The sequence below is a fragment of the Niveispirillum fermenti genome (assembly GCF_052474395.1).
Genome location: NZ_CP156678.1, coordinates 748283 through 805953, shown reverse-complemented (window position 1 = coordinate 805953; position 57671 = coordinate 748283). Strand labels below are relative to the sequence as shown.

General features: G+C 64.8%; 38 protein-coding genes and 3 pseudogenes (2 of these 41 running past the window's edge). 24 read left to right on the top strand and 17 right to left on the bottom strand.

Annotated features, from left to right (window positions below; genetic code table 11):
- The 7 genes and pseudogenes from ABC728_RS03020 to ABC728_RS02990 form a co-directional block, all read left to right on the top strand.
- Positions 1-1579: the 3' portion of a M28 family peptidase gene (locus tag ABC728_RS03020; RefSeq protein WP_445376259.1), read on the top strand. 98 nt of this gene lie to the left of the window's left edge; 1579 of the gene's 1677 nt are visible here — the last part of the coding sequence; the start codon falls outside the window, past its left edge; the stop codon is at positions 1577-1579.
- Between the two features lie 101 nt (positions 1580-1680).
- The gene (locus ABC728_RS03015) at positions 1681-2772 is read left to right on the top strand and encodes an AraC family transcriptional regulator (protein ID WP_416619705.1); all 1092 of its coding nucleotides are present in this window, start codon (positions 1681-1683) and stop codon (positions 2770-2772) included.
- Between the two features lie 192 nt (positions 2773-2964).
- A complete protein-coding gene (locus tag ABC728_RS03010; RefSeq protein ID WP_416619706.1) occupies positions 2965-5247 on the top strand; it encodes a TonB-dependent receptor in 2283 nt (760 codons plus the stop codon).
- Positions 5248-5444: 197 nt separating this feature from the next.
- Positions 5445-7487 carry an acetoacetate--CoA ligase gene (locus ABC728_RS03005; protein WP_416619707.1) on the top strand — a complete coding sequence of 681 codons (2043 nt, stop codon included), beginning with the start codon at positions 5445-5447 and terminating at the stop codon, positions 7485-7487.
- Between the two features lie 38 nt (positions 7488-7525).
- On the top strand, positions 7526-8848 hold the full coding sequence (locus tag ABC728_RS03000) for an MFS transporter (protein WP_416619708.1): 1323 nt from the start codon (positions 7526-7528) through the stop codon (positions 8846-8848).
- A gap of 2 nt (positions 8849-8850) precedes the next feature.
- A complete protein-coding gene (locus tag ABC728_RS02995) occupies positions 8851-10497 on the top strand; it encodes a tannase/feruloyl esterase family alpha/beta hydrolase (RefSeq protein ID WP_416619747.1) in 1647 nt (548 codons plus the stop codon).
- A gap of 13 nt (positions 10498-10510) precedes the next feature.
- Positions 10511-10624, top strand: a pseudogene (locus ABC728_RS02990) (IS3 family transposase); the annotation flags it as partial.
- A gap of 84 nt (positions 10625-10708) precedes the next feature.
- On the opposite strand, the gene ABC728_RS02985 reads toward ABC728_RS02990, so the two are convergent.
- Positions 10709-11386 (bottom strand): Fe2+-dependent dioxygenase, encoded by a 678-nt coding sequence (locus tag ABC728_RS02985; protein WP_416619709.1) that lies wholly within the window; start codon positions 11384-11386, stop codon positions 10709-10711.
- Between the two features lie 212 nt (positions 11387-11598).
- Complete coding sequence (locus ABC728_RS02980) at positions 11599-13857, bottom strand: TonB-dependent receptor (RefSeq protein ID WP_445376325.1); 2259 nt, start codon at positions 13855-13857, stop codon at positions 11599-11601.
- Positions 13858-14182: 325 nt separating this feature from the next.
- Here ABC728_RS02980 and ABC728_RS02975 point away from each other — a divergent pair, with 325 nt between their 5' ends.
- Positions 14183-15082: a hypothetical protein gene (locus tag ABC728_RS02975; RefSeq protein WP_416619711.1), complete on the top strand. Its 900-nt coding sequence runs from the start codon at positions 14183-14185 to the stop codon at positions 15080-15082.
- A gap of 162 nt (positions 15083-15244) precedes the next feature.
- Here ABC728_RS02975 and ABC728_RS02970 read toward each other — a convergent pair whose 3' ends face one another.
- The 9 genes and pseudogenes from ABC728_RS02970 to ABC728_RS02930 all read right to left on the bottom strand — a co-directional run bounded on the left by ABC728_RS02970 (position 15245) and on the right by ABC728_RS02930 (position 31191).
- Positions 15245-16405 carry an NAD(P)/FAD-dependent oxidoreductase gene (locus ABC728_RS02970; RefSeq protein ID WP_416619712.1) on the bottom strand — a complete coding sequence of 387 codons (1161 nt, stop codon included), beginning with the start codon at positions 16403-16405 and terminating at the stop codon, positions 15245-15247.
- 57 nt (positions 16406-16462) lie between these two features.
- Entirely contained in the window at positions 16463-18553 is a 2091-nt protein-coding gene (locus ABC728_RS02965) for a catalase (RefSeq protein ID WP_416619713.1), read from the bottom strand.
- Between the two features lie 167 nt (positions 18554-18720).
- A pseudogene (locus tag ABC728_RS02960) lies at positions 18721-18907 on the bottom strand (hypothetical protein); the annotation flags it as partial.
- A 371-nt stretch (positions 18908-19278) separates the two neighbouring features.
- Positions 19279-21672 carry a TonB-dependent receptor gene (locus ABC728_RS02955; RefSeq protein ID WP_416619714.1) on the bottom strand — a complete coding sequence of 798 codons (2394 nt, stop codon included), beginning with the start codon at positions 21670-21672 and terminating at the stop codon, positions 19279-19281.
- Between the two features lie 102 nt (positions 21673-21774).
- A complete protein-coding gene (locus ABC728_RS02950; RefSeq protein ID WP_416619715.1) occupies positions 21775-23574 on the bottom strand; it encodes an acyclic terpene utilization AtuA family protein in 1800 nt (599 codons plus the stop codon).
- Between the two features lie 85 nt (positions 23575-23659).
- Positions 23660-27160: an indolepyruvate ferredoxin oxidoreductase family protein gene (locus ABC728_RS02945; protein ID WP_416619716.1), complete on the bottom strand. Its 3501-nt coding sequence runs from the start codon at positions 27158-27160 to the stop codon at positions 23660-23662.
- A gap of 21 nt (positions 27161-27181) precedes the next feature.
- A complete protein-coding gene (locus ABC728_RS02940; protein ID WP_445376258.1) occupies positions 27182-28918 on the bottom strand; it encodes an IlvD/Edd family dehydratase in 1737 nt (578 codons plus the stop codon).
- A gap of 201 nt (positions 28919-29119) precedes the next feature.
- Positions 29120-30505 carry an MFS transporter gene (locus ABC728_RS02935; protein WP_416619718.1) on the bottom strand — a complete coding sequence of 462 codons (1386 nt, stop codon included), beginning with the start codon at positions 30503-30505 and terminating at the stop codon, positions 29120-29122.
- A 29-nt stretch (positions 30506-30534) separates the two neighbouring features.
- Complete coding sequence (locus tag ABC728_RS02930) at positions 30535-31191, bottom strand: GntR family transcriptional regulator (protein WP_416619719.1); 657 nt, start codon at positions 31189-31191, stop codon at positions 30535-30537.
- 268 nt (positions 31192-31459) lie between these two features.
- On the opposite strand from ABC728_RS02930, the gene ABC728_RS02925 reads away from it, so the two are divergent.
- The 11 genes from ABC728_RS02925 (at position 31460) to ABC728_RS02875 (ending at position 45412) form a co-directional block, all read left to right on the top strand.
- The gene (locus tag ABC728_RS02925; protein ID WP_416619720.1) at positions 31460-32341 is read left to right on the top strand and encodes a fumarylacetoacetate hydrolase family protein; all 882 of its coding nucleotides are present in this window, start codon (positions 31460-31462) and stop codon (positions 32339-32341) included.
- A gap of 63 nt (positions 32342-32404) precedes the next feature.
- The gene (locus ABC728_RS02920) at positions 32405-33580 is read left to right on the top strand and encodes an enolase C-terminal domain-like protein (RefSeq protein WP_416619721.1); all 1176 of its coding nucleotides are present in this window, start codon (positions 32405-32407) and stop codon (positions 33578-33580) included.
- Between the two features lie 91 nt (positions 33581-33671).
- Positions 33672-35468, top strand: a complete 1797-nt coding sequence (locus ABC728_RS02915) for a CocE/NonD family hydrolase (RefSeq protein ID WP_416619722.1) — start codon at positions 33672-33674, stop codon at positions 35466-35468.
- A gap of 175 nt (positions 35469-35643) precedes the next feature.
- The gene (locus ABC728_RS02910; RefSeq protein WP_416619723.1) at positions 35644-36399 is read left to right on the top strand and encodes a helix-turn-helix transcriptional regulator; all 756 of its coding nucleotides are present in this window, start codon (positions 35644-35646) and stop codon (positions 36397-36399) included.
- Between the two features lie 143 nt (positions 36400-36542).
- Positions 36543-37712 (top strand): acyl-CoA dehydrogenase family protein, encoded by a 1170-nt coding sequence (locus ABC728_RS02905; RefSeq protein ID WP_445376324.1) that lies wholly within the window; start codon positions 36543-36545, stop codon positions 37710-37712.
- An 11-nt stretch (positions 37713-37723) separates the two neighbouring features.
- Positions 37724-38524, top strand: a complete 801-nt coding sequence (locus ABC728_RS02900) for a TIGR03084 family metal-binding protein (protein ID WP_416619725.1) — start codon at positions 37724-37726, stop codon at positions 38522-38524.
- 8 nt (positions 38525-38532) lie between these two features.
- On the top strand, positions 38533-39426 hold the full coding sequence (locus ABC728_RS02895) for a phosphatidylglycerol lysyltransferase domain-containing protein (protein WP_416619726.1): 894 nt from the start codon (positions 38533-38535) through the stop codon (positions 39424-39426).
- 96 nt (positions 39427-39522) lie between these two features.
- On the top strand, positions 39523-41142 hold the full coding sequence (locus tag ABC728_RS02890; protein WP_445376257.1) for an acyl-CoA carboxylase subunit beta: 1620 nt from the start codon (positions 39523-39525) through the stop codon (positions 41140-41142).
- A gap of 29 nt (positions 41143-41171) precedes the next feature.
- Complete coding sequence (locus ABC728_RS02885) at positions 41172-43160, top strand: acetyl-CoA carboxylase biotin carboxylase subunit (RefSeq protein WP_416619728.1); 1989 nt, start codon at positions 41172-41174, stop codon at positions 43158-43160.
- On the top strand, positions 43157-43948 hold the full coding sequence (locus ABC728_RS02880) for an enoyl-CoA hydratase/isomerase family protein (RefSeq protein WP_416619729.1): 792 nt from the start codon (positions 43157-43159) through the stop codon (positions 43946-43948). The genes ABC728_RS02885 and ABC728_RS02880 overlap by 4 nt, the downstream gene beginning before the upstream one ends.
- 72 nt (positions 43949-44020) lie before the next feature.
- Positions 44021-45412, top strand: coding sequence for an FAD-binding oxidoreductase (locus ABC728_RS02875; RefSeq protein WP_445376256.1), 1392 nt, complete (start codon positions 44021-44023; stop codon positions 45410-45412).
- 169 nt (positions 45413-45581) lie between these two features.
- Here the strand turns inward: ABC728_RS02875 and ABC728_RS02870 are convergent.
- Positions 45582-45980, bottom strand: a pseudogene (locus ABC728_RS02870) (bifunctional 5-dehydro-2-deoxygluconokinase/5-dehydro-2-deoxyphosphogluconate aldolase); the annotation flags it as partial.
- Between the two features lie 52 nt (positions 45981-46032).
- Here ABC728_RS02870 and ABC728_RS02865 point away from each other — a divergent pair.
- On the top strand, positions 46033-46464 hold the full coding sequence (locus ABC728_RS02865) for a Gfo/Idh/MocA family protein (RefSeq protein ID WP_416619732.1): 432 nt from the start codon (positions 46033-46035) through the stop codon (positions 46462-46464).
- A gap of 269 nt (positions 46465-46733) precedes the next feature.
- Here the strand turns inward: ABC728_RS02865 and ABC728_RS02860 are convergent, their stop codons facing one another.
- The 3 genes from ABC728_RS02860 to ABC728_RS02850 are packed head-to-tail and all read right to left on the bottom strand — an operon-like array spanning position 46734 to position 49161.
- Positions 46734-47225, bottom strand: a complete 492-nt coding sequence (locus tag ABC728_RS02860; RefSeq protein WP_416619733.1) for a DUF3299 domain-containing protein — start codon at positions 47223-47225, stop codon at positions 46734-46736.
- A 5-nt stretch (positions 47226-47230) separates the two neighbouring features.
- Entirely contained in the window at positions 47231-48499 is a 1269-nt protein-coding gene (locus tag ABC728_RS02855) for an FtsX-like permease family protein (protein WP_416619734.1), read from the bottom strand.
- Positions 48496-49161 carry an ABC transporter ATP-binding protein gene (locus tag ABC728_RS02850; RefSeq protein WP_416619735.1) on the bottom strand — a complete coding sequence of 222 codons (666 nt, stop codon included), beginning with the start codon at positions 49159-49161 and terminating at the stop codon, positions 48496-48498. The genes ABC728_RS02855 and ABC728_RS02850 overlap by 4 nt, the downstream gene beginning before the upstream one ends.
- 254 nt (positions 49162-49415) lie before the next feature.
- Here ABC728_RS02850 and ABC728_RS02845 point away from each other — a divergent pair, with 254 nt between their 5' ends.
- The 4 genes from ABC728_RS02845 (at position 49416) to ABC728_RS02830 (ending at position 56173) form a co-directional block, all read left to right on the top strand.
- Positions 49416-51371 carry a TonB-dependent receptor domain-containing protein gene (locus tag ABC728_RS02845; RefSeq protein WP_416619736.1) on the top strand — a complete coding sequence of 652 codons (1956 nt, stop codon included), beginning with the start codon at positions 49416-49418 and terminating at the stop codon, positions 51369-51371.
- 152 nt (positions 51372-51523) lie between these two features.
- A complete protein-coding gene (gene cobN, locus ABC728_RS02840; protein ID WP_445376323.1) occupies positions 51524-55360 on the top strand; it encodes a cobaltochelatase subunit CobN in 3837 nt (1278 codons plus the stop codon).
- Positions 55361-55373: 13 nt separating this feature from the next.
- Positions 55374-55847, top strand: a complete 474-nt coding sequence (locus ABC728_RS02835; protein WP_416619738.1) for a MotA/TolQ/ExbB proton channel family protein — start codon at positions 55374-55376, stop codon at positions 55845-55847.
- Positions 55847-56173 (top strand): DUF2149 domain-containing protein, encoded by a 327-nt coding sequence (locus ABC728_RS02830; RefSeq protein ID WP_416619739.1) that lies wholly within the window; start codon positions 55847-55849, stop codon positions 56171-56173. Before ABC728_RS02835 ends, ABC728_RS02830 begins: the two co-directional genes overlap by 1 nt.
- Before the next feature lie 19 nt (positions 56174-56192).
- Here ABC728_RS02830 and ABC728_RS02825 read toward each other — a convergent pair whose 3' ends face one another.
- Together ABC728_RS02825 and ABC728_RS02820 are read right to left on the bottom strand one after the other, a co-directional pair.
- The gene (locus tag ABC728_RS02825) at positions 56193-56336 is read right to left on the bottom strand and encodes a hypothetical protein (protein ID WP_416619740.1); all 144 of its coding nucleotides are present in this window, start codon (positions 56334-56336) and stop codon (positions 56193-56195) included.
- Positions 56337-56397: 61 nt separating this feature from the next.
- On the bottom strand, positions 56398-57671 hold the 3' portion of the coding sequence (locus ABC728_RS02820; RefSeq protein ID WP_416619741.1) for a PepSY-associated TM helix domain-containing protein. It continues 127 nt past the right edge of the window; 1274 of the gene's 1401 nt are visible here — the last part of the coding sequence; its start codon lies off the right edge, out of view; it ends in the stop codon at positions 56398-56400.

Genomic DNA, 57671 nt, shown 5'->3' with positions numbered 1-57671 from the left:
GCATGAGGCGCCACCGGCGACCCGCAGCATCCTGGACGGGCCCGAACCGGCACGGTCCGGCACGCCCGCCTGGTTCGGCCTGCGGCCGCCGGGACCGGAAACCGACCCGGTGACGGGCGTGTTCGAGACGATCCGAACGGACCTGCCGGCCCGCCCTGCCCTGTTCGTGTCCGGCCCGATGAGCCCCCTTTTCAAGGGAGCGGCCCTTCATGCCGATATGGCCGCCATTGTCGGCTTTTCCCATGAAAGCCGGGCTGCCGGCGACTATCTGTGGGGGCGCGTCACGGGCCGACCGGCCTATGAGAAGACCGCGAACTGGGTCGCCGCGCAGTTACGCGCCGCCACCTATGCCGACACGCGGCTGGAGCCTTTCCATATCACCGATGTCAACCTGCCTGTCGCGGGGGAAGTCCGGTTGATCGGCAGTACGGAAATGGGGCCCGAAAGCCGTGATATCGTGCTGCAATCGGCCATGGTGCAGGGGGTCGGCCCCGTCAATGGGACGGTCACGGCGCCAATGGTCTATGCCGGCATGGGCATGGATGCCGATCTGGCCGGCCGCGATCTCCATGGGAAAATCGCGGTGATCCTGGCATTCCCGGCCCCCAGCCTTTACGCCCCCATCCCGGCCCGCCGCACGGAAGCGGCCATCAGGGCCGGTGCGGTCGGCGTGGTTGAAATCCTGGTCCAGGCCGGAAACCTGAAAAGCTTCGACCGCGACCGCCATGGCTGCGGGCGCGGTCTGTGTTTCACGGTGGGCGGAGAGGATGGTTTTTTTCTGCTGAACCTTCTGGGTGAAGCCGCCCGCGCGGGGCGGACCGTCAACGCCCGCCTGTCGGCCCGTTCGGAAACACTCAACACACAGGTGTCCAACGTCGTGGCGACATTGCCGGGCAAGACCGCCCGCACCGTCATCATCGACGCCCATATCGACGGCTGGTTCGGTGGCGCCGATGACAATGCGTCCGGCGTTGCGATCATGCTGGCCCTGGCCAGGCATTTCGCCCAGGCACCGCAACTGGACCGGACCCTGGTCTTCGTGGCCAGTGCCGGTCACCACAGCCCCGGCGCCAGCGGGCTTGCCGCGTTTCGTGCCCGGCATGATGCCGGCCATGTGGCGCAGGCGGACCTTATCCTGAATATCGAACATCCGGCCCAGACAGCGACGATGCGATCCTATGTCGATCAGCAGGATGATAATTTCGGGCGCAGGGTCATTGCCGCATCCGGCGATCTGCCCAAGCAGATCGCCATCAACAACGGCGCTCCCTACCTCATCGATCTTTGGCGGCAGGGGATAGAATGTTTCGGGCTGGATGCCCAAAGGATCATCGACAGGCCGCTTCCCGGAGAATTGAAGGCGTTCGCACAGCGCCCCGAAATTCCCCAGACGCAAATGATTGCATCCGGGGCCGTCTATCACACGACCGGCGATGATCTTTACGCTGTGCCGCCTGAAGGGTTGGAACGCGCGGCCCAATTCTACGCCCATTTCATCGCTGAGGTCGCAAATGCGCCCACCGAACTGCTGCGGGGCGGCACGTGGACGCCGGCGCGGCAATGTCCACCCACACCATAAGGTGACCTTATCCTTGTGAGGGCAATGGTATGCGATACTCTGTTGAGCGGAATGCCTGGTCGCCGGTGCCGTCAGGCCTGTGGATACAAGAACAATCAGGCGTGGGAAAGGAGCCGGCAGGCAAACCGGGGCTGGACGGGGAGGCCGTCGGGCAATTGCTGCAAGGTGCGGTGCTGAAGGGCGCGGACCCCCTGGTGCTTTTGCGGGAAGCGGGGATCGATCCGTCCGTTTACGGCAACCGGGAGGAAGGGATCGACGGCAGGGCACTGGTCCGGCTGATCCGCTCTATCCAGTTCAGGCTGGACGATGTCTATATGGGCTTCTTCGCGCAGCGTTGCCGGCTGGCGCTGGAGACCGAACGCCTGCTTTCCTTCCTGCATTGCACGACGCTGGGTGAAGCCTTGCGGGTCAGCATCCGGTTCACAGGTGCGATGTCCGCCGATGTCGGCCCCGACGTCAGGGAAGAACATGGGGCCGGTCTTAAACATATCTGCAACTATCAGACGGTTGCGGGTGTCGATCGTGACATATTCGTCTGGGTACGGTTCGTCTGGATATACCGGCTGTTCAGTTGGCTGATCGGGCGACCACTGGCGTTGCGGGGCCTTTGCGTGCGCGCCCCGCGCCCGTCGCAGGAAAACGGGTTTGACCGTTACGCGCTTTTCTGTTGCCCGGTGCAGTTCGACGCGGAGGTCGACGCCCTTTCCTATGAATGGAGTGATCTGACGGCCCGCCTGGTCCATAATACGATAAGTGCGTACAATGATTACTATGCCGCCGAGCCCGACTGGTTCGCCCTGCCCGACCGGGGGCAGAGCTGGCGGGAAAGGACGGAGCAGGTCCTGGTCGATTGCCAGCGGGCCGGCCACTGGTCCGTGCCGGTGGAGACGGTCGCCGCGCGGCTGCGGACACGGCCACGACGGCTGCGTCATGATCTGGCGCTTGAAGGCGAAAGCTTCCAGGACATGCGGACAAGGCTGCGCGGGGAACTGGCGGCCGCCTATCTTCTGGCCAGCGACACGCCCATCACACAGATCGGCTTCATCCTCGGCTTCAGTGAGCCTGGAAGCTTTTCCCGGCAATTCTGCGCCTGGGCGGGCATGTCGCCATCGGCATACCGGACGAAAAACATGCACGACGCGGCAAAGGTCAGTGCTGCGACGGTCCTGCTCAACCACCGCCGCCTGCCCTGAGAGATACCGGTTCCCGCGGATCGGAAGCCATCTGCGGCAGAAGTGACAGGGTGCGCCACCTGCCCTGTCACTTCTGTCAAATCATGGCGTCAGACCTGTCATTGTCTCCCGATCTGCGGATGCCAAGATCGCCCTCTGACTGGGGACGGCAGATCCCCGGCGCTTCAATCGATCAATGGGGATGGAATGACCATGAAGAGCTTGATGCCGGCCCGCCATATGCGAGCGTTGGGTCTGGGGGCCACCGCGCTGTTTGGCGGCTGTCTTGTGCCCGGCCCTGTCTGGGCCCAGACGCAAAGCAATAATGCGACTTCCGGTGCCGGGGCCCTGCGCGAGATCGTCCTGGAGGAAATCGTCGTCACGGCGGAAAAGCGCGCCGAAGGGCTGCAGAACATTCCCATCGCCATTACTGCCGTTTCCGGCACCACGCTGGAAAAGGCTGGCGTCAAGGAGGTCGGTGACCTGGTACAACTGGCGCCCAGCCTGCAATTCGGCACACGGTCCACCAACGTCTTCATTGCCATGCGCGGCATCGGCCAGGCGGGGCAGGATATTGGCAGCCAGTCAGGGGTGACCGTATCGCTCGACGGCGTGCCGCTGCTCAACCATTTCATGATGAACCCCGCCTTCCTGGACATTGAACGGGTCGAAGTGCTGCGCGGGCCGCAGGGCACCATCCAGGGCCGCAACGCCACGGGCGGCGCCATCAATATCTACAGCAAGGGACCGACCGATCAGACCGAGGGTGAAATCGGTCTTACCGCCGGCAATTATTCACGCCTGGGCATCAAGGGCTTTGTGAACGCGGCGCTGACCGATCAGGTCATGGCCCGCCTTTCCTTTCAGAACGACCGGTCCGATGGCTGGACGAAGAACCAGTTCCTCAACCGACGCAACGACGATGCCGACATGACCCAGTTGCGCGGCCAGGTGCTGATCCAGCCGTCGGACAGGTTCAGCGTGACTGCGCTGGTCGATTACATGCGTGATCGTGGCAATCCGTCGTTCAACGTGCTGCTGGGCCGCGCCGATCCGGCCCGCCCCACGCCGGCCGAGGTGCCCGGCTATGCCTTCCCGGTCAACAATCTCAAGGACCTGAAATTCTATTTCAACGAGCCCGGCGAACGCGACGTGGAAGATGTGCGCGCCACCCTGACCGCCCGTATGGAACTGGGGTCGAACAGCACGATCACCTCCACCACCGGCTATATCCGGCATGATATCGACTTGACCAATCTGGATGTGGACCTGACGCCTGTCGTCGGCTCCCGCTTCGATCTGATCGGTCTTTATGCCGAGCAGGCGACGCAGGAATTCACGGCCACCACCGATCTGGGCGACCGGGCCGATCTGGTGGCCGGCCTGTTCTACATGCATGGCGACGCCAGCGAGCCGCTTTATCTCAGTTCCGCGACGGTGAAGAACCTTCTCATCTACCTCCCCAATGAAAAGCTGAACTCCTACGCCTCCTATGTGCAGTTCCGGTACAATCTGACCGACGATCTCCGCGCGACCGCCGGCGGGCGCTACACGATCGACAAGAAGACCTACGAGATGGATGCGACATCGGGCGGGCAGCGCTATCTGCTGGCCGACAAGGATACCTGGAAGGCCTTCACGCCCCGCTTCGTGCTGGATTACACGCCCGAGGAAAACATGCTGATCTATACAAGCGTGTCGCGCGGGTTCAAATCCGGCGGTTTCAACACGCTGGGCGACGTGTCCCAGCCGGTCAACGTCTTCAATCCCGAATATGTCTGGAATTACGAGGTCGGAACCAAGGGCAAGTTCTTCGACAACCGGCTGCGTATGGGCCTGACCGCCTTCTATGCCGATTACACCAACCTGCAGCAGACCGTCTTCCGCACCAACGAAGAGACGGGCGTGCGCTTCCCCCGGGTGGAAAACGCTTCCGCCGCCAAGATCAAGGGCATCGAGCTGGAATTCGAGGCGGCACCGGCCAGGGGCGTGAAACTGTCCGGCGCGGCCACCCGCCTGGATACAGAATACGGGAAATTCTGCAACAACGACCCGCTTTACCCCAACGTGCCGACCGCCGCGTCCTGCGTCGGCGTTCTCAGCGACGGCAAGCCGCTGCCGCCGGGTGCCGTGAACCTGCAGGGCAATACCCTGACCCAGGCGCCGAAATGGCAGTTCAACCTTTCGGGCGAATATGCCTTCCCGGTTTCGGAAACCCTGGAGGTCACGGCGCGCGCCGATTACAAATGGCAGAGCAAGGTCTATTTCGACATCTATAACAACCCTTTGAATACGCAGGACAATTACGGCCTTCTCAACCTGTCGGTTGCTCTCGGCACGGTCGACAGGACCTGGTCGCTGACCGGGTGGGTCCGTAACGCGGCCGACAAGCGCTATATCAGCCAGGCGGTCACCCGCCCCGGCGCGAACGCCTATACCTCCGGGTCGGTCGGCACGCCGCGCATGTATGGCGCCACGCTCTATCACCGCTTCTGATCCGGCGGGAAACAGCACCCGCCGCCCATGGCCGGCATGGGCATGCGGCACGGGTGCTGTTCTTCCCTTCTCCATTGGGCCCTTCTCCATTGGGACTGTCCCCGGCGTGGGAGCGTTTGGGGCGCCCGCCCCCATCCATGCGGGGGGAAGTGATCCGCCGGCCAGGTGCCATTTTAAAAGTCACAAGGAAGTACGACATGGTCAATCGCGGGGCTGCCGCCTGCATTTCCCAGATCAGCCTGTATCAGGAATGGCTGCATCGCGAACGCGGGCTGGCATTTTGCGACTATGCGGCGATGTGGGAATGGTCGCGCACCGACCTGGCGGGGTTCTGGCAAAGTGTTTGGGACTATCACGACCTTCAGTCGCCGACGCCGCCGTCCGTGATCGTGGAAGGAGCGATGCCGGATGCCCGATGGTTCACGGGCACGCAGGTCAATTACGCCCGACAGGTGTTTCGCCATGCCGATATGGCGGATGTCGCCGGCCAGCCTGCCATCATCGCCGCTGATGAAAGCGGCCGGGTCACCGAACTGACCTGGAGTGCCTTGCGGTGCCAGGTCACGACATTCGCGCTGGAACTGCGGCGGCGGGGCATCGGGCGTGGCGATGTGGTTGCAGCCTATCTGCCGAATATCCCGGAAGCCGTGGTGTCGATGCTGGCCTGTGTCAGCATTGGCGCGATATGGACCCTGTGTTCCCCCGATATGGGCACGCCGGCCGTGCTGGCCCGGTTCCAGCAGACGGCACCCAGGGTCCTGATCGCCGCGGACGGGGTCTGCTATGGCGGCAAGCCGGCGGATCGCGCCGCCACCGTCACGACCATCCGTCAAGGCCTGCCCAGTGTGACCGACCTGTTCGTGATCCGCACGGGCAACGGCGCATTCCCCATCGCAGGCGCCACGGATTTTCAGGACATCCAGCCCGTGGACGCCCGGACGGCGGCGATGTTCGAGCCGGAGTGGCTTCCGTTCGACCATCCGCTATGGATTCTCTACTCCAGTGGGACCACGGGTCTGCCCAAGGCCATCGTCCATGGGCACGGGGGCGTCGTCATCGCCGCCTGTGCCGGGAACATGCATCTGGACATCGGGGCCAGCTATTCCCCCAACAATTTCGGCGAACGGTTCCATTGGTACAGCGCCACCGGATGGGTGATGTGGAACATCCAGGTCGGCGGTCTTTTGTCCGGCACCACCATCTGCATTTACGACGGTTCCCCCAAGGGGGGCACCGGCACGGTGGAATGGACACCGCTATGGCGTTTCGCCGCGCGCCATCAGGTGACCTGGTTCGGGGCGGGTGCCGCCTTCTATGCCAGTTGCCGCAAGGCCGGCCTGGCGCTGCGGGACATTGACGGCTTAAGCCGCATCCGCGCGCTGGGCAGCACCGGATCAGCCCTGACCATCGATGATCAGGAATGGGGCACGCGCCAGTTCGCCACCCTGGGCACATCCGATATATGGTGGTGCAACATATCCGGCGGCACCGACATCGCCGCGGCCTTCCTGTCCGGGAACCGGGAGATGCCGGCCACGCCGGGGCGGCTGCAGTGCCGGCACCTTGGCGCGTCGGTCGAAGCCTGGGATGAAGATGGCCGGGCCGTCCGGGAGCAGGTCGGGGAACTGGTCTGTACGCGGCCCTTCCCCAGCATGCCCCTGTTCTTCTGGGGCGATGCGGGCCATGCCCGCTATCGATCCACCTATTTCGAAAGCTGGGCAGGCGTCTGGCGCCATGGCGACTGGCTGAGCGTAGAGGCCGATGGCAGTTGCATCATTGCCGGGCGCAGCGATGCGACGATCAACCGGCACGGCCTGCGCATGGGCACGGCGGACATCTATGCCGCTGTCGAGCGGCTGCCGGCCATCGCGGACAGCCTGGTCATCGATGTGGAGGATGGGAGCGGGGACAGCAAACTTCTGATGTTCGTCGTTCCCGGCGAAGGCGCTGCATGGGGGCCGGAACTGGAAGGGGCCATCGCCAGGGCCATCCGCGAGACGCTGTCGCCACGCTTCATCCCGGACCAGTTCATCCAGGCCCCCGCCATCCCCCGCACCCTGTCCGGCAAGAAACAGGAATTGCCGGTCAAGCGGCTGTTCCAGGGGTGGGACGTGGCGAAAGTCATCGATCCCAGCCTGACCGACAATGCCGCAATCATCCCTTGGTACGTCGCGCAGGCCGATGCCTGGCGGGCGGAAACCGGCATGGCAGCAGCAAAGGCACCTGCCAGGGGCGAATGATCTGCCGGCCAACAAAAATACGCTGATCGGAGGAAGATATGACGGGTTCGGCATCGGGCAAGGACGGCTCTTCCATCTTCAAGGTCGCGGTGACGGCCGGGGCCGGTGCGACAATCGAATGGTATGATTTCTTCGTCTATGGGACAGCAGCGGCCCTGGTTTTCCCGAAAATCTTCTTCCCGGCGGACCTGCCGCCGCTGGTTGCCCAGTTAGCGGCGTTCAGCACCTTCGCCGTAGGCTTCATCGCCCGGCCGTTCGGCGGAATCGTGTTCGGTCATTTCGGTGATCTGTTCGGCCGCAAGAAGGCGCTGCTGGTGGCGCTGCTGACCATGGGCCTTGCCACCACGGCCATCGGCCTCCTGCCAACCTACGCGACCGCCGGCATATTCAGTCCGCTGCTGCTGATCCTTCTGCGCCTGATCCAGGGCGTGGCGATTGGCGGGCAATGGGGGGGTGCGGCCCTGATGGCCATCGAAAGCGCGCCCAAAGGCAAGAGCGGCTATTATGGCAGTTTCGTTCAGATGGGCGTGCCGCTGGGTGTGGTGCTTTCCAATATCGTCTTCTTCATCATGATCACCACCCTGTCCCCGGATGCGTTCCAGGCCTGGGGATGGCGGGTGCCCTTCATCCTGAGTTTCGCCCTGGTCTTCATCGGCATCTATATCCAGACGCGGCTGGAGGAGTCGGTGGAATTCGAACAGGCGGCCCGGTCGCAGGAGGACACCCCGAAGGAACACCGGAAATCGCCGATCCTTCAGGTTCTGACCCGGCATCCGCTGAAAATCCTGCTGGCCGGCGGTGCCTTCATCGCGTCGAACACCTGTTTCTATGCGGCCATAACCTATGCCGTTTCCTATGGCGACACGGTCCTGAACCTGTCCCGAAGCGCCATGCTGGCCTGTGTGGTGGCGGCCAGTGTGGTGATGGTGCCCAGCCTGCTGCTCTTCGGATCCCTGTCGGACCGGTGGGGCCGGTCGAAACTGTTCATGATCGGGCTGGCCTTGACGGGGCTGTGGTCCTTCGCCTTCTTCCCGCTGCTGGAAACGCTTTCCTATCCGGCGATCCTGGCCGCGCTGACGGTGGAACTGGTCTTCATCAGCATCATGTACGGCCCGCAGGCCGCCCTGTTCGCAGAGCTTTTCCCCGTGGCCGTGCGCTATTCCGGTGCGTCGCTTGGATATCAGTTGGGGGCGGTCATCGGTGGCGGCTTTGCGCCGATCATCGCAACGGCCCTGTTCGCCGAATATGCCTCCTCGCTGCCCATTTCGATCTTCCTGTTCGGTGTATGCTTCCTGTCGCTGGTCTGCACCTGGCTGCTGACCCGGCATGTCAATGCGTCCTTGGTTGGGAAAGGTTCGTGATCATGGAATTCATCGCCTCTCTCCCCCGCCGGGTGCTGGCGCCGGTTGCGGCCGTCATGGCCGCCGTCACGCTCGGCCTGCCCTCCCCCGCCATGGCGCAGTCTGCCGCCAATGCCCCGTCGGCCGATGCGGCGCGTTGCGAGGCGCTGGTCCGGCTGCGCCGGCAGGATACGACGATCACCAGCGCCACAATGGTGGCCCAAGGGGCCGCGGCGGCCGATATTCCCGGCGCTTCCGACCTTCCCGCCTTCTGCCGGGTCGTCGCCCATGTCCGGTCGGCGCCGGGGTCCGACATCGGTATCGAGCTGTGGCTGCCGGTCGAATGGAACGGCGTCTTTCACGGTAACGGCAATGGCGGGTTCGCCGGATTGCTGCAAAGCGGCTATGGCGGCATGGTCCGCGGGCTGCGGCATGGCCATGCGGTCGCCACGACCGACACGGGCACCGCCCCCGCCACGCCGCTGGACGGTGACCCGTTGATCGGGCAGCCGCGCAAATGGCGGGATTGGGGCCGGCTTTCCACCCATGTGATGACGGTGACCGGCAAGGGCATTGCCGCCGCCTTCTATGGGCGGGGGGCGGAGCGGTCCTATTATACCGGCTGTTCGACCGGGGGGCAGCAAGGCCTGATCGAGGCCCTTTATTATCCCGACGACTATGACGGCATTCTGGTCGGCGCCCCCGTCATCAACCGGACATGGGGGCATGCGGCGGTCCTGTGGAACTATGCCGCCGCCCATCGCACGCCGGACAGCCTGCTGTCGGAGACCAAGCTGCGGCTTCTGAACAGGGCCGCCATCGCGCGCTGCAATGCGCGCGGGCACGGGCAGGAGGGGGATGATTTCATCACCGATCCCCTGTCCTGCCGCTTCGACCCTGCGGAACTGAGTTGCCAGGGCGCGGACAGCGACCAATGCCTGACCCCGGCAGAGGTCGCCACCGCGCACGCCTTCTATAATGGCCCGACCATGGGGGACGGCCGCCCCGCCTTCTTCGGCTGGCTGCCGGGCAGCGAGGCGCCCGGCCGGTACGGCTGGTCCTTCCTGCAAAGCGCGCTGAACGGGCAGCCGCCCTTCAGCAGCCTGTTCAAATGGGTGTTCGGCGCTGACTGGGATTGGCGCGGCTTCGACCTGGACCGTGACATGCCCATGGTTGATGCCGCCCTCGGCGACATCGTCAATGACGCGACACGGGGCAGCCTGCAGGCCTTCAAGGCACGCGGCGGCAAGCTGATCATCTATCACGGCCTGGATGACACGCTGGTGCCCCCGGCCCAGTCGGTGGCGTTCTACGAGCGGCAGATGGCCGAACTGGGCGGGCGGGAACAGACGGAGGCGGTGGCGCGCCTGTTCATGGCGCCGGGCCTGATGCATTGCGCCGGCGGCACCGGCCCCGACGCCTTCAATTCGGCTGCCGCCGGTACACCGCTTCCCCCCGTTTCAGACCCGGCCCATGATCTGTTCGCCGCCCTGATCGCCTGGACAAAGGGGGGGCCCGCCCCCGAACAGGTGATCGCCACGAAATACAGCACGCGCGAGGCCACGACCATCGCCTTCCAGCGCACGCTGTGCGCCTACCCGCAACAGGCACGGCATGACACAGAGGGGCCAACCACCTCCGTCGATCGTTTCGCCTGCTCTGCCCCGTAAGAAAGCTGGGAGGCAATCGCTGAAATGCGAATGCGTCTATCCCCATGCCTTCGAGACCGGCAGCGAGGCCAGGGCCGGGATCGGACGCTGGAGCGATTACTGCAATATCCAACGCCTTCATTCCGCGTGAACTGAACAGGGCCAAGCTTGGCGCCGAGCAAAAACGGTCCGATCACAAAGGGCCAGCTCTTTCAAGCCTTGACCCTGCCGGTCACGCCTCCACCCAGCGGCGCAGCAGGTTGTGATAGGTGTTGGTCAGTGACAGCAGGCCCGGATGATCGGGCATGTCCTTGTTCAGCGCCAGGATCGCCATGTCCATGTCGAACAGGATGCGACGGTCGCCGTCGTCGCGCACCATGCTTTGCACCCAGAAGAAGGAGCAGGTGCGCGCACCGGCGGTCACGGGCCGCACGTGATGCAGGCTGGAACTGGGATAAAGCACCATGTGCCCGGCCGTCAGCTTCACGGTGTGATGGCCGTAAAGGTCCTCCACCACCAGTTCCCCGCCTTCATATTCGTCCGGATCGCACAGGAACAGGGTACAGGACAGGTCGGTCCGGATGCGCGGGCCCGAGGGAGGCTGGCGCACGGCATTGTCGACATGGGCCCCGAAATGCTGCCCGCCGGCATAGCGGTTGAACATGGGCGGGTAGAGCCGGGCCGGCAGGGCCGCGGACATGAACAGCAGGTTCTGCGCCAGCGCGTCCAGGATCACCTGCCCCACCGCGCGCGCGGTGGGATGGGTTTCCGGCAACTGGCTGTTCTGTTTCACCCTGGCGGACTGGAAACCGGTCGTCACCCTGCCATCCACCCATTGCGCCGTGTCCAGCATCTGCCGGCATTGCCGGACCTGTTCGGGGGTCAGCACATCGGGGATCGGCAGCATCATGGTGCGACATTCCTGGAACGGCGGGCCTGGAAGGGCGGGCCTGGAAGGGCGGGATCGCCGATCTATAGCATGGGGCCGCCCGCCCGCACCCATGGCAGCGCGGGCGGGCGGCTGGATCAAGGGTAACCGGTCACGATGACCGGCACAGGGGAGAAGGGGGGCGGCCGTCCGGGTGGCCGCCCCCCGCCTTCCGACACGGAAGGGGTGGTGGATCAGAAGGTATAGTTGACTGTCAGCGTGGCCGAGCGCGCATCGCCCGGCGTGGCCCAGCCATTGTTGCGGATGCGGGTGAAATAATGCTTGTCGAACAGGTTGTTGACGTTGACCTGGATCTGCGTCTCCTCGTTCAGCCAATAGGAGGCCGAGGCGCGGTGGACCCAGAAATCAGGCGTGCGGTACAGCACGGCCCCGCTATTGTTCAGGTACATGCGCCCGTAATAGGTGACGCCATAGCCAAGCTGGACGCCGGCCGGCAGGTCATAGGTGGTCCACAGGCTGCCGGAATGCTTCATGATGCTGGTCAGCGGATTGCCCCTGGTCGGGTCGGCCAGACCCTCATCGGCGCCGCGCAGCACCTCGCTGTCCAGATAGGTATAGTTGGCGAAGACGCGCCATTCCTGCGTCACCGTGCCGGCGATGCCCAGGGAAGCGCCGTCAACCCGGCTCTTGCCCCGAAGCTGATATTCCGGCACCAGCGGATCGGCCGACGGCACCTTGTAATTGCTGCGCTCGTTGCGGAAAATGGCTGCCGTCAGGGAAAGCTGGTTGTCCAGCAGGTCCCATTTCGTGCCGATCTCGTAATTCCGCGCGGTTTCCGGATCGACATTGCAGTTGTTGACGAACGTGGCGCCAGAACCGGCCGTGCAGGAACCGTTGACGGCCGATTTGGACGGGGTCTTGGAATTGCCATAGGCGATGTAGAAGCTGCCATTCGCGGCCGGCTTGTAAACCAGGCCGGCGCGGTAGGAGAACAGGCTGTCCGTGTTGCGGTACAATTCACCCTGAGAGGAGAAGACCCCGCCCGTATAGGTGCCGGCCGTGTAATCGCCCTTGTTGTGTTCCCAGCGCAGGCCGCCATTGATCTCGAACTGGTCGTTCAGCTTGATCTGGTCGAACAGATAGACAGCCTGGTTTTCCAGCGTGCCATCCTGTGTCTGCGTCTGCACATAGTTCAGCGGGCCGGTATAGACATGGTCGGGGTTGGCGATGTCCATGGCCGGCAGGGTGGGGTTCGGCGTGGCGCCGCCCGGATTGCGCTGCCAGTTGCCGGTATCCAGGTGGAATTTCTCCGAAAAGACGGCCATGCCCAGGGTCAGGTTGTGGCGGATGCCGCCCGTGTCGGCCGTCAGCTTCAGGTCGGTCTGGTTGAACAGCATGCTGTTGCGCGTGTCGCGCGTGTTGCCGCGCGGGCCGCTGGGGGCATAGGTGCCGGCCGCCGCACAGGCGGCACCCGTGGAGGCGTTGGTGCCGTCATACAGGCACCAGGTGCCCTGCGGCGGGTTCACCACAGCATATTGCGTCACGCGCTGCCAGCGCGTCAAATTCTGCACCGACAGGCGGTCGGTGAAGCGATGTTCCAGCTTGGCCGTGACGATGTCGGCCTGGCTGTCCTGCCGGTCCAGGTTGGAATAGCCGTAGTAATTGTCCCATTCCACGCCCGGCAGCATGCCGTTGTGATAGGCGTTCTGGAAATAGGGCAGGCCGTATTGCGGAACATTGTCATCTTCCTGGTGGAAGTAGGACAAGGTGAACTGCGTGTCGGTGTTCAACCCGAATACCACCGACGGCGCCACACCCCAGCGCTTATACTCTTCCACATCCCGGCCGGGCACGTCGTTACGGTGCCACATGGCGTTCAGGCGCACGGCAGTGCCGTCATCGATCTTCTGGTTGGTGTCGATCGTGGCGCGGTAATAGGCGTCGGTGCCGATCCCGGCACTGGCAGTGGTGAAGCTGTCATCCTTCGCCGCCTTGCTGACCAGATTGATGCTGCCGCCCACGGCGCCGGAACCGGCATAGACCGAATTGGCCCCGTTCGTCACCTCAAGCTGTTCCAGGTTGAACGGGTCGGAGCGCACATATTGCGCGCTGTCGCGCACCCCGTCGATGGCAATGTCGGAATTGGCCGTATAGCCGCGCAGATTGATGCTGTCGCCATAGCCGCCGCCACCTTCGCCCGCCCCAAACGTGATGCCCGGCACTGTCGACAGGATGTCGCGCAGGTTCAGCAGGTTCTGTTCCTTGATCACGGCGGCCGGCACGACGGTGATGGTCTGCGGCGTGTCACGCAGCGGGGCCGTGTATTTGGGGGAGGCCGCCTGTTCGGGCTTGTTGCTGGGGGCGATGGCCTCGCCTTCCACCCCCAGGGTGGGCAGCATCACCGCCCCTTCCGCTTCCCCGGCTGCCTGCTGGGCCATGGCCGGTGCGGCCCCTGCCGCGATCCCCACCGAAAGGGCGGCCATCAGCGCCATACGGCCGCGCGCCACCTGTGACATGTGTCTGTCGTCCATCTCGAGTCCCCTTCAAAGTCGAGCATGCGGACGCGATTCACTATTATTCTCGGACGGTTCGAGCCATCCGTATGATCGTCGCCCGGTTCCAACACCTGCCGGCGCGGACTATATTGATAACCATTTGCATTCGCAATCATCCGGACACCTCTTCCCCCGCGATAGGGGCTGCCCCTCCATGACGGTGATGCATGGCTCCACGGGCGGGATGCCCCATTTTTTGGCTTCCGATTTCGCGGCGCCCACCTATACACAGCCCCAGTATATATCTCCAAGGTACAGGGCATTGACCAGAATCCCCGATGAGACCGCCGGGCTGCTGCCCCAGGAACCGTTCCCCATCAGCCGGCGTCAACAGGCGCTGACAGCCCGGTTCCTGTTGCCGTCGCAGCAGATAATCTACGATTATCTGCTGAATTTGCGGCTGGAGGCCGACAAGGTCCTGTCCGTCCGGTATCCGGTGATCAATGGCAAGGCCTATCCACTGGGCCGCTGCAAGGAGATTTCCGACACGGTGCGCGCGGAACTGGCCCGGCGTATCCAGCGGCCGGTCCACCCGGCCGAACGCGCTATCCATGGTTTCCTGCGGGCCGGCGGCATCATCCGCCCCGTCTGGGGCATCCTGAGGCGGCAATTCTTCCAGAACGCCACCCAGTTCGGCAGCCTTTACATCGATGTTTCCAATGACACGGTGACGGTGACAAAGCCGAAGGTCGAGATTCTGCCCATGGCAGACAGCGAGTTGGAACCCGTGCGCAACCTGGCGGATTATGCGCTGGTGGCCGGGCGGTACTGGAAGGCGGACATGTATGCCAATGTGCTGGTTCCGGCCCTGGCCCCCGTCATGCCCCTGATCGGTGTCTGGCCCGGCCGGGCCGTGGAACTGCAATCGGCCACCGATTATGTGATCGGCATGATGATGCGTGACCGGTTCCAGATGGCGGAGGACTGGCTACGGCAGGCGCCCCCGCCCCCCGGGCCGGCGGCGCAGGCCTTCCTGGACAATCTGCCGGCCGCATTCCGCCTGCCCCCCGGCACCGACCTGCGGGAAGCCGGCATCGCGGCCTGCCGCACGGCCCGGCGGGAACAACGTTTCAAGGATGTGGCCTGGCGCGATGCGCGGGTGATGGATTACCAGGCGATCTTCCAGGCGCAACAGAAGGCGGGCCAGGTGCTGCCCGCCTGACCCGGGGCGACCGCCGTGGCGCGGCCTGTTCCCATCCCTTGCCCGTTCCCGGCGGGTATGATTTCCACTGTTTTGCGGTGATCAGAACCTATTGGTTCCGATCACCGCCCTCATCGCCGGCGCCAACATCCGTTGGCTTGGCTGCGCCGCACGAGCGGCACTTCATGCGAAAAGGCCGGCATCGATATCGGTCCGCCCTTCGACCATCCCGACCAGGAGTTCGGCCGCCAGGCTGCTGAACGTTATGCCATTCCCGCCAAAGGCCAGAATGGCCAGGATTGTGGGCTTGCCCCCCACCTGCCGGATGGTGGGCAGACCGGTGGGTGTTGATCCGAAATTCCCGCACCATGCATAATCGGCCCTGACATCGAGCGCCGGGAACAGCTTCCCCAGTTTCTCTTCCAGCCTGGCCGTCTTGGCGGGCAGCAGCGCGTCGCGCGTGGCTTCGTCCTGGAAATCCTCGTCCTCGCCTCCGCAGATCACCCTTCCATCCGGCAGGGCCCGCACATAGAGATAGGGATCAGAAGCTTCCCAGATCAGGCACCGGTCCGGCCAGAGCCTGCGTGGCTGCGGCCGTGTGGCGATGGCCCAGGTCGATCCGATCCTGTGCCTGGTCCGACGCGCACCCTTGGGCAATTCATAACCCGTGGCATAGATCGCCGTCCCGGCATGGATTTTCGGCCCCGCTTCGGTGGTGACCACCACCCGTCCACCCCGGCTTTCAATGCCGCTGACGGTAACGGGGGAGAAAATCTCCGCCCCGTGCCGTTGCGCGTCCAGCAGGAAACCCGCCGCCAGTCGCAGCGGGTGCGCCGTGAGATTGCCGAAGGACAGCAGCGCCGCTGTCCGGTCGATCCCGTATCGCGACCGCAACTCGGCGCGATCCAGATAGTCGGTGTGCAGGCCGGCACCGGTGCGCAATGCCGCCTCCTCCCGCAACTGGCCGGCATTGAGCAGCGTGCCGGCCAGATAGAGCGAGGGGCGGCGTTCAAGGTCGCAATCGATCTTCAGCGCGTCGACCTTGTCCGCCAGCGTGTCCAGGGCGAGCCTGGTTCTCTGCCAGGCGCGTACCGCCCTCTCCAGCCTGACCTTGGCTTTGAGCTTCAGGATCGGCAGGTCGATCTCATACTGCAACAACGCCGTGGTGGCCGCCGTCGAGCCCGATAATGGCGGGCGGCGATCGAGCAAGACCACCTTATGCCCGCGCGACGCCAGAGCCTGGGCCGTGATGGCAGCGCTGATCCCGGCACCGACCAGAACGATGTCGGTGGTCACATCATCCGCCAGGGCCTTCGATGTGACCGCCGGGACCTTGGTGTCCATCCAGACAGACCGCCCTGTCCGCAGATCCTTGGGGTCTGTCAGCATAGCAGTCCGTTGTCAGGCCAGGGTGCGGATGTCGGGTTCACGCGCCCAGTACCGGGTCTTGGCCGCCTCCACGAAGCCGGCCCCGACAGGCTTCACCCCCTCATCCGGCATGATGCCGGCCTTTTCAAGCAGCGGCTTCGCCTCCGCATTGAAGCCGATGGCCTTCAGATGGCCAAAGGCATCCATCAGCCATTGGATGGCCGCCCCCTCATTCAGGAAGGCCTTGGCGCCCTCTTTCGACACGATCACGGCAACGGCGTCGAAGATCGGCGACGGGGCCCCGAACAGCAGATGGTCGGCCTTGTGGACCTTACCGTCGGAAAGCTTCGTCCCGCCGACCTTGGGCGCCACGATGACCGGCTTTGCTCCGGCGCTTTTGACCGCCTTGACCAGTGTGGCCAGTTCGTCCGCGTCACTGCCATCATGGATCAGGATGCCGATGGCGCGTCCCTCCAGCGTCGCTTTCATCTGCGCATGGATCGACAAGGCCGGCGACGGCTCGATCTCGACCGGTGGCCGTGCCGGCTTCGCGGCCGGCGGCAAGGCTGCGCCCAGGCCTGCGGCGACCCGCCTGGCCAGATCCTCGTCGACATTGCGCAGATTGGCCAGCATCCGGCCGGGCACCTTCTCCAGCCCGACCTTGGACAGTTCGAAGACGAAAGACGAGGCGATATGCGCCTGTTCCTCGGGCGTCTGGGATTTCCAGAACAGCCGCGCCTGGCTGTAATGGTCGGCGAACAGTTCCGCACGTATCCGCAGCTTGTCTCCCTGCCCGTTTGCCAGTGTTTCAGGGACGGTGGTGAAGCCCTGGGCCGGGCATTCGCGCGGCCCCGCCTCCTCGCCATGCTGGGCAAGACTGTTGGGCTCGTAATTGGCACGCCCCCGCGGCACATGCATCTGCATATGGCCGTCGCGCTGGAAATTGTGGAAGGGGCATTTGGGGGCATTGATCGGCAATTGATGGAAATTGGCCGTGCCCAGCCGCGATTTCTGCGTGTCGAGATAAGAGAACAGGCGACCTTGCAGCAGCGGATCCTCGCTGAAATCGATACCCGGTGGCACGTTGGCAGGGCAGAAGGCCACCTGCTCCGTCTCCGCGAAGAAATTGTCGGGATTGCGGTCCAGCACCATGCGCCCGACCTTGCGGATGGGCAGCACCTCCTCCGGGATCAGCTTGGTGGCATCCAGCACGTCATAGGGAAGGGCCTCGGCGAAGGCCTGATCGAAGACCTGGATGCCCAGTTCCCATTCCGGGAAATCACCGGCGGCGATGGCCTCGTACAGGTCGCGGCGGTGATAGTCATTGTCCGCCGACTGCAGCTTCACCGCCTCGTCCCAAACGGTCGATTGCATGCCCAGCCTGGGCTTCCAGTGGAATTTGACGAAGCTGGTCTTGCCCTTGGCATTGACCATCTTGAACGTATGGACCCCGAACCCCTCCATCATGCGCAGCGAGCGCGGAATGGTCCGGTCGGACATGGCCCACATCAGCATGTGGGTGGTCTCCGGCATCAGCGACGCGAAGTCCCAGAACGTGTCATGGGCGGAACCGGCCTGGGGATAGGCCTTGTCGGCCTCCATCTTCACGGCGTGGACCAGATCGGGGAACTTCATGGCATCCTGGATAAAAAAAACGGGGATGTTGTTGCCAACCAGATCCCAGTTTCCCTCCTGGGTGTAGAATTTCACCGCGAAGCCGCGCACGTCACGCGGCGTATCCACCGATCCCGCACCGCCAGCGACGGTGGAGAAGCGGGTGAAGACGGGGGTCTTCTCCCCTGCCCGCTGGAAGATGTCGGCCTTGGTGATATCCGCCAGGGATTCGTACAGTTCGAAATAGCCATGGGCACCGGAACCACGGGCATGAACGATACGCTCGGGAATGCGTTCATGGTCGAAATGGAAGATTTTCTCCCGCAGGATGAAATCCTCCAGCAGTGTCGGCCCCCGCTCTCCCGCCTTCAGGCTGTTCTGGTTGTCGGCAACCGGAATGCCTTGATTGGTGGTCAGGCGCGCATCTGCATCCATGTTCTGTTTCGGCAGGGACTGATGGGTCTCCCCGCCGGCACCCTTGTTGGTTGCGATGCGTGTCGTATCATCCATGACAGCACTCCTCCTGATATCCGTGCCGCATTAACGGTGGGACTGCGGCAAGGGTTCCAGTGGACTTGTCCTGGGACGGGCCTGCCGGCTCACCATACCGGGCCCCGCGGGCCATGGACGTGCCTTGTCGGCGGGCACGTTCAAACCTGATCCGGCAGATCCCGGATCAGCTGGTCCAGGGCGACCTCCAGCGCCATCATGCCCGGCGCCTCGCCCGGTACGCGCATGGCATTGCCTTCCGGCAGGTTCAGCGTGGCCAGACGGGGCCGCGGTCATGCGGCTGGACCGGCATAAAGCAGGAAGCAGGCTTGTCTCGTTCACCGCCGTTTCTGGCGTGCCACCGGGCAGATCCCCGCCGCATCCGGTCGTTCCTCGACCGCTTCACGAACGGCTTCACATATTGCGCCGAAGCACCGGTTGTTCCAGATCATCGACCCCATGCCGCGTGAACACATGCCTGAAAATGTCGATCCCTATCCGTTTATACCAAGCCAACGAATGTTGGCGCCGGCGATTGAGAACCAATTGGTTCTGGTCAGCGTAAAATAGTATTATACGCCATCTGGACAGCTCCCGGGCCGGCGGGTATCGACGACAAGGCACCACCCCGGAAACAGGCCGGGGTGGTGGAAAAGCATGTCGGCAGGTTGAGAAAGAAGGCGATTTGCCGGGCGGGCATCAGCCGGCATGGGGAGGCATATCCACCCCACCGCCACCCGCCATCATCAGAAACGGTGCCCGACCGATATGCCATAGGTGGCTGGTGTGCCGGTGAACCGCGTGACAAAGTCGCTGAACTTCTGCGCCTTGGTGATGTAATATTTGTTGGTGACATTCTCGCCGAATATCTGGGCATTCCACCGGCCATCACCCGACACGACCCCGACCCGGAAACCCAGCAGCCCATAGGCCGGCAACCTGGTGGACGGCGAACTGTACGCACCCGACGTGAACCCGTTATAGGTGGCCATCGCGGACAGGCTACCGGAGCGATAGCGGTAGTTGGCGCCGACAAAGCCGGACAGATCTTCGGTAATCGCAAAATCCTGCTGGGCATCGATCAGCAGCGAATATTTCGGCGCGTCCGGGAAGGACGACCCCTTCAGATTGGTGGCGACGCCGAAACCGTCATAACCGGGCGTATCGCCCTGCACCCGGGAATTCAGGTAAGTGCCCTGCATCTTGACGAGCGTACCCGTTGCCGGGCGCAGTTTCAGCCCCATCTCCGCGCCATACACACGGGAATTGGGTACATTGACGAGCAGGTTGAAGACGCCGAACAGCCCGAACGGGTCGACCGCACGGCCGGCAAGCTGCTTGTCCTTGTAATCGTAGTAAAAGACGCTTCCATCGATCTCGGCAAAGTTGCCAAACATCCGTGATTTGACACCGGCTTCATAGGCCAGCAGAGATTCCTGCCCGACCGGCCCAAGCTGGCTGTATGTGGTCGCAGTGATATTGGGGAAACTGCCGGCCTTGTACCCTTTGCTGATCGTGGCATAAAGCAGCGTGCCAGCCTGCGGCTTGAAATCCACGCCCGCGCGCCAGGAGAAGTTCCCCTGATTGAGTTCCTGTTCGAGATAGATCGGCGTCAGGCCGGGGCCGAGCGTCAGGCAGCCACCCGGCACAGCGGGCACGAAATTGTTGATGCCCGCCCTGCTCTGAAGTGTTTGCTGAAGGATGTTGGTGACGGCAAAGGCCTCGCCATTGACATCGCGTGTGCAACCGCCATGATCGATGTCGGTCCAGGTATATCGGCCGCCGGCATGGATACTCACCTGTTCCGACAGGTTGAAGTCGAGATTGGCGAAGCCCGCCTTGCTGACGGAAAGATTGCGGCCGGTATTTGCAAAGGAACTCTGGGCCAATCCGGTCGCCGCATAGAATGCGTAGACCGCTGTCGTGCCCCTTGAGTTCTGGATCTGGTCTTCGCGGACACGGTCACGCGCGTAATTGGCGCCGACAAGCCATGTTAACCGCTGATCCGCCACTTCGCCGCCCAGGCGAAGCTCCTGGAACAGGGAATTCACGTCGCCGTTATTATAGATGATCTGTTCGACATTTGCACCGATGGGCTGTGCTATGTCGCGCTGCCTGTATCGCTGGTAGGAACCCAGATACGTCAGGGTGACATCATCATTCAGGCCATATTCGACACGCCCGGAAACTTGCCCGAACTTCTGATCCAGCCTGGGGCGAACCCCTGTAAACCAATCGGTCGCCCGATTGCTGTGAGGCGCCAGTGTCACGTCGCTCAGGCCGGGAACATTGACGATGTTCTGCGGCCGGGTCGGAATGAAGGCAAAGACCTGGCCGGGCCGATTTTCGGATTTGTCACGAAAGCCGTTGAAGGTGAGGGTAGCCGCGAGATTATCCGACGGATCAAATTGAAAGGTGGCCCGTCCCTTGTAGACTTCCTTGTCGCCCAGCCGGCCGTCGCGCGACTGGCTCCACTGATAGGCGCCGCCGCGATCCACCTCAAAGGCAATTCTGCCACCAACCGTATCGCTCAGAGGGCCGCTGAGGAAGCCGCCCAGATTGACCTGATTGTACGACTGATAGGTGGCGTCGACACCCGCGCTCAAGCTGGAGGTGGGCTTCGCCGCGATGTAGTTGATCGCGCCGCCGGTCGCGTTCTGACCATACAGGGTCCCTTGCGGACCTTTCAGGACCTCGACCCGCTGCAAATCGACCGTCGCGCTCTTGGTCAGCGCCGGGTATGCGTAAGGCACCTCGTCCTGATAGACGCTGACGGTCGGGCTCGCCGACAGGGAAAAGTCGTTATAATTGATCCCGCGGATCGAATAGACCGGGGCGCCGTAATTGCTTTCGGTCACGACGAAGCTGGGATCGATCTTCACCAGCCCGTTCACATCGCGGATGTTCTGAAGGCGCAGTTGATCGCCCGTGGCGGCGGTGATCGCCATACCGACATCGCTCAGGCGTTCGGAACGTTTCTGTGCGGTGACGACGATTTCCTCAAGCTCAAATACGGCGGCCGGGCCCGACGCCAAGTCGGTCGAAGGGCGCTGGGCTTCCTGGGCACAAACCTGGGATGCCATCGTCAGCGCCAGGGCCGAACTGGTCAGTCGAACGGCGCTTTTCATGTGTCGGATCATTTATCCCTCCCAAAGCTCAACAGTTTTCGTCCAGGCTCCGGACGACTGTGTAATTCTTCTGATTGGCGGACGGTAGGTCATGCCGGCCGCTATGGCTTGCGATTACTGGCTAATTTCCGCTGCCAAAGACGATGGAACGCGTATGGGCATGTCGAGAAGAATTTGTGCATTCCCCTTGCCCAGCGGGTCGAACCGCGCCGATGCCGGCCCACCCCCACCCAGCGCGTCATGCATCACCAGATTGAACGACGCTGTGCCCGGCAGATGGAAACGCTGGATGCGGCCCTTCACCATGTGGGCGAAATAGTCCCCCACCGCGTCGGGCGTCAGCCTTGACCAAAGCAGCGGCAACCATTCCGGCCGGCGCGCGATGACGCCGATATTGGCGATATTGCCCTTGTCACCGCTACGCGCCCACGCCAGACGGACCAGCGGGATTTCCACTTGGCGCTCGCCGGGGGGATCGGTCCACGCAACCGGATCGCCGGGCAATTCCGTCTCGGGCCCGCCGGCCGGGGCGGGGGCCGGGATATCGATCACGGTGGTGACGTCCCCCAGGCGGATGCGCACCGGCACGCGGGCCTTGTCCAGCAGGAAGGACAGCGGCTTGATCAGCGGCGACGGCGATGGTCGCCCGCCGGCCGGCATGGTCGTGCCGGTGGACCAGGAGGTGCCGGCCGCCGTAATCTCACGGGCAAAGATTTCAAGCGCCTTCTTGTCCGCATGGTCGACCACGATGCGCACCATCACTTCGCGGGCATCCTGCGCGCGGGAGTTGGCTCCATACAGCCATTCGCAGCCGAAAAACTCGATCTGGACGTTGGTGTAATCGGGCAGACCGCCCTGCTGGAAAATTCCGCGCGTGCGCTCGATGATGGCATCGGCGGTCCGTTGCGCTTTGGCCTGCGCGTCGATGCCCACGACCGCCGTCATCCCGGCACAGCGATAACCGTCAAGCCGGGTGGCGGAGACCTTGTAGGTACCGGACGGCATGCGCCCCCGCGCACCGCGGACGCGCACCCGGTCGGGCGACACCTGCTCGATAGTGACATGACGGAAGTCACAACTGACATCGGGCAGCAGATAGGCGCCGGGATCACCGATCTCATACAGCATCTGTTCAACCACACAGGCCCGGTCGATCAACCCGCCTGTGCCGGCAGCCTTGGTCAACTCGAAGCTGCCATCCTCCCCACACGCGATGATCGGATAGCCAATATGGGGCCAGTCGGGAACGCGGTTCCAATCGGTGAACAGGCCGCCGGTGGCCTGACAGCCGCATTCGATGATGTGCCCGGCCAGGCTGCCACCGGCCAGGCGGTCATAATCCGCCGGGGTCCAGCCGAATTCATGGATCAGGGCCCCCAGCGTCACGGCACTGTCCACACCGCGACCGGTGATGACAATGTCGGCACCGGCCGCCAGCGCCTGCGCCACCGGAAAGGCGCCCAGATAGGCATTGGCGCTCAGCACACGCGGCGGCAGGGCCTCGCCGGTGAACATGTCGCGGACACCCTCCTCGCGGAGCCTCTCCATCTGGCCGCTGACATCATCGCCTTCGACAATGGCGATGCGCGGCGACAGGCCCATCGACGCGGCCAGTGCCGCCAGGGCATCCGCACAACCCTGCGGATTGATGCCCCCGGCATTGGCGATGACCTTGATCCCGCGCCTCATCACGTCGGGCAGCACCTGGCGCATCGCGGTATCGATGAAGTCGATGGCGTAGCCCATGTCCGGCTTCTTCGCGCGCATGGCGGCCAGGATGGCCATGGTGGTTTCAGCCAGATAATCGAAAACCAGATAATCGATCATCCCGGACGCCACCAGTTGCGGCGCGCCGACCATGCTGTCGCCCCAGAATCCAGAGGCCCCACCGATCCTGACGATCTTGCCGGTCATGATCAGCACTCCCAAAGATTGTTATGATTGATATCGGGCACCGCTACGGTGCCGCCCCAGCCCCGGCGGAAAGCGCGAAGCCCACTCACGCCGCGGTTCGTTGGCGGCGTGCGGCCTGCAACTGGTCCAGCAGCTTCTCGCGCTTGGCCGCCGTGGTGTCCGCCTGTGCCTGCCGGACATGGCCATAACCCCGGATCGACTGCGGCAGTGCGGCGATCTGGGTGACGATATTCAGCGTCGCCGGGGTAAGGTCGGCAACCGCCCCCTCCAGATCCGCCTCGTACTGCGCCAGAATCTGACGGTCTAGCCGGCGTTCGGCATTGTTGCGGAACGGGTCCAGCCAGCTTCCCCGCAGGCCCCGCAGGCGCGCCATGACCTTCATGGCCTGCAGGACCCAGGGCCCCGCCTCACCCTTGATCGGCTTGCCGGTATGAGGGTCGCGTTTCGCGAAGGGCCAGGCGCCCAGGTGGAAACGGAGCCGGATCGGACCTTCGAACTCCTTCTCCAGGGAGGCGCGGAATTCCGGATCGGTGTAGAGGCGGGCCACCTCCCACTCATCCTTGATGGCCAGCAGGCGATGGTAATTATGCGCCACCGCCCGGGCCAGCGCGTCACCCTCCGCAATGCCGGCTTCCCGCTTGCGCACCTTTTCTACCAGGCCCAGGTACCGGGCAACATGCGCCTCGCCGCTATGCGCGCGCAGATGTTCGACACGATGCGCGATGAGCTGGTCCAGGGTCCGGCTCTGCGGCGGCAGTGGCGTCACAACCTTGTCCGGCTGCTGGGCCTGAATATAGCGCTCAACCGCCGGCAGGTCGTGGGCGGCACGGCGGCCCCACAGGAAGGCCTGCTTGTTCATGGGCACGGCGGCACCGTTCAGTTCGATGGCCCGCTCGATGGCCGCAGCACTCAGGGGGATCAGCCCACGCTGCCAGGCCAGGCCCAGCAGGAACATGTTCACCCCGATCGGGTCGCCGACCAGGGCGGCTGCCAGCCGCTGGGCATCCACCAGGACCAGGCCGGCGTCGCCCACCGCCGTCTCGATCCGCGCGACCAGCGCCTTGGGATCGATCTGCCAGTCGGGATTGCGGGCGAAATCATTGGTGGGCACAAGGTCGGTACACACGACCGCGCGCCCATGACCGGACGGCAGACGCGAAAGCGCATCGTCGGAGGCCGCCACGATCAGGTCGCAGCCGATCAGGGCATCGGCCTCGCCCTCGGCGATGCGGGTGGCGTGCAGCATCTGCGCCTCGGGCGCGAAACGCACATGCGAGGTTACGGCGCCATATTTCTGTGAAAGCCCGGTCACGTCCAGGTTGGAGCTGTACAGACCCTCGATATGGGCCGCCATGGCAAGGGTCTGGCCGATGGTCACCACGCCCGTGCCGCCGATGCCGCAGATCAGCACGCTGTGGGTGTGCCGTAGCGGCAGGATGGCGGGCTCGGGCACCGTATGGGAATAGGCGGGCTTTGGCGCCGATGCGGGGCCTGCCGCCGCCGCTCGCCGCGGTTTGCCGCCCTCAACCGTCACGAAGCTGGGGCAGAAGCCCTCCACACAGGAAAAATCCTTGTTGCAGGAGCCTTGATTGATGCGCCGCTTGCGGCCCAGTTCGGTTTCAAGCGGTTCGACCGACATGCAGTTCGACGCCACGCCGCAATCGCCGCAACCTTCACAGACGGCCGCATTGATGAACAGGCGCCGATCGGGATCGGGCAGCTTGCCCCGCTTGCGCAGGCGGCGCCGCTCCGTGGCGCAGGCCTGATCATAGAGGATCACCGACACGTCGGGATATTCGCGGAACTCCCGCTGCACGGCATCCAGGGACGTGCGGTGATGCACGGTGACACCGGCCGGCAGCGCCACGCCCGCATAACGTTCCGGCTCATCGGTGACCACCGCCATCTTGGCGATGCCTTCGGCGGCGAAGCCGGCCAGGATCTGCGGCGGGCTGAGATTGCCTTCGACCTGCTGCCCGCCCGTCATGGAGACGAAGCCGTTATAGAGAACCTTGTAGGTGATCGGCACCTTGGCGGCCACGGCCTGACGGATGGCCAGATATCCGGAATGCGCCAGGGTGCCGTCGCCGATATTGGCAAAGACATGACGCTCGGCGGTGAAGGGCTGCTGGCCCAGCCACATCACCCCTTCGGCCCCCATATGCGAGATGGTGGTGGTCTGTTTCGGGTTGGTCAGCATGGCCATGCCATGGCACCCGATGCCGGCCAGCGCCCGGCTGCCGTCGGGCACCTTGGTCGAGCGGTTATGCGGACAGCCGGAACAGAAACCGGGCTGGCGCGACGGCATCGGCGCCTTTGCCGGTGCGCCGGCAGCCGGCACCGGAGCCGGCACATCGCAGCCCAGCACGCGGGCCAGCACGGCGGCAACGCGCGTGGGGGAGATTTCGTTGGCATTGGGAAAGGCGATGTCGGCCGGCCCCGGCTCGAACAGGCCGCCCGCGAACAGCTTGCCCACCAGACGCGGGGCGTTCGCCTGACCATAGAGGATGGTGCGCACCTGATCCTCCAGGACCGGGCGCTTCTCCTCCACCACGATGATGGTGTGCAGGCCCTGGGCGAAATCGCGCACGATCTCCGGATCCAGCGGCCAGACCATGCCGATCTTCAACAGCTTCAGGCCGGCGAAGCGCGCCTGCCCCTCCCCGGCCGCGTCGCGCCCCAGGGCCTGCAGCACATCCTGCCAGGCCTTGCCCGCCGCGATGACCCCGACCCCGGCGCCGTCCGGCGAAGCGACGATCTGGTTGATCCCGTTGGCGCGGGCATAGGCCATCACGGCGCCATGCTTGTGGTTATACAGCCGGTCTTCCTGGGGCAGCGGCAGGTCGAAGCCACGGATGTGGTAGCCACTGCCGAACATGTCCCTGGGCTGGCTTGGCACCTCGGGCAGGATGATGGAAGGCGCATCGGCCCCGACATAGACCGACCCGCCGCCTTCGACCACGTCGGTCACCACCTTCATGCCGACCCAGCAGCCGGAAAAGCGGCTCATGGCGATGCCGTGCAGACCGTATTCCAGCAGTTCCTGCGTGGTGGACGGGTAGAGCACCGGCATGCCCACCGCCATGAAGATCGTGTCGGAGAAATTGGCGACCGAGGAGCTTTTGGCCCCATGATCATCACCGGCCAGACACAGCACCCCACCCTTGGGCGAGGTACCGGCATGGTTGGCATGGCGCAGCACGTCGCCCGACCGGTCCACACCGGGACCTTTGCCGTACCAGATGCCGAAAACCCCATCCACCTTTGCACCGGGAAAGGTGCCGACATATTGCGAGCCCCAGATGGCCGTGGCCGCCAGGTCTTCATTCAGGCCGGCGCGGAACACGATGTTCGCGTCCGTCAGCTCCTTCTGTGCCGCCCATAGCTCCATGTCGTAACGGCCCAGCGGTGAGCCGCGATATCCCGAGATGTAACCACCCGTGTTCCAGCCGGCGGCGGCATCGCGCGCCCGCTGCTGCAGGGGCAGACGCACCAGGGCCTGTATGCCGGTCATGTAGACCCAGCCATCATTGACGCGATAGCGTTCATCCAGCGTCGCGACGTCGCGGACCAGTGCGGTGTTCAAATTCTGTCTCCCGATCGGGTGTCAGTGCTGGGCCGGCGGCACGTCGTGGCCGCTCCTGCCCACCAGGAATTCCAGGTCGCAGCCGTCATGGGCCTGATTGACCGTATCGACATATAATTTGGCGTAGCCCCGGCTGGCCGGTGCCGGCGGGGGTGTCCATGCGGCCAGCCGCTGCTGCAATTCCTGGTCGGAGATCAACAGGTCGAGCCGCCGTCCGGCAACATCCAGTTCGATCAGGTCACCGTCCTGAACCACCGCAAGCGCGCCGCCCACAGCGGCCTCGGGCGAGACATGCAGCACCACGGCACCGAAGGCCGTGCCGCTCATCCGCGCGTCGGAAATGCGGACAATGTCCGTCACCCCCTGTTTCAGCAGCTTGGCCGGGATCGGCAGCATGCCCAGTTCCGGCATGCCCGGAAAACCCTTGGGCCCGCAATTCCGCAGCACCATGATGCAATCGGCATCGATGTCCAGGGCCGGATCATCGACACGCCGATGCAGGTCCTGCTGGCTATCGAACACCACCGCGCGGCCCCTATGCTTCAGCAGGCGCGGATCGGCGGCCGACGGCTTGATGACCGCGCCGTTCGGGCAGAGATTGCCGCGCAGGATGGCGACGCCCGAATTGGCCATGAAAGGCTGCGCCACGCTATGGATCACATCCGGGTTGAGGCACACCGCGCCTTCATTGGCCTGGGCCAGCGTGATGCCGGCAGCGGTCAGCGCATCACCATGCAGCAGGCCGGCCTCGCACATGTCGCGGATGATCACCGGCAGGCCGCCGGCCTCATGGAAATCCTGCATCATGTAGCGGCCCGACGGCTGGAGATTGAGCAGTGTGGGCACGTCGCGCCCGATCTGGTGCCAATCCTCGATGGTCAGTTCCACGCCCATGCGTCGTGCCACCGCCGTCAGATGGATGACGGCATTGGTCGAACCGCCGATGGCGGCATTGACCTTGATGGCATTCTCGAAAGCCTTGCGCGTCAGCAGCTTGTCCAGCGTCAGACCTTCTCGCACCATCTCCACGATGCGCCGCCCGACCATGCGGGCCAGCACCCGGCGCCTTGCGTCCTGGGCGGGAATGGCGGCATTGTCGGGCAGCCCCACCCCCATGGCCTCGACCAACGAAGCCATGGTGGACGCGGTGCCCATGACATTGCACACGCCGACCGAGCGGGTGAGGCAGGTTTCCGCCTCCTCGAAATCCTGGTTCGTCGCGCGGCCGGCCCGCAGATCCGCCGCCAGGTTCCAGGCATCCTTGATCCCGAAGGGACGGCCCCGGAAACTGCCATTGAACATGGGGCCGGCCGACAGGCCGATGGTCGGCAGGTTGACGCTGGCCGCCCCCATCAGCAGGGCCGGCGTGGTCTTGTCACAACCCATCATCAGCACCACGCCGTCCAGCGGGTTGGCGCGCAATGTCTCCTCGACATCCATGCTGCACAGGTTGCGCAGCAGCATCGCCGTGGGCCGCGTCAGCATCTCGCCGGGCGAGATGACCGGAAATTCCATCGGCACACCCCCGGCTTCCAGGATGCCTTCCCGCACATGCTGCGCCAGGTCCCGGAAATGCGAATTGCAGGGGGTCAGTTCCGACCAGGTATTGCAGATGCCGATCACCGGACGCCCGTCGAAATGATCCGTCGGCACGCCACGGCTACGCACCCAGGCGCGATGGGCGAAATTCTTCGCCCCCCGCCCCTCGAACCAGGACTGCGATCGCAGCATGCGCTTTTTTTCGTCGGACATAGGCATAGGCCTTCCTCTATCGATCCCGGGGCGGCGGCCGGCCTGCTGGATCAGGCGGCAGAAGATCATTTCCGTCCGGATTCCGATGACATGCATCACCATGATGACCCGGCTGATCACCAGCGAATTCTACGTCTCCTTTGTCCGGTCTACTTGCGATTAGTGGCTGATCTCGATTACCACCGGCGCTGGGGCCTTGGATGGGGATCAGCCCGCTTGCGCAGTACCATCGGCGCGCATGCGCCGTTCCAGCATTGCCAGCACCGGCGCCAGCAGGACCACCAGAAGGGCCGGAACCGCCGCCGTACACAGGGCGACCTTCAGACCCAGTTGATGTGCCATCAAGGCGGCACCGATGAGCGGGGCAGCACTACTGCCCAGACGCGAGACGCTGCCCTTCCAGCCGACCGCAGCGCTGCGCATGGCGGCCGGATAGACGATCGGCGTCAGGATGTTGAGCGACTGATAGGTACCGACATTGAAGAAGCCGGCGCAGACGATCGTGACCACGAACAGCGGGCTGCCGAAGGGAAAGAAAGCCAGTCCTGCCAGGGAAAGCGCGCTCAGCGTCGCATACACGCCGATCACACGGTAGCGCCCGAAGCGATCCATCACGAAACCGGTCGAAAATCCGGCAACGATGGCAGCCAATCCGGCAACAGAGGCGTAAGCCGCGTAGTCGGTCAACGGAACACCTTCAAATTCATGAAAGAAGGTTGCCGAAAGGCCGAAAACGTTGACGCTGATCTGGCCGCAGATGCAACTGAACCAGAGTGCGAGCGTGAAACCGGCACGCCGGTCCCCGAAAATCTCAATGACTGAGATACGGGCACCGCGTTTCCGGGCGGGTGCATCGAACCGCGTCTTCGGCCCCAGGACGATACCCAGCTTGCGAAGGGCGGCAAGGATATCAGTGGAAGGTGCGGCAACCCGTGCCAGATGAAGCGGCGATTCAGGCACCAGAAGCAGAATGGGCGCGATCATCAGGAGGGGGGCCACAGCCCCGATGACATACATGCCCTGCCAGCCGATATGATCCAGGGACAGGGCCACCAGGACGCTGGCCCCGACCGTGCCGACACCGATGCCGGCGTAAACGATGCCGACCATGCTTGAACGGCGTTTGATGGACGAGATATCGGCCACAAGGCTTGCCACGGCGGGAAGCAGGCCGCCGCCCACAACCCCGGCCATGAAGCGCGTCACCGCAAAACTGGTCACGGAAGCGGCGAAGACGCTCAGCAGGGTGGCGATGGCGAACAGCGCCAGCAGCAGGATCATCATGCGCTTGCGACCAAACCTGTCGACCAGCGGCGCCAGCAGCAGCCCGCCAAGCGCCTGACCGACAGGCTGGGCCGCATAGGCGCCGGTCAGGCTGGCCGTGGTCACCCCGAGCGCCGAGGCGATCGCCGGCAGCATCTGCCCGGTCACAGCCAGGTCATAGCCATCGATCAGCAGTACACAAAACAGCAATGCCGTGGTCATGACATGGCCACGCCGCACCGGCGACTGGTCGAGCAGTGAGGCGAGGTTGACCTTGTCGTCGCCCGCGCTGTCGTCAGGATCTGCGGCAGCGAGGTTGGCTTTAGGCATTCGATACCCCTCAAATTGCAAAGTGCCGGTCAGCGTTGCCAGCTATTGAAAACGAGATCGCGCGTGCGTCTCAGATGGCTGGTCAGCAGGCTCACAGCCTTCTCTTCATCACGCGCGATGGCGGCTTCGGCGATTGCCACATGCTCTTCCTCGTCGCCGCGCTGGCCGTTGACGGCCGCGCGCGAGATGGCGCGATAGCGGGCCGCCGCATCGGATGTGCGTTGACAGAAATTCTGCATCCAGGTCGATCCGCAGGCGCCGATGAGGGCATTGTGGAAATCATCATGGGCGTTTTCCCACTGCGCGCCACGCAGGCCGCTATCCACCTCGACCAGACGCGGCGCCCGGCGCAGGCGGTGCAGCATCAGCACTACATTTTCTTCCCAATCCCGGCCGCCGCGCTGGATCGAGGCCCGCAGCGCCGCTTCGTTCGCCCAGCAGCGGGCGTCGAACAGATCATCGAGATCCTTGAGGTCGAGCGACGCGACCCGAAAGCCGCGCTGATCATGCTGAGACACCAGCCCCTCGCTGACCAGCCGGTTCAGCGCTTCCCGGATCGGGCTGGGCCCGACCTGAAGCTCCTCGGAAAGGTCCTGGATGTGCAGGCGTGCGCCAGGCTGGTGCCGCCCGACGATGATGGCCTCCCGGATACGGGCATAAGCGGCCGACGCGCGCGTGTTGGCCACAGCCTCAATCATGAATGACACTCCCTTGGTGTGTGGTCGCCGGACCCCGGAAAAGGCCCCCGCAAAGGCACGCGCGCAAGCGCCTTGATCGCCCGTGCGGGCGGTAACTTACACATTCAGCCCATCGCTGATCACCCTGTCCTTTGCGCGGACGGTGAGGTGCCGATCCCCCTCCACCCCGCAACAATCTCCAGATTTCTATTGCATCACTTAATAACATCGATATTTTGGAAGTCCAATCAGTTTTATCGTTATCTCAGGGGACGGAATGCGATTTATCTCTTTTCTTGAGGCGGGTGAGGTGCGGACGGGCGTCATCGCGGGTGACGGCGTGATCGACATTGCCGCCTTGGCGCTTCCTGGCATGACCAGCCTGCTCGACGTGATCCGCGCCGGGGCTGACGGGCTGTCTGACGTCGCGGCGGCACTTCCCCGCACAACCGTCCTGCCCAGACCCCTCGGCGCATTGAAGCTGCTGGCGCCGGTGCCGGCGTCGGGAAAGAACATCTTCTGCATCGGGCGCAATTATCTGGGCCATGTGCAGGAGGGGTATCGCGCCCGTGGACTGCCGGTCGACGTTCCCCAGGCCCCGCAGATTTTCAGCAAGCCGCGAACGACACTGGCCGCCGCGGGCGATGAACTGCGCTTCGACAGAAATGTCAGCGACCGCATGGATTATGAAGGCGAACTCGGCATCGTGATCGGCAAGGGCGGCCGGAATATCGCGCCGCAGGATGCGTTCGACCACATATTCGGCTATACGATCATCAACGACGTCACCGCCCGCGATCTGCAGCGCAGGCATGATCAATGGTTCAAGGGTAAGGGTCTGGACCAGTCCTGCCCGATGGGCCCCTGGATCGTGACCAGGGATGAGGTGGCGGATATCCAGGCTGTGGAGATCGTCACGACCGTGAATGGCGAAACGCGCCAGTCGGCCCGGATTTCCCAAATGATCTTCGACATTCCCACCATCCTGGCCGAGCTTTCCAAGGGCATGACGCTGGAGCCTGGCGATATCATTGCCTCGGGCACGCCGGAAGGCGTGGGCTATGCCATGGCCACGCCGCAATATCTGGCGGATGGTGATGTCGTCACCGTTTCGATCAGCGGCATTGGTGCATTGACCAACCGCATCGCCATGCGTTGACCATCGCCCACAGCGGCGCCGAAATATTGCGGCCCATCTGAACCCACTGGAAACACTTAAGACATGCGCATCCTGGACATACGTGAAGCGGCGCTGCCGATGCGCAGCGATCTTCGAAATTCGGTCTTCTCCTTCGCCGAGATGACGGTATCGGTCGTGGCCGTGCTGACCGACCGGGTGGTCGAGGGCAAGCCGGTCATCGGATACGCCTTCAACTCCATCGGCCGCTATGCCTGTGGTGACCCGATGCGGGCCCGTTTCATCCCCCGGCTCACGCAGGCCCCGCCCGACAGTTTGCTGAATGCGGATGGCTATCTGGACCCGGCCAAGGCCCTGCGCCGCATGCTGGTCGGTGAGAAGCCGGGCGGCGACGCCGCGCGGTCGGTGCCAGTTGGCACGATCGAAACGGCCTTGTGGGATGCCGTGGCCAAGGCAAGGCGCCAGCCGCTGGCGGAGCTGATCTCGCAAACCTGGCGGCAGCGACCGATGGAAGCGCGGGTCCCATGCTATGTCGGCGGCGGCTGGTACAAGCCGGACAGCAAGCCCGGCGATGTGGCCGAGGAGCTTCAGCGCCATCTGGATGCCGGCTATACGCATATGAAGATCAAGGTCGGCGGCCTGTCGCTGGCCGAGGATATCGGCCGGGTGGAGGAGGCGCTGACGTTGCTGGGCGGTGATCCGCAACGGCTGTCCGTCGATGCGAACGGGCGCTTCGCCACGGCGGAAGCCCTGGATTATGCCAAGGCCCTGGCCCCCTTCAATCTGCGCTGGTTCGAGGAGCCCTGCCATCCCAACGACTTCCAGGCCTCCGCCACCATCGCCGCCGCCTATCCCGGCGCGCTGGCCACCGGCGAGAACCTGTTCAGTCCGCATGATGTCTGGAACCAGGTGCGGTTCGGTGGCTGGCGCGCCGACCGCGACTATCTGCAGATGGACCCGCCGCAGATTTACGGCATCGCGACCTATGCCGATCTGGTCCGGGACCTGGCGGCCGAGGGCTGGGGCCACGACCGCCATTTCCCGCATGGCGGTAACCAGATGTCGCTGGCCCTGGTGGCAGGGCTGGGGCTGGGCGGCTGCGAGGCCTATCCCGGCTTCTTCGGCGCGTTCGGCGGTTATGCCGATGATTGCGATGTCTCCAATGGATCGATGCCGGCCCCGCAGCGGCCGGGCATCGGCTTCGAGGGCCAAAGCCGGCTCCATGCGCTGATGCGCGAGGTTGCCACCGGCTGGATCTGAGGATCACAGCCCCCATGAATGGCCGGGAAGGACCGACGAAACACGGCCACCGGCAATGTGAACAATTTGCACATTCAAAAGGATCAACGATATGAGCGAGGAAACCCCGATGCGTCGCGACCCCGATGCCCCCCTGTCCGACGACATGCCCGAAGCGGTGCATGCGGACGGCATGCGCATTCTCTGGGATGCGCCCATCAGGATGAGCGACGGTGTCGTCCTGCGTGCCGATATCTTCCTGCCCGAAGCGCCCGGCCAGTACGCCGCCCTGATCTCCTATGGCGCCTATGGCAAGGGCGTTCCCATGCAGGTGGGGTACAAGAGTGCTTATGACCGCATGGTGCGCGCCTATCCGGACATCGCCGAGGGCTCCACGAACAAGTACATGAACTGGGAAGTCGCCGACCCGGAGAAATGGGTACCCGACGGCTTCATCTGCATCCGCGTCGACAGCCGGGGCGCCGGCCGCTCCAAAGGCGTGCTCGACCCGACCTCGGCGCAGGAGACGAAGGACATCTGCGAATGCATCGAATGGGCGGCGGCGCAGCCCTGGAGCAACGGCAAGGTCGGGATGAACGGCATTTCCTACTATGCGACGAACCAATGGTACGCTGCCGCCCAGCGTCCGCCGCATCTGGCCGCCATCTGCGTCTGGGAAGGTTTTGTCGACCGCTACCGCGATGCCGCGCGGCATGGGGGCATCCTGTCGCAGTTCGGCGCGGGCTGGTATGGCCGTCAGGTCCTGAAGATCCAGCACGGATACGGCAATCGCGGCATCAAAAATCCCAACAATGGCGAGTGGGTCAGCGGGCCGGAAACCCTGTCGGAAGAGGAACTGACGGCAAACCGCGCCGTGCCGATGGTTGACGGGGTGCTGAACCACCCGCTGGATGACGAGTTCTATTCCGCGCACACGCCCGATCTCAGCCGCATCGAGGTGCCGATGCTGTCCGCCGCCAACTGGGGCGGCATGGGCGTCCACCCGCGCGGCAATTTCGAAGGCTATCTTGCGGCCGGCTCCTCCCAGAAATGGCTGGAAGTGCATGGCGACAGCCATTTCAGCCCGTTCTACCGCGCCGAGGGTGTGGCGCTGCAGAAGAAATTCTTCGGACATTTCCTGCAGGGCAAGGATACCGGCTGGGATAAACAGCCGCCGGTGCAGTTGCAGATCCGCCGGCCGGGAGAGCATTTCACCATCCGCGATGAGCAGGAATGGCCGCTCGCCCGCACGCAATGGACCCGGTATTATCTCGATCCCGGCACGCATACCCTGACCACCACGCCCGCCACCGGCGCCCCGATCACCTACAGCACGACGGATCACGGCGTCACCTTCACCCTGCCGCCGTCCACCGAGGAGATGGAAATCACCGGCCCGGTGGCGGCCCGGCTGCTGGTGTCGTCCGACACGGTCGATGCCGACCTGTTCCTGGCCCTGCGGCTGTTCGCGCCGGATGGCAAGGAAGTGTTGTTCATCGGTTCCAACGATCCGCGCGTGCCCATCGCCCTGGGCTGGCTGCGCGCCTCCCATCGCAAGCTGGACCCGGCCAAGACGCTGCCCTACCGCCCCTATCACAGCCATGACGAGCTGCAGCCGCTGGTGCCGGGCGAGCCCGTCATCCTGGATATCGAAATCCTGCCGACCAGCATCGTGGTGCCGGCGGGCTATACGCTGGCGCTCAACATCCGTGGTTGCGACTATGACCATGGGCTGGGTGATGCCGGCCTTTCCGATCAGCCCTATCCGATGACCGGCGTCGGCCCGTTCCGCCATGCCGATCCGCGGGACCGGCCGCCGGACATCTTCGGCGGCAAGAACACGCTGCACTTCGTCGAAGGCAGCGAGCCCTTCCTTCTCCTGCCCGTCATTCCATCAGAGAAGGGATGAGCCACCGCACCGGCGGCGGTCCCCTTGACGGGACCGCCGCCCTGCAAGGTCAGGTGAAAAGCCTCGCCAAAATATAAGGGAGGACGCGCAAAGGGCGTCCCCCATTCCGGGAGATATTTCAATGGCTTCAGGCGGCTCGTTCGTTCCACGGCGGTTCACAAGCGCTGATCGTGTCATGTGGATCACCCAGGATCGCGTCTTCTATGCGGGGCTTCTGGGCACCCCCTGCCTGCATAGCCAGGGTGCCATCATCGCCAACATCGCGATCGATGGCCCGTTGCGCGTGCGGATCGACGGGGGCGAGTGGCAGTCGACCGAAGTCGCCATCATCCAGCCCCACGTGCCCTATGAAATCGCCTGCGAAGGGCGGCACGTTCTCAATGTCTCGATTGAGCCGGAAACGGTCGATATGGACCGGCTTCCCTCCCTGCTCCGCTCCTGCGGTGCCGTACACGCGCCCGATTTTGCCGAGCATGTCCGCGCGGTGCATCGCCGGCTCGCCGCCCCCGGTGCGGCGCTGGATTTGCGGCCATCCGATTTTGACCAGGTGTTTTTCGGCAAAGCCCTTCCCGCCCGCGCGCTTGACCGGCGCATCACCAGAGTGCTGGCAACCATCCGGGACAATCCCACCGGCAGCGTCGCCGCAGCGGAATGCGCCTCGCTGGTGAACCTGTCCTTTTCGCGTTTCCTGCACCTGTTCAAGGCAGAGGTCGGCATCCCCTTCCGAAACGTGCGCACCTGGAAACGCGCCCGCAGCCTGCTGCATCATGTGCATTCCAGCAGCAATCTGCTGCATGTCGCACTGGATATCGGCTACCCGGACAGCACGCATTTCAGCCACTCGATCCGTCAGGTCTACGGCCTGAAGCCCAAGGACATCATCGCCGGTTCGCGCAAGCTGCGCATCATCACTGATACGCCCGCACATTAGGGCGAGGTCAGCCAGTCCGCGCAAGACGGGCATGCCCCCTGGGGCAAGGATGCGGTGCATCGGCAATGCCCGCGCAACAATCGGCAATGCGCCCGAAAACCGGCGGCCAGCGACCAGCGGCACCCAGCATGAGCGACCTGACCATGATCGAAACGCCCCCCCTGCCCCACTATTTCACCCCGGAACACGAACAGTACCGATCCCTGCTCCGTAGCTTCGTGACGCGGGAGATCGCGCCGTTCGTCAATGACTGGGACGAGGCCGAGACATTCCCGCGCGACCTTTATCGCCGCTTTGGCGAGATTGGCGCGCTGGGCATCGGGTATGATGAGGAACTGGGCGGCACGCCGGCGGATATCTTCTATCATCTGATCACGTCGGAAGAGGTAGCACGCGCCGGTTGCGGCGGCTTGTCGGCCTCGCTTCTGTCGCACACGATCGGGCTGCCGCCCGTGGCCGCCTATGGCAGCGGCGCGCTGAAACAGCGGGTCGTGCCGACCGTTCTGGCCGGGGAGAAGATTGCGGCCCTGGCCGTGACCGAGCCGGGCGGCGGCTCCGACGTCGCCTCCCTGAAATGCTCGGCCGTGCGCGATGGCGACCATTATGTGCTGAATGGGGAGAAGACCTTCATCACGTCCGGCATGCGCGCCGATTTCATCACCGTCGCCGTGCGCACCGCACCGGGGTCCAAGGGCGCGGGCGGTGTCTCGGCCCTGCTGGTCGATGGTGACACGCCGGGCCTCAGCCGCACGCCGCTGAAGAAGATGGGCTGGTGGTGCTCCGACACCGCCCATCTGCATTTCGACGATGTCCGCGTGCCGGTCGCCAATCTTCTGGGCACCGAGCATGAAGGCTTCAAGGTCTTCATGAACAATTTCAACAGCGAGCGGCTGTCCATGTCGATCGCCTCCTGTGCCTACGCGCAGGTCTGTGTCGACGAGGCACTGGCCTGGGCGCGCGACCGCGTCACCTTCGGCCAGCCGCTGTCCCAGCGGCAGGTCATCCGTCACAAGCTGGTGGACATGGCCCTGAAGGTCGAGGCGGCCCGTACCTTCGTCTATGATCTGGCCTGGCAGATCGAACATCGCCACGGCAACCCGGAGCATCTGGTCGCCCGCGCCTGCATGGCGAAAATCCTGTCCACCCAGGCCATGCAATATTGCGCCGATCAGGCGGTGCAGATCCTGGGCGGCATGGGCTTCATGCGTGGCACCCGTTCCGAACGCATCTACCGCGAGGCCAAGGTGATGATGATCGGCGGCGGTTCGGAGGAGATCATGAAAGACCTGACCGCCCGGCAGCTGGGCATCTGAAGGATATTCCCATGCATGACCTGACCGCCGATCTCCTCGCCGAATATCGCCAACTGGCTGATCTCTGCGCCACCCTGTCGCCCGACCAGTGGCGCCAGCCCACGGATTTCTATGGCTGGACGCCCTGGGATGAGGTGGCGCATCTGCTATTCTTTGATGAAACGGCCTTGCTGGCGGTGAGCGACCCGGCCGGCTTCAAGGCCGACATGTCGGCGCTTGCCCGCGAAATGGCCGCCGGGAAGGAAATCAGCGCCATCGCCCGGCACCGCTTCAGCCTTCTTGACGGCGATGCGCTGCTGACGCTGTGGCAGGAACGGCATGAGGCGCTGGTGGCCGCACTCGCCGCGATGGATGCCAAGGAGCGCCTTCCCTGGTACGGCCCGCCGATGAGCGCCCGGTCCTTCGCCACCGCCCGGCTGATGGAAACCTGGGCGCATGGCCAGGATATCTGGGACATGCTGGGACGCGAGCGGGAGCCCGGCCCCGGCTTGCGTCACATCACGCATCTGGGCGTGACGACCTATGGCTGGACCTTCGTCAACCGCAAGCTCCCCGTGCCGCAGCCTGTCCCTTATGTGGCGTTGCAGACGCCGACGGGTGAGGAATGGGTGTGGGGCGAGCCCTCAAAGGATGATTTTGTGCGCGGACCCGCTCTCGATTTCGCCCTGCTGGTGACGCAGCGGCGCAACCGCGCCGACACGCGCCTGGAATGGGCCGGGGACGCGGCGGATCAATGGACCCGGCTGGCCCAGTGCTTCGCCGGCGAGCCTGCGGACGGCCCGCCGCCGGGGGCGAGAGGCTCGCAGCGCTGAGTTCCATCGTGGCGCATTCCGACGGCATCGACCTGACCCTGGCGCTGGCACCCCGCATGGCCCCGCTTCTGGCCCAGCGCACAGAGGGTCTGGGCCAGCGCATGCCGGCCGACCTGACCTTCGGCAATCTCTGGCTGTTCCGCCGCGCGCATCAGTGGCGCTGGCATGATGGCCTCTGGCCCTGCATCAGCGGCGTGACCTATGACGGGCAAGGACTGGCCCTGCCCCTGTTCGACATCGGTCAGGCGCCGATGGATGTATTGCGGGCCCTGGTCACCCGATACGGCGCCCTGTTCCCGCTGTGCGAGCGGGAAGCGAATGCCGTGCGCGATTGCGGCCTTGTGCTGACCGATAATCGCGACGATGCCGACTATGTCTACCAGGCGCAAGCATTCCGGACCTATCAGGGGCGGGTGCTTCAGAAGAAAGCCAACCTGATGGCGCAGCTTCTGGCCGCGCATGTCGTGGAGGCCGAGCCCTATGGCGTCCATCTGCGCGATGCCGCGCATCAGGTGCTGGACGGCTGGATGCAGGACAAGGGCAAGGCACCGGGCGAAGCGGATGAAGCCGCCTGCCATGACGCACTCACGCTTGCGCCGGAATTGGGCCTGCGGGGCTTCCTTTATCGCGCGGACGGACAACCAGCCGGGCTTCTGCTGGCGGAGCGGCTGCAGGACGGCGTCTGGGCCGTCCGGTTCGCGAAGGGGTTGGTGCGGTTCAAGGGCATCGCCCAATACATGTTCCACCATTTCGCCATCAGCGGCGGCACTGGTGCGGACGACAGGATCGACTGGCTCAATTTCGAGCAGGATCTCGGCCTGCCCAATTTCCGCCAGACGAAGATGAGCTACCAGCCGGCCATCCTCCTGCCCAAATGGCGCCTGCTGCCGCCAACGGCATAGCGCTGTTCCGGTCTGGCCGACCAGTTCGCGCAAGACCATGCGACGACGCGAACCTAGGCTGATGACATCGCCGCAGCCGCAGCAGAACAAGCAGCCATGCCCCAAATCAATTCCACGATCTCCACATCCTCCATGGCTTACACAGCCAATCGCGATCACATGCTCGGCCTGATCGAGCGGGTGCGCGTCTATGAAAGCCGGACCCAGGCAAAGTCCGCCGCATCGCGGGAGCGCTTCGAGAAGCGCCAACAGCTCCTGCCGCGCGAACGCCTGTCGCTGCTGCTCGATCCCGGCGCGCCGTTCCTGGAACTGTCCACCCTGGCCGGGCTGGGGCTCGATACGGCCAATCTTGATGCCAGCGTCCCCGGCGGCGGCGTCATCGCCGGCATCGGCTTCGTCAGCGGCGTCCGGTGCATGGTCTGCGCCAGCGACGCCGGCATCGATGCCGGCGCGCTGCAGCCGATGGGCCTGGACAAGCAGTTGCGCATCCAGGAAATCGCCCTGGAGAACAAGCTGCCCTATGTGCAGCTGGTGGAGAGTGCCGGCGCCAATCTGATGCAGTACCGCGTCGAGGCCTTCGTTCATGCCGGCAATGTGTTCCGCAATCTGGCGCGTCTGTCGGCCGCCGGCCTGCCGGTCGTAACCGTCACCCACGGGTCTTCAACGGCCGGCGGCGCCTACCAGACGGGCCTGTCGGATTACATCATCCTGGTCCGGGGCCGCTCCCGCGCCTTTCTGGCCGGACCGCCCCTTCTGAAAGCGGCGACGGGGGAGATCGCGACGGAGGAGGAACTGGGCGGTGCCGTCATGCATGCCTCCATCTCCGGCCTGGGCGACTATCTGGCGGAGGATGACCGCGACGGCCTGCGCATCGCCCGCAACATCATCGACCAGATCGACTGGAACCGGGGGCAGCCGCCGGAACTGCCGCGCAGCTTCAAGCCGCCGCGTTACGATGCCGAGGAATTGCTGGGCATCATGCCGGCGGACCACAAGCGACCGGCGGATATGCGCCAAGTCATCGCCCGCATCGCCGATGACAGCGACTTCCTGGAATTCGGCCCGGATTATGGCAGCGCCACCATCTGCGGCCATTTCAAGATCGAAGGCTATCCCGTCGGCGTGATCACCAACAACGGCCCCATCGATCCGGCCGGGGCGTCGAAGGCCACGCATTTCATCCAGGCCTGTTGCCAGTCCCGCACACCGATCCTCTATCTGAACAACACCACCGGCTTCATGGTCGGCCGCGCCTATGAAGAAGCGGGCATCATCAAGCATGGGTCCAAGATGATCCAGGCGGTGACCAGCGCCACGGTGCCGCAGATCACGATCTATTGCGGCGCGTCCTATGGGGCCGGCAATTACGCCATGTGCGGCCGCGGCTTCCACCCGCGCTTCTGCTTCAGTTGGCCCAACGCCAAGACGGCCGTGATGGGCGGCGAACAGGCCGCCCAGACCATGCGCATCGTCGCGGAAGCCGGCATGCGGCGCAAGGGACAGGTGGACGAAGCCCGGCTGGACGCCATGTCGGCCCGCATCGTCGACCTGTTCGACAGCCAGATGAGCGTGTTCACCACCAGCGCCCATCTGCTGGATGACGGGGTCATCGATCCCCGCGACACCCGCGCCGTGCTGGCCAATGTGCTGGCGACCTGCCGGGAGGCCGAGGCCCGCACCCCGCAGCCCATGCAATTCTCGGTCGCCCGTCCGTGATCGACCCTTTGACCAATCGGGCCCAAACCATGACCTCTCCCACGCCCTTTTCCAAGATCCTGATCGCCAATCGCGGCGAGATCGCGCTGCGCGTGATCCGCACGGCCCATGCGCAGGGCTACAAGACGGTGGCAGTCTATTCCACCGCCGACGCCCAGGCCGCCCATGTCATCGCCGCCGACCAGGCCGTCTGCATCGGGGAGCCGCTGCCGTCGCAATCCTATCTGCGCATTCCGGCCATCATCGAGGCGGCGCGGATCAGCGGGGCGGACGCGATCCATCCCGGCTATGGCTTCCTGGCGGAGAATGAGGAATTCGCCGCCGCCTGCCGTGCCGCCGGGCTGGTGTTCATCGGCCCCTCGCCCGAGGCGATCCGCGCCATGGGTGACAAGGCCGGCGGCAAGCGCCTGATGATCGCGGCCGGGGTTCCCTGCATCCCCGGCTATCAGGGCGACGACCAGAGCGAACAGCGCCTCTCGCAGGAGGCCGAGCGCATCGGCTATCCGGTGATGATCAAGGCCACGGCCGGCGGTGGCGGGCGCGGCATGCGCCTGGTGCCCTCCGCCGCACAGTTCGCTGACCTGCTGCGCAGCGCCCAATCGGAGGCCAAAAACGCCTTCGGCGACGCCACCGTCATCCTGGAACGGGCCATTGTCGAGCCGCGCCATGTCGAGATCCAGATCTTCGCCGACCGCCTTGGCAATGCCGTGCATCTGGGCGAGCGCGACTGTTCGGTGCAGCGGCGTCATCAGAAGGTGATCGAGGAAGCCCCCTCCCCCGCCGTGAACGCCGAGTTGCGGGCGCGCATGGGGGCGGCGGCCGTCACCGCCGCCAAGGCCATCGCCTATGAGGGCGCGGGCACGCTGGAATTCCTGCTGGACCGCGATGGCAATTACTACTTCATGGAGATGAACACCCGGCTGCAGGTGGAACATCCCGTCACCGAGGCCATCACCGGGCTTGATCTGGTCGAATGGCAATTGCGCGTCGCGGCGGGGGAACCCCTCCCCCTCTCCCAGGACGATATCCGTTTCAACGGTCACGCCGTCGAGGTCCGCCTGTGTGCCGAGGATGTGCGCGCCGGTTTCATGCCGCAGAGCGGCACGATGCGCCGGTGGGAGGTACCGTCCGGATTGCGGGTGGAACATGGCCTGCGGTCGGGAACGTCGATACCGCCCTTCTATGATTCCATGATCGCCAAACTGGTCGCGCATGGTGCAACACGCGACGAGGCGCGCCGCCGGCTGATCCGTGGTGTGGAAGGGACGGTAGCGCTGGGTGTGCGCACGAACCAGGAGTTCCTGGCGCGCTGCCTGTCGCATCCGGTGTTTGCGGCCGGTGGTGCCACAACGGCGTTTATCGGCCAGCATGAGGCGGATCTGGTTCCCGCCGATGAAGCCGGCACCACCCGGGCGGCCGTCGTTGGCGCCTGGCTGCTGCTGGAGACGGCGGCGGCCGGCCGCCACGGCGTCAGCGACCGGGGCCTGGCCCACGCGATGCCGCTCGGCCTGCGTTTCGCGCTTGATGGCAAGCGTTTGACGGCCAGCATTTCACAGGTCCAGCCCCACCGGTTCACGGTCAGGATGGACGGGACGGAACACACGCTCGACGCGGTCGATATCGACAAGGGCGAGGCCCGTTTCATCCTCGACGGGGTCATGAATATGGTGGCCTACGACCGTGACGGACCCAGCCTGTGGCTGCGTCTGGCCGGGCGGCCCTTTGTGCTGGACGACCTGACACGGGCCGCCGCTTCGCGCACCGAAGAAGGCGGCGGCGACGGCCGGGTACGCGCGTCGATGAACGGCCGTGTCGTGGCCATGATGGCAGCGGTGGGGGACGCGGTATCGCCGGGCCAGCCACTGCTCGCTCTGGAAGCCATGAAGATGGAACATGTCCACACCGCCCCCGTACAGGGGGTGATTACCGGGATCATGGTCGCCATCGGCGATCAGGTACAGGCACAGCGCGTGATGGTCGAGATCATGCAGAATGCCCCGCAAGGAACAGCAACATGAGTGACCTTCCATCGCCCACGGCAGAGATTTTTCACGAAAAACGTGACCAGTCCTTCTGGATCACCATCAACCGCCCCGACAAGCGCAACGCCCTGAATGCCGGCGTCATCGGCGGCCTGCGAGAGGGGCTTCGCGCGGCGCATGCCGATCCGGCGATACGGGTCATCGTCATCACCGCCACCGGCGACAAGGCGTTCTGCGCCGGCGCCGACCTGCAGCCCGGCAAGGCCTTCACACCCGACTTCTCGCAGCCCAACGGCGACTATGCCGATCTTCTGCGGGAGGCGCGGAATGCCACCCTGCCGATCGTGGTCCGGGTCAACGGCACCTGCATGGCCGGCGGCATGGGGCTGTTGTGCATGGCCGATATGGCGGTCGCGGCCGACCATGCGCTGTTCGGCCTGCCCGAGGTGAAGGTGGGTGTATTTCCGATGCAGGTGATGAGCCTGCTGCGGGAACTGGTTCCGATGCGGACCCTGCGCGAATGGGCGCTGACCGGTGAGCCGTTCTCAGCGGAGGAGGCACGCCAGGCCGGGCTGATCAACCATGTCGTTCCCCGATCCGATCTTGATGCCAGGACGCAATGGCTGATCGAACGCCTCACCGACAAATCGCCCACGGCGATAAGGTGGGGGAAATACGCGATGCGGGCGATCGCCGCCATGTCGTTCGATCAGGCCATTGCCTACACGGAAAGCCAGATCGCGTTGATGCCCATGACCGAAGATGCCCGCGAAGGCATGGCGGCGTTCCAGGAGAAGCGCAAGCCAGTCTGGACGGGGCGGTGAACCGGCCCGCCGATTTCCCGCCGCCTCCTGGCCGGGTTGCCCCCCCCCCCGACATTCTATCCCGAGATGATGATGGACCTGCTCGAACAAATTCGTGCTGTCGTCGGTGATGGCGGCCTGATCACCGGCGACGATGTCGCCAGCCGCCCGGCGGACTGGCTCGGCCGCACCACGGTCGAAGCCAGGGCCATTGTGCGCCCGCGTTCCACACAGGAATTGTCGGACGTGATGAGGCTCTGCCACGCGGCAAGGCAGACAGTCGTCCCGGCCAGCGGCCTCACCGGCCTTGTCCGTGGCCAGTCCTCGCGGCCGGAAGACATCCAGATTTCCTTCGAACGGATGCGTGCGATCGAAACGATCGACCCCGTGGGCCGCACCATCACCGTCCAGTCGGGCGTGCCCCTGCAGGCGGTACATGAAGCGGTAGCCGGACATGGGCTGATCTATGGCGTCGATCTCGGCGCGCGCGGTTCCTGCACGGTCGGCGGCAACATTTCGACCAATGCCGGCGGCAATACTGTCATCCGCTATGGAATGACCCGCGACAATGTCCTCGGCCTGGAAGCGGTTCTGGCCGACGGGACCATCATCTCCTCGATGAACACGCTGCTGAAGAACAATACGGCCTATGATCTCAAACAGCTATTCATCGGCAGCGAAGGCACGCTCGGTCTGGTGACCCGCGCGGTCCTGCGGCTGCACCCGGCGCCCGCCAGCGAAGCAACCGCGATCGTTGCCGTCGACAGTTTCGAGCAACTCACCCGGTTCTTCACGCTGGCCGGTGCCCGCCTCGGCAGCCTGCTGCGCTCGTTCGAAGTGATGTGGGACAGCTACTATGACCTGATCGGTATCCAGAGTGGCCGGCATCAGCCGCCCATCCCTTCCGGCCACAAGCTGTATGTCGTCATCGAAGTCGCCGGCACCGATCCGCAGCGTGATGAGGCGCTGTTCACCGAGATGCTGGGCGACGCGCTGGAACAGGGTATCCTCGCCGATGCGGCAATCGCCTCGTCCAAGGCCCAGCGCGATGCGATCTGGGCGATCCGGGAGGATGTCGAGGGACAAATTCATATGATGACGCCCGGCATCGCCTTCGATATCAGCCTGCCGATCGCGAAGATGCAGGATTATGTCGAAGGGCTGAAGGCCGGGCTGCAAGCCGCGTGCGGCGCCGACGCGCGCATGTTCGTCTTCGGGCATATCGGCGACAATAATCTCCATATCGTCGTCTCCCCCCGTCCCTGGAACGATCAGTCGAAGCAGGCGGCCGAAGAGATGGTCTATCGCCCGCTCCCCACGCTGGGCGGTGCGGTGTCGGCCGAGCATGGCATCGGCCTGGACAAGCGGACATGGCTGGCCCTGTCGCGCAGCCCGGCTGAACTGGCATTGATGCGCCAGATCAAGGCGGCCCTCGACCCGCTGGATCTCCTGAACCGGGGCAAGGTCCTCGGCGGGGCGGCGTGACCGGCATGGAGGAGTTTTCCCCGATGAATGTCTCCCCACCGATGCTAAGCAGACCCTGCGGATATCCCGGCAGCGGGACCGAGACCCGTTCGGCCCCGTCGCATTTCTGGCCCATATCAACGGCGCCATTGGCCGTCAGCTTGAAACTGCCCAGATAGCGGTTATCGCCGCCGCCGTCATCCAGGCTGTCGGGCAGGCTGTCGGGAATGACGCCGGGGAACGCCACGCAGCCCATGGGACCGCGCTTGGTGACCAGCAGGGCGCTCGTCTGTTCCCGGATGGCGCGCAGGCAGGCGATGGTATCGGTGCTGCCGCCCAGGATATGCACCTCCTCCTCCGTGCCGATGATCAGATCACAGAGCGGCAGCACCTCCTGCAAGCTGTCGGTCACGGATTGATCGGCGACGAACCGGTTGTCACCCGCATCACGACCGGTCAGGCCCCAGAGGACCGGCCGGTAATCGATATCGAACACGACACGCCCGCCGGCGGCCCGCACGCCCGGCTGTGACAGATGGGTGCCATTGATCAGCACGGACCGCGCGCGGGCCACCAGTTCCAGATCCACGATAAGCCTTTCCCGGAACAAGGACGGCTGTCGACCGTCCAGGGGAGGGTCCATGTTCAAGGATTTCACCATCCATGATCTGGACTTGGCCCCCTGGCTTCTGGGGGAGAAGGTGACGGAAATCTTCGCCTTGGCGTCCTGTCTGGTCGATCCGGAGATCGGGCGGCTGGGCGATATGGACACGGCCAAGCTGGTGCTGCCCACCGGTTCCGGCCACCTCTGCACCCTGTCGAACCGCCGGCGCCGCGGTTACGGCTATGACCAGCGGATCGAGGCGTTCGGGTCAAGAGGCAAGGTGAAGGCCGACAATTTGCTGGAAAGCACCGTGCCCGTCTGGGGTGCCGAAGGGGCCGCCGCCGCCCCTTCCTGGGCCGCTACGCCGCCTACCGCCTGGAAATGGACCATTTCGCCGACATCCTGTCGAGCAAGGCAACCCCCGCCATCACCTATGAGGACGACGTCGGGACAGGTGGTGACACTGTAACGGCTGACCTTTCCCCGCACCATGAAAAGGCCCGCTCCGCCAGCGCCTTCTTCAACGGATCAAGCAGGCCGTTCTGGTCAAACACCGCCTTCGCATCGCCGCCGGCCAGCAACTGGTCCAGAAGCACATCGGGGATAAACGGCCATCATCTCCGCCTTTCTCTGGCGGGCCAGAGCGGCCTCATATTCGGCGTTTCCGCAATCCTGGATCTCATAGAGCTTGCCGCAGCTTTCCTGCGCCGAGACGAAAGCAACCTCGCCAGAAAAACCCTACTTGGATAGGACATGGGCGTTCTCCAGATGGAAATAGATGCCGTTCACATCCTCCGCCGACAGGCGCAGCGTGCCTTGCAGCCGAATCTGGTCCAGCGTCGCCGTCACCGGTTCCGCCGCACTGACCTGGATCAGGTCGGCCGGGCCCGGCGGCGGGCAGAAGGGACAGGTCGGGGCCAGGGAGGAGAGCAGGAAGCTGCGGCTGGTCTCGCCCGTGTCCAGGGGCAGGAAGAACCCGGCCACCGTGAAGGGCTGACCATCCAGCGCCTGCACCCCCGGCCCGAAGATGGCGACAAGGCGATCCACCTCCTGGATCCGCTTCTGCGTCTCCTGCGTGTCGGCCAGCCTGTCCCAGCCCAGGGTGGCACGCGGCACGGCCCGCGGGTCATGCGGCGCCGCCGGCGCCGGACCTTGCACCTGCTGGAAGGCCAGGGCCGGCAGGGCACTGACCAGCACAGCCAGAAGCATCGCAAGCTTCATCATCCTCATGATGCCTATCCCTTCGCCAGCAGCCGACTGACATCGGTGCGGTAGGCCTGGATGGACGGCAATGCGGCCGCCAACAGCGCCACCAACAACGCCAGTGCCAGCAGCCAGGCCTCTCCCGGCACGAACTGCCCCGCCGACAGGCCGAGATCGCGGGCACGGACGGAAAAGGCAGACAGGGCCGCCACGCCGGCATGGGCCAGGACGATGCCCAGCAGGGCGCCCCCCAGCGCCACCAGCAGCGCCTCGGTCAATATCTGCCCCGTGATCCGCGCGCGGCCGGCACCCAGGGCCCGCATCACCGCCAGATCGTATTGGCGCTCCTGCAGGGCATTGGCCAGGGCCACGAAGGTGGAGAGACCGGCCGCCAGCACCAGCACCAGGCCCAGCAGCCGCATGGCATCCAAGCCGATCCCCATCAGGGCGCGCAGGCGCAGCATCTCTGCCGCCGGGCTGGCGGCCTGCATGCCGGTCTGGCTGTTGATCTCGCGCGGCAACCGGGCGGCGGCCAGCGGGGTGGCATAGCGGACCAGGATGGCCGTCACCTCACGGTCATGGTCGGTGCCTTCGGTGGTGGATTCGTGGTCGTGATCGGGGTCGGCCTCGTGACCATGGTCATGATCCTCCCCGGCCTCGTCAGGTTCGTCATGATGATGGTGATGATGGTCATGCACGGCCCAGACGCTGGCCACCGGGGTCAGGACCAGCCGGTCCAGCACCGTGCCGGTGCGGGCGAGCACGCCGACGACCCGATAGGGCATGTCGGCATGCGCCTCTCCCCCCGCCGTCAGCCCGTGACTGCCGACCAGCGTTGCATCCAGGCCCAGGCCGGAGGTTGCCGCAACCTCGGCCCCCAGCACCGCCTCCATCGGTCCCTCGAACAGCCGGCCCGCCGCCAGGCGGCCACCATAATGGTCGATATAGGCGGGCTCCGTGCCCAGGATGCGGAAGCTGCCGAAACGGTCGCCCATGGCGACGGGCACGGCCTGCCGGACCAACGGATTGCGGCGCAGGTCCGCAACGGCGGCCAGCGGGACATTGCCCGTGGGCACATCCACCTGCAGCACGGCCGAAAGCACCAGTTGCAGGGGGCTGCCCTTGGCCCCCACCACCATGTCGATGCCGGTCACATCGCGCACCAGACGGTTCTCCAGCCCCCGCTCCAGCAGCAGCAGGAAGGCGATGACAGCCACGCCCAGCGCCAGCAGCAGCAGGTTCAGCCCCGTGGTCAGCGGCCGGCGGCGCAGATAGGCGAGGCTCAGTCCCAGCATGTTCATGCCGCGCGCTCCACCGGCCTGGCCAGTTCCAGCAGCACGGGCAGCCGTGCCGTCAATCGCCGGTCGTGGGTTGCCACCAGCAGGGTGACGCCGCTCAAATCCGCCTGTTCCAGCAGCAGGTCGATGACCGCATCGCAATTCGCATCATCCAGCGCGCTGGTCGGCTCGTCGGCCAGCAGCAGGGAGGGCTGGTTGACCAGGGCACGGGCCACGGCCACACGTTGCCGCTCCCCCTGCGACAGGTCGGCCGGCAGGGTGCCTGCGCGGTCGGCCAGCCCGACCCGGGCCAGCAGATCCATGATCGCCTGCTCATCCGGCCCCTTGCCGGCCAGCCTCCGCGCCAGACGCAGATTGTCGGCGACACTGACGGCGGCAATCAGGTGCAATTGCTGGAAGACGATGCCCACATGGTCAGCCCGCAGCCGATCGCGCCCAACATCACCGATGGAGCGCAGATCGTTTCCCAGCAGCAGCAGGCTTCCCTGGTCGGGTACCAGCAGGCCCGCCAGGGCATGCAACAAGGTGGTCTTGCCGCTGCCGCTCGGCCCCAGCAGCAGCCCATGCCGCCCCCGCGCAAGGGTCAGCTTTGAAACCTCCAGGATACGGCGTGAGCCGGCATGGTGGACGACATCAGTCAGCTCGGCGAGATCATGATCAGGCATGAGAGGTCCTGGCGGGGCGCTTCGATTATAACGATATAACATCACATATCGGAGCTGCACCATGCGCATGCCGATTAAATCCGTGTAATCAACGGGAACCTGAAACACCCGGATTCAGGCCGGTTCGGACAATACCGTGCTTTTCCATGGCATCATCTGCCCGTCTCAAGGTCGAACTCACGTTATTGTGAAATGTTATAACGTAACATATTTTCTCGCGGCACTTCGGATATCCCATTGGAAACGACTACTCTATGAGCCCGCATCGATTGAAAACCGCCGCCTGCATCGGCGCCCCGCTCGCCGCCTTGCTGACGTCCACCACCTGTCTGGCGGAAGCGGCCGATCCCTCTCTGGCCCCGGAAATCGTGGTGACAGCCACGGCTACGCCGCACACCACCGTCACCAGCCCGGCCACGGCCAGCGTCATCACCAAGGATGAGTTGGCCAGACGCCCCGTCCAGGACCTGGCCGATGCTGTGCGCGGCACGCCGGGCGTCACCTTGACGGGCGTGGGTCTGTCCCGGCGCGGCATCGCGCTGCGCGGCTTGTCGGAGGAACATACGCTGACCCTGGTGGATGGCCGCCGGGTCAATGTCGCCTCCGCCGCCATGGCCCATACCGATTTCGACCTGAACTGGGTGCCGATGGAGGCGGTGGAGCGGATCGAGCTGATCCGCGGCCCTCTTTCCTCTCTCTATGGCTCGGAAGCTCTGGGCGGCGTGATCAATGTCATCACCCGCAGCCCCACCGACAAGTGGCAGGGCATTGCCAAGCTGGATGGGGGCTTGCGTGAGGATGGCAAGGGCGGGGCCACCCATCAGGCCGGCGCCTGGCTGGCCGGCCCGCTGGTCCAGGATATTCTGGGGATCAGCCTGTCCGGCCGCCTGCACCGCCGCCAGAACACACCCGACGCCAACGAGCCACGCCTCACCGCCCTGGAAGGCCGTGACAGCTTGTCGGGCAGTGCCGCCCTGACCTGGACGCCCGATGCGGCCCAGCGCATCGACCTGACCTATGGCCGGGGTGACGAGGAACGCTGGCGCAATGCCCAGCAGGCCGGCGCCAGCCCCTATTTCTATGAATCCATCGACGACATCGACCGGGAGCAGATGTCGGTCAGCCACAAGGGCAATTGGGATTGGGGCCATACGGAAATCCAGGCCTACCGGTCGCAGCTGGACCGGGTGAACAGCCGCAGCCGGGGGGCCGCCACGCAGCCCAGCCGCCTGACCGATGATATCGTCGATGGCCATGTGAGCGTGCCGTTGTTGGGCAACCATCTGCTGACCGCCGGCGGCGAATGGCGGCGGGAAGAATTGCGCGACAGCACGGTCAATGCGGCGGGAGAGGCCGATACCGACCATGCCGCCCTGTTCATCCAGGATGAGATCACGCTGACCGAAGGCATGTCGCTGGTGCTGGGCAACCGCGCCGACCATCATGCGGAATATGGCTGGCAACACAGCCCCCGCGCCTACCTGACCTATGCCGTCACCGATGCGCTGACCGTGAAGGGCGGCGGCGGGCGCGGGTTCAAGGCCCCCAGCCTGAAGGAATTGTCGCCGGGCTATTCCGCCGTCGGCGGCGGCGGACAGTTCGCCATTGTCGGCAATCCCGATCTGGACCCGGAGATCAACACCAGCTACGAGGTCGGTGCCGAATACCGGCCCGGCGGCTGGGCGCTGCGCGGCACCCTGTTCCAGAACGACCTGAAGGACCTGATCCAGACCCTGTGCACCGCGTTTTGCGGCCAGCGCGGGCGGGAGCGGCGCACCTACCAGAATATCGACCGCGCCCGCATCCGTGGCGCGGAGATGGGTGGCGAGGTCACGCCCATCGACAGCCTGACCCTGTCGGCCAACTATACCTGGATGGCGACGGAGAACCGCGTCACCGGCCTGTCGCTGGCCGAGCGGCCGCGCCATGCCGGCAATGTCGCCGCCGAATGGACGCCCATCGCCCCGCTGACCGCACGGGTACGCGGCCAGTATGTCGGCAAACAGGTGGTCTATAGCGGTGCCATCGCCAACCAATTGCCCGACTATACGCTCTGGTCGCTGGACGTGTCCTGGCGCCTGACCGACGCCGTGACGCTGCGCGCCAATGTGGAGAATATCGGCGACGAGGAACTGGCCGCCCAGTCGGCGCTATATTCCTATTCGGAGCCGGGCCGCAGCTATAATCTCGGTCTGTCGGTGAGCTTCTGATGCGCGTTCCATATGAAGCTGGGTTGATCGGAACCGATCAACCCAGCCCCTCAGGCGCCGGGCGCCGCCATCCGGCGGCTTGGCTACGCGCGCATGGGCGCGCGGGCGCTCAACGCGCCAACCCAGCTGCGGGAAGCAGCTGGGTATTGCGGCTGTTCCTGACACTTCTAGCCCTCATACTTACCATCCCGGCCGCCTTGGCGGCCGACCGGCCAACCGTCCGCATCATCACCAGCGACTTCGTGCTACCCGGCAAGATCAAGCGGCTGGCGGAGATCGGTGCGGCCCAAGGCGTGGATGTACAGGGGCTTTGGGTGGAGAAGACTTCCGGCACGCCCGCCGACTGGCTGGCCGGGGCCGATCTGGTCATCATTGATGCCCCGCGCGGCAACGACATGGCCAAGGTTCGGGAACGGCTGGGCGGGGTGCTGGAGGCTTCTTCCATCCCCTGGCTGCGCATCGGCGGCGGACCGCCCGGCGCCGGCGGCATGCCGCCGGATCAGGCGAAAACCTTGATTGCCTATTACGCCAATGGCGGCCCGGCCAATTTCCGGGCCTTGTTCACCATTGTGGCGGCACAGGCAGGGGGTCGCGATCCCGGGCCGCTGCCGGCCCCGGAACTGCTGCCCAAGGCGGGACTTTATCATCCGGCCGCCCCCGGTCCCTTCACCGATGCACCGGCCTATCTGGCCTGGGGCCGGGAGCGCTGGGCCAAGGATGCCCCGCGCGTCGCCATCGCCATCAATACCAGCATGCTGTCGGGCATGCAGACCCGCATGATCGACGCGCTGGTGGAACGGATGGAGCAGGCCGGCCTCGCCCCCCTGCCCTTCTGGTTCGAGGCGGGCAAGGATGACGGCATGACCAGCCTGCTGGCACCCGCCGGCATCGACGCGATGGTCAACCTGACCCATATGCAGAATGGCCCGGCGCGTGTCGCGGAACTGCTGGCGCTCGACGTGCCCGCCCTCCCCGCCTTCACCTGGCAGGAAGGGGACGAGGCGTCCTTCCTCCAATCCACAAGCGGCATCCAGGCCGGCACCATGGCGGCCCTGCTGACCGTGCCGGAAGCCTGGGGCATGGCCGACCCGATGGTGATCGGCGCCCTTGCCGATGGCGAACCGGTGCTGATGGCAGCCCAGGCCGACGCGCTGATCGCCAAGCTGAAGCGGCTGGCGACCCTGCGCCGCAAGCCGGCGGCAGACAAGCATCTGGCCCTGATGTTCTGGAACCACCCGGAGGGGGAAAAGAATATCAGCGCCTCCAACCTGAACATCCCGCGCAGCCTGGAACATCTGACCAAGGCATTGAAGGCAGCCGGCTATGCGGTGGAACCGCACAGCGAGGCGGAAATCACCGCCAGGGCGCAATCCATGCTGGGCGGGCTGTACCGGCCCGAGGCAGAACTGGAAGGGCTGATGGACAAGGGGTTCGCGGTCGCCGTGCCCCTGTCGGCCTACAAGGCCTGGTTCGCCACCTTGCCGGCGGCACGGCAGGCGGAGGTGAATGCCGCCTGGGGCGATCCGGCCAGACATTGGGCGCTGCGACAGGTGAAGGGCGAACCCGCTTTCATCATCCCCGTCACCCGCCTGGGCAATCTGACCCTGCTGCCGCAGCCGCCGCGTGCCGGCAGGCCCGGCGCCTCCTATCACGATACCAAGGTGCCGCCCGACCATTTCTATCTGGCGGCCTATCTCTGGCTGCGCGGATCGGGAGCCGATGCGCTGATCCATTTCGGCACGCACGGCACCCAGGAATGGACACCGGGCAAGGACCGGGGCCTGTCAGTCAGCGACTATCCGTTCCTGACGGTGGGCGACCTGCCGGTCTTCTACCCCTATATCCAGGATAATGTCGGGGAGGCGATGCAGGCCCGCCGCCGTGGCCGCGCCGTCACCATCAGCCACCAGACCCCGCCCTTCGCCCCGGCCGGGCTTTACGACGAACTGCGCGACCTGCACACGCTGGTGCATGAATACCAGCAGTTGGAGGAAGGGGCCGCCCGCGACGCCACCGCCGCCCGTATCCGCGCTGCGGTGAGGGCAGCGAACATGGACAAGGATCTGGGCTGGGACGCCGCTCGCATCGCGGCCGATTTCCCCGGCTTCATGGGCGTGCTGCATGACCATCTGCATGTGCTGGCACAGGATGCGCTGCCGCTGGGCCTGCATGTGTTCGGCCAGCCGGCAACGCCGGAACACCGCCTCTCCACGGTGATGCAGCAATTGGGCGGGGACTTCTACCGTCTGGCAGGCAGTGAGCCGGATGAGCTGTTCGCCGGCGACTTCAGCCAGTTGCAGCAAGCCGAACCCTATCGATTGCTCCAACGCCATCTGCGCGAGAGCGCCCCTGTGGACGGGATTGTGGATGCGGGCCTGCGCGCACAGGTGGAACGCGCCGTCGAACTGGACCGCCATCTTGCCGAAACCGGCGAGTTGGAGGCTCTGCTGGCAGGGCTTTCCGGCCGCATAGTGCATCCGGGGCCGGGCGGTGACCCGATCCGCAATCCCGATGTGCCCAGCGGCCGCAACCTCTATGCGTTCGAACCCAACAAGCTGCCCACCCGCAGCGCCTATGAGGCCGGCGAAAAGGCGCTGGCCGACCTGATCACAGCCTATCAGGGAGAGCATGAGGGAAAGATGCCCATCAAGCTGGCCTTCACCCTCTGGTCGTCGGAGGCTATGCGGCATCTGGGCGTGGTGGAAAGCCAGATCCTGTGGGCCATGGGCCTGCGCCCGGTCTGGGACCAGGGCGGACGGGTGACAAGTATCGAGATCATTCCGGTGATCGAACTTGGAAGGCCCCGCATCGATGCCGTGCTGCAGATCACCAGCGTCTATCGCGACCAGTTCGACGGGTTCATGCGCCTGCTGGCCGATGCCATCGACCGGCTGGCCATGCTGGACGAGCCCGGCAACAATATTGCCGCCAACAGCCGGCTTCTGGCCGCCGACCTGGTGAAATCCGGGATGGAACCAGCCGCCGCCCGACAGGCCGCCACTCTGCGCCTGTTCAGCAACGAACCCGGCGATTACGGCTCCGGCCTGCCCGGCGCCGTGCTGGACAGCACGCAATGGGAGGATGAGGGCAAGCTGGCCGAGAGCTTCCTTTCCCGCCTGCAATATGGCTATGGCGCCCAGCAATGGGGCGTGAAGCTGGACGGAACCAACCTGTTCGCCCGGCAATTGTCAGGCGTGGAGGCGGCGGTGCTGTCGCGCTCATCCAAGCTGCATGGCATCCTGTCCACCGACCACCCGTTCGAATATCTGGGCGGCCTGTCGCTGGCCGTGCGCCATCTGGATGGTGCCAGCCCGTCGCTCTATGTCGCCGACCTGCGCAACCCGCAGGCCCGCATCACCGGCGCCGCCAGCTTCCTGGCGGACGAGCTGCGCACCCGCTACCAGAACCCGCACTGGATCAAGGCGATGCAGGCCGAAGGCTATGCCGGCACGCTGGAGATGCTGAATGTCGTCAACAACCTGTTCGGCTGGCAGGTGACCGATCCCGGCACCGTGCGCGCCGACCAGTGGCAGGCCATGCACGACACCTATGTCATGGACCGGCGCGAACTGGGCCTGAATGAATGGTTCGAGGCCAGCAACCCGACGGCGCAGATGCAGCTTGTCGAACGGATGGTGGAGGCCATCCGTAAAGGATATTGGGATGCGTCTGCCCAGACCCGCGCCGAACTGGCGCAGCGCTGGCAGGAACTGGCCGACCAGACCGGCACCCAGGCGACAGCGGTACAGACAAGCAACTTCATCGAGACCATGGCCGCCGGCTTCGGGCTGGATGCCGGCGTGGCGGGGGCGACTGCCGCCAGTGCCGATGCCGCATCCGTGCAGGGACAGGTGATGCGGCAGGTGCAGCCCGATGAACAGGGCGGCGAGCCGCCGCCCTGGCACCGCTGGGCCGGGCTGGGCCTGCTGATGGCCCTGATCACGGCGGGTGCGCTGCACCAGCGCCGCCTGAATGACGCAACCATTTAAGGAGAGATGACGGATGAACGCCCTTGAAGCCAGCCTTTACGATCTGGCTGGCCTGTTCATGATTCCGGTGATACTGCTGATCCTGGCGGCACTTGCCTATGCCTTCCTGGCGCTGGGTGGTTTTGCGATGGAGGCGTGGCAGCGCCGGCGCAGCCGCCACCGCTCCGCCCTGGCCGCCTTCCATGCCGCCACCGGTGCCGCCACCGATGATCTGGAACTGTGGATCCTGAAACGGCTGGAATGGGTGCGCATCGTGTCACGCACCGCGCCCATGCTGGGGCTGGTGGCGACCATGATCCCCATGGGCCCTGCCCTGCTGGCCCTGACCCGGAATGAGGGGGCAACCATGGGCGAGAACCTGGCCGTGGCCTTCGCCGCCGTCATCCTGTCGCTGGTGGCGGCCAGCATCTGCTTCTTCATCCTGACCATCCGCCGTCGCTGGCTGCTGGAGGAACTGCGCCGCATCGAACGGGCGGGAGGCAAGTGATGCGCTTTCTGGAAGGGGATGAGGCGGATGATCCGCTGCTGTCGGTGGTCAACCTGATCGACCTGTTCCTGGTGGTCATCGCCGTCCTGATGATCATGATCGTCCGCAACCCGCTGAACCCGTTCAGCCAGGACAAGGTGACGGTGGTGGAGAATCCCGGCACGCCGGAGATGCGCATCACAATCAAGGACGGCCAGGAGCTGACCCGCTATGACAGCACCGGCCAGATTGGCGAGGGCAAGGGCGTGAAGGCCGGCATCACCTATCGCCTGCCCGACGGGCGCATGATCTATGTGCCAGAGGGGGAGGCGGGATCGGCACCTTGATCGCCGCCCGCCCCTTCCCCTATCCCGCCACCAGCTTGAACCGGCGGCTGGCGGTGGAGAAGGTGACGTCCACCGTGTCGAAGGCCCGCGCGATGGCCCCGCCCTCGATCATCGCCTGCGCGCTGCCTTCTCCGACATGGCCATCCGGTAGTGACAGGCCCATGGTGATTTTCCGATGATCAGGGGACTTGAGCGACCATCAGGCTGCCCCCCCCGACGGGAGATCAGCCGATTTGGTTGGCTTTGCGCTGGGTCAAACCGGTCCACACCCTGTCGCCGACCAGCACGGCCAGCGGCGAAGCGCCAGCCAACGGAAACAGGGCGCAGAGGCCCAGCGTGATCAGCACCAGATTGCGCAGCTTGGCCGGCCCTGGCACCTTGGGCACGCCCAGCTTCCCCTGGGGCCGGCGCTTCCACCACATCCAGGGGCCGGTGATGGACAGGACCACAATACCGATGCAGGGGATCAGCATCAGGATCTGGTTGGTCAGCCCGAAATAATTGCCCATGTGCAGTTGCACGCCCAGTTCCACCGCCTGCGCACCCCAGCCGTAATCGGCATAGGAGACCTCGCGCAGCAGTGCGCCACTGTATTGGTCGATATACAGGCTGCGCTGCCCCTGCGGCTGGCCGGGATAGGTGAAGGCCAGATAGACGCCTGTCTCCCCGCGCGGCAGCGACAGGCGATAGGGCCATTCCATGCCGTTTTCCGCCAGGATCGCCGCCGCCCGGTCGATGCCGATGGAACCATCCATCGGTCCCGTCGCCGGACCCGTTGCCTGATGATGGGAATGGCCACCCGATGGGGCCTGGGACGCCGGCATGGGTGTCGGTTCCAGCGTCCAGGGCACGTCGCCCACCGCCTGTTTGGCCGTGGGCGTGCTGGTGGGCGCGTTATAGCCGCGATGGCTGGCGGGATAGCCGATGCCGGTGGCATCCATCACGCCCACCAGCAGGTTGCCCCATTGCGTGGCCCAGGGCAGGCCCGTCAGGATCAGGAACAGGATCAGCAGCGCCGACCAGAAGCCCACCACCCCGTGCAGATCGCGCAACAGGGCGCGTCCCCCCGCCGTCAGGCGCGGGACCAGCAGGCCGCGCAGCCGGAACCGGTCTGCCGGCCACCAGAGATAAAGCCCGGTGACGGTCAGCACGACGCCCCAGCAGGCCATGAGTTCCACGATGGCGTCGCCCGTCTCCCCCAGCATCAGCGATCCATGCACCTGATCGGCGATGCCGATCAGGGTGCGGCGATAATCCAGGTCGCCCAGAACCATCGCCTGGTATGGGTCGACGAACACCCGCCGACTGTCACCCTCCGGCAGGGCCATGAAGAACTGCACCGAGCGGTCGGCGGCATCCGGCGTGTCGATGCGCGTCGTCACCGCCCCCGGCAGATGCGCCTCCGCGGCCGCCATCATATGGCTGAGCGGCATCGGCATCCCCGCCGCCTCGACGAAGCGCAGATGGGGATAGGAGAGATCATTGATCTCTTCATTGA

Coding starts and splice junctions, on each gene's coding strand:
- ABC728_RS02860 (WP_416619733.1), bottom strand. CDS start 47,225: ATGAGGATGATGAAGCTTGCGATGCTTCTGGCTGTGCTGGTCAGTGCC.
- ABC728_RS02965 (WP_416619713.1), bottom strand. CDS start 18,553: ATGGATGATACGACACGCATCGCAACCAACAAGGGTGCCGGCGGGGAG.
- ABC728_RS02915 (WP_416619722.1), top strand. CDS start 33,672: ATGAGCGAGGAAACCCCGATGCGTCGCGACCCCGATGCCCCCCTGTCC.
- ABC728_RS02855 (WP_416619734.1), bottom strand. CDS start 48,499: ATGAACATGCTGGGACTGAGCCTCGCCTATCTGCGCCGCCGGCCGCTG.
- ABC728_RS02835 (WP_416619738.1), top strand. CDS start 55,374: ATGAACGCCCTTGAAGCCAGCCTTTACGATCTGGCTGGCCTGTTCATG.
- ABC728_RS02845 (WP_416619736.1), top strand. CDS start 49,416: ATGAGCCCGCATCGATTGAAAACCGCCGCCTGCATCGGCGCCCCGCTC.
- ABC728_RS03000 (WP_416619708.1), top strand. CDS start 7,526: ATGACGGGTTCGGCATCGGGCAAGGACGGCTCTTCCATCTTCAAGGTC.
- ABC728_RS02910 (WP_416619723.1), top strand. CDS start 35,644: ATGTGGATCACCCAGGATCGCGTCTTCTATGCGGGGCTTCTGGGCACC.
- ABC728_RS02925 (WP_416619720.1), top strand. CDS start 31,460: ATGCGATTTATCTCTTTTCTTGAGGCGGGTGAGGTGCGGACGGGCGTC.
- ABC728_RS02880 (WP_416619729.1), top strand. CDS start 43,157: ATGAGTGACCTTCCATCGCCCACGGCAGAGATTTTTCACGAAAAACGT.
- ABC728_RS02850 (WP_416619735.1), bottom strand. CDS start 49,161: ATGCCTGATCATGATCTCGCCGAGCTGACTGATGTCGTCCACCATGCC.
- ABC728_RS02980 (WP_445376325.1), bottom strand. CDS start 13,857: ATGGCGCTGATGGCCGCCCTTTCGGTGGGGATCGCGGCAGGGGCCGCA.
- ABC728_RS02950 (WP_416619715.1), bottom strand. CDS start 23,574: ATGACCGGCAAGATCGTCAGGATCGGTGGGGCCTCTGGATTCTGGGGC.
- ABC728_RS02875 (WP_445376256.1), top strand. CDS start 44,021: ATGGACCTGCTCGAACAAATTCGTGCTGTCGTCGGTGATGGCGGCCTG.
- ABC728_RS02865 (WP_416619732.1), top strand. CDS start 46,033: ATGTTCAAGGATTTCACCATCCATGATCTGGACTTGGCCCCCTGGCTT.
- ABC728_RS02985 (WP_416619709.1), bottom strand. CDS start 11,386: ATGATGCTGCCGATCCCCGATGTGCTGACCCCCGAACAGGTCCGGCAA.
- ABC728_RS02935 (WP_416619718.1), bottom strand. CDS start 30,505: ATGCCTAAAGCCAACCTCGCTGCCGCAGATCCTGACGACAGCGCGGGC.
- ABC728_RS02890 (WP_445376257.1), top strand. CDS start 39,523: ATGCCCCAAATCAATTCCACGATCTCCACATCCTCCATGGCTTACACA.
- ABC728_RS02885 (WP_416619728.1), top strand. CDS start 41,172: ATGACCTCTCCCACGCCCTTTTCCAAGATCCTGATCGCCAATCGCGGC.
- ABC728_RS02825 (WP_416619740.1), bottom strand. CDS start 56,336: ATGGGCCTGTCACTACCGGATGGCCATGTCGGAGAAGGCAGCGCGCAG.
- ABC728_RS02940 (WP_445376258.1), bottom strand. CDS start 28,918: ATGCCTATGTCCGACGAAAAAAAGCGCATGCTGCGATCGCAGTCCTGG.
- ABC728_RS03005 (WP_416619707.1), top strand. CDS start 5,445: ATGGTCAATCGCGGGGCTGCCGCCTGCATTTCCCAGATCAGCCTGTAT.
- ABC728_RS03010 (WP_416619706.1), top strand. CDS start 2,965: ATGAAGAGCTTGATGCCGGCCCGCCATATGCGAGCGTTGGGTCTGGGG.
- ABC728_RS02900 (WP_416619725.1), top strand. CDS start 37,724: ATGCATGACCTGACCGCCGATCTCCTCGCCGAATATCGCCAACTGGCT.
- ABC728_RS02970 (WP_416619712.1), bottom strand. CDS start 16,405: ATGGACACCAAGGTCCCGGCGGTCACATCGAAGGCCCTGGCGGATGAT.
- ABC728_RS02920 (WP_416619721.1), top strand. CDS start 32,405: ATGCGCATCCTGGACATACGTGAAGCGGCGCTGCCGATGCGCAGCGAT.
- ABC728_RS02955 (WP_416619714.1), bottom strand. CDS start 21,672: ATGATCCGACACATGAAAAGCGCCGTTCGACTGACCAGTTCGGCCCTG.
- ABC728_RS02995 (WP_416619747.1), top strand. CDS start 8,851: ATGGAATTCATCGCCTCTCTCCCCCGCCGGGTGCTGGCGCCGGTTGCG.
- ABC728_RS02830 (WP_416619739.1), top strand. CDS start 55,847: ATGCGCTTTCTGGAAGGGGATGAGGCGGATGATCCGCTGCTGTCGGTG.
- ABC728_RS02905 (WP_445376324.1), top strand. CDS start 36,543: ATGATCGAAACGCCCCCCCTGCCCCACTATTTCACCCCGGAACACGAA.